Source organism: Marinilactibacillus sp. GCM10026970, from assembly GCF_042660675.1.
Lineage (GTDB): Bacteria > Bacillota > Bacilli > Lactobacillales > Carnobacteriaceae_A > Marinilactibacillus.
The window spans coordinates 57,672-111,624 of the sequence record NZ_JBHSUL010000023.1 but is presented as its reverse complement, the minus strand read 5'-3'; the positions used below and the strand labels follow the sequence as shown (position 1 = coordinate 111,624).

Annotated in this window: 50 protein-coding genes (1 of these 50 running past the window's edge); 29 read left to right on the top strand and 21 right to left on the bottom strand. The window is 38.1% G+C overall.

Annotated features, from left to right (window positions below; all coding sequences use genetic code 11):
* Nucleotides 1–123 precede the first annotated feature (123 nt).
* The gene (gene fabV, locus ACFP65_RS07050) at nucleotides 124–1,320 is read right to left on the bottom strand and encodes an enoyl-ACP reductase FabV (protein ID WP_379917179.1); all 1,197 of its coding nucleotides are present in this window, start codon (nucleotides 1,318–1,320) and stop codon (nucleotides 124–126) included.
* A 197-nt stretch (nucleotides 1,321–1,517) separates the two neighbouring features.
* Here fabV and ACFP65_RS07045 point away from each other — a divergent pair, with 197 nt between their 5' ends.
* The 3 genes from ACFP65_RS07045 to ACFP65_RS07035 all read left to right on the top strand — a co-directional run bounded on the left by ACFP65_RS07045 (nucleotide 1,518) and on the right by ACFP65_RS07035 (nucleotide 5,808).
* A complete protein-coding gene (locus tag ACFP65_RS07045) occupies nucleotides 1,518–2,234 on the top strand; it encodes a hypothetical protein (RefSeq protein ID WP_379917177.1) in 717 nt (238 codons plus the stop codon).
* Nucleotides 2,235–2,324: 90 nt separating this feature from the next.
* Complete coding sequence (gloB, locus tag ACFP65_RS07040) at nucleotides 2,325–3,029, top strand: hydroxyacylglutathione hydrolase (protein WP_379917176.1); 705 nt, start codon at nucleotides 2,325–2,327, stop codon at nucleotides 3,027–3,029.
* 172 nt (nucleotides 3,030–3,201) lie between these two features.
* The gene (locus ACFP65_RS07035; RefSeq protein ID WP_379917174.1) at nucleotides 3,202–5,808 is read left to right on the top strand and encodes a DUF2252 family protein; all 2,607 of its coding nucleotides are present in this window, start codon (nucleotides 3,202–3,204) and stop codon (nucleotides 5,806–5,808) included.
* A gap of 207 nt (nucleotides 5,809–6,015) precedes the next feature.
* Here the strand turns inward: ACFP65_RS07035 and ACFP65_RS07030 are convergent, their stop codons facing one another.
* Together ACFP65_RS07030 and ACFP65_RS07025 are read right to left on the bottom strand one after the other, a co-directional pair.
* Entirely contained in the window at nucleotides 6,016–6,756 is a 741-nt protein-coding gene (locus tag ACFP65_RS07030; RefSeq protein WP_379917172.1) for an ABC transporter permease, read from the bottom strand.
* Entirely contained in the window at nucleotides 6,753–7,454 is a 702-nt protein-coding gene (locus ACFP65_RS07025; RefSeq protein WP_379917170.1) for an ATP-binding cassette domain-containing protein, read from the bottom strand. Before ACFP65_RS07025 ends, ACFP65_RS07030 begins: the two co-directional genes overlap by 4 nt.
* Before the next feature lie 98 nt (nucleotides 7,455–7,552).
* On the opposite strand from ACFP65_RS07025, the gene ACFP65_RS07020 reads away from it, so the two are divergent.
* Nucleotides 7,553–8,299 (top strand): polysaccharide deacetylase family protein, encoded by a 747-nt coding sequence (locus tag ACFP65_RS07020; protein ID WP_379917168.1) that lies wholly within the window; start codon nucleotides 7,553–7,555, stop codon nucleotides 8,297–8,299.
* Complete coding sequence (locus ACFP65_RS07015; protein WP_379917166.1) at nucleotides 8,296–9,252, top strand: ABC transporter substrate-binding protein; 957 nt, start codon at nucleotides 8,296–8,298, stop codon at nucleotides 9,250–9,252. Before ACFP65_RS07020 ends, ACFP65_RS07015 begins: the two co-directional genes overlap by 4 nt.
* A 56-nt stretch (nucleotides 9,253–9,308) precedes the next feature.
* On the opposite strand, the gene ACFP65_RS07010 is transcribed toward ACFP65_RS07015, so the two are convergent.
* Nucleotides 9,309–11,684: a hypothetical protein gene (locus ACFP65_RS07010; RefSeq protein WP_379917164.1), complete on the bottom strand. Its 2,376-nt coding sequence runs from the start codon at nucleotides 11,682–11,684 to the stop codon at nucleotides 9,309–9,311.
* A complete protein-coding gene (locus ACFP65_RS07005) occupies nucleotides 11,681–13,765 on the bottom strand; it encodes an efflux RND transporter permease subunit (protein WP_379917163.1) in 2,085 nt (694 codons plus the stop codon). The genes ACFP65_RS07010 and ACFP65_RS07005 overlap by 4 nt, the downstream gene beginning before the upstream one ends.
* A 150-nt stretch (nucleotides 13,766–13,915) precedes the next feature.
* Between ACFP65_RS07005 and ACFP65_RS07000 the strand changes: the two genes are divergently transcribed.
* The 3 genes from ACFP65_RS07000 (at nucleotide 13,916) to ACFP65_RS06990 (ending at nucleotide 16,174) form a co-directional block, all read left to right on the top strand.
* Nucleotides 13,916–14,485: a TetR/AcrR family transcriptional regulator gene (locus ACFP65_RS07000; RefSeq protein WP_379917161.1), complete on the top strand. Its 570-nt coding sequence runs from the start codon at nucleotides 13,916–13,918 to the stop codon at nucleotides 14,483–14,485.
* A gap of 148 nt (nucleotides 14,486–14,633) precedes the next feature.
* Nucleotides 14,634–15,497 (top strand): alpha/beta fold hydrolase, encoded by an 864-nt coding sequence (locus ACFP65_RS06995; protein WP_379917159.1) that lies wholly within the window; start codon nucleotides 14,634–14,636, stop codon nucleotides 15,495–15,497.
* Nucleotides 15,498–15,514: 17 nt separating this feature from the next.
* Nucleotides 15,515–16,174 (top strand): DUF998 domain-containing protein, encoded by a 660-nt coding sequence (locus tag ACFP65_RS06990; RefSeq protein WP_379917157.1) that lies wholly within the window; start codon nucleotides 15,515–15,517, stop codon nucleotides 16,172–16,174.
* Between the two features lie 61 nt (nucleotides 16,175–16,235).
* Here ACFP65_RS06990 and ACFP65_RS06985 read toward each other — a convergent pair whose 3' ends face one another.
* Both ACFP65_RS06985 and ACFP65_RS06980 read right to left on the bottom strand, forming a co-directional pair.
* Nucleotides 16,236–17,771, bottom strand: coding sequence for an AbgT family transporter (locus tag ACFP65_RS06985; RefSeq protein WP_379917155.1), 1,536 nt, complete (start codon nucleotides 17,769–17,771; stop codon nucleotides 16,236–16,238).
* 144 nt (nucleotides 17,772–17,915) lie between these two features.
* Entirely contained in the window at nucleotides 17,916–18,548 is a 633-nt protein-coding gene (locus tag ACFP65_RS06980; protein WP_379917153.1) for a DapH/DapD/GlmU-related protein, read from the bottom strand.
* Between the two features lie 103 nt (nucleotides 18,549–18,651).
* Here ACFP65_RS06980 and ACFP65_RS06975 point away from each other — a divergent pair, with 103 nt between their 5' ends.
* Complete coding sequence (locus ACFP65_RS06975) at nucleotides 18,652–19,866, top strand: NAD(P)-dependent oxidoreductase (protein ID WP_379917151.1); 1,215 nt, start codon at nucleotides 18,652–18,654, stop codon at nucleotides 19,864–19,866.
* Nucleotides 19,867–19,922: 56 nt separating this feature from the next.
* Here the strand turns inward: ACFP65_RS06975 and ACFP65_RS06970 are convergent, their stop codons facing one another.
* Together ACFP65_RS06970 and ACFP65_RS06965 are read right to left on the bottom strand one after the other, a co-directional pair.
* Nucleotides 19,923–20,522 (bottom strand): acetate uptake transporter, encoded by a 600-nt coding sequence (locus ACFP65_RS06970; RefSeq protein WP_379917149.1) that lies wholly within the window; start codon nucleotides 20,520–20,522, stop codon nucleotides 19,923–19,925.
* 155 nt (nucleotides 20,523–20,677) lie between these two features.
* Nucleotides 20,678–21,169 carry a cupin domain-containing protein gene (locus tag ACFP65_RS06965; protein WP_379917148.1) on the bottom strand — a complete coding sequence of 164 codons (492 nt, stop codon included), beginning with the start codon at nucleotides 21,167–21,169 and terminating at the stop codon, nucleotides 20,678–20,680.
* A gap of 142 nt (nucleotides 21,170–21,311) precedes the next feature.
* Between ACFP65_RS06965 and ACFP65_RS06960 the strand changes: the two genes are divergently transcribed.
* From ACFP65_RS06960 to ACFP65_RS06950, 3 genes are read left to right on the top strand one after another with little or no spacing between them, the layout of a single operon-like run.
* Complete coding sequence (locus ACFP65_RS06960; protein ID WP_379917146.1) at nucleotides 21,312–22,235, top strand: alpha/beta hydrolase; 924 nt, start codon at nucleotides 21,312–21,314, stop codon at nucleotides 22,233–22,235.
* 32 nt (nucleotides 22,236–22,267) lie between these two features.
* On the top strand, nucleotides 22,268–23,704 hold the full coding sequence (locus tag ACFP65_RS06955) for an alcohol acetyltransferase (protein ID WP_379917144.1): 1,437 nt from the start codon (nucleotides 22,268–22,270) through the stop codon (nucleotides 23,702–23,704).
* Nucleotides 23,664–24,332: a DUF6320 domain-containing protein gene (locus ACFP65_RS06950; protein ID WP_379917142.1), complete on the top strand. Its 669-nt coding sequence runs from the start codon at nucleotides 23,664–23,666 to the stop codon at nucleotides 24,330–24,332. Before ACFP65_RS06955 ends, ACFP65_RS06950 begins: the two co-directional genes overlap by 41 nt.
* 51 nt (nucleotides 24,333–24,383) lie before the next feature.
* Here the strand turns inward: ACFP65_RS06950 and ACFP65_RS06945 are convergent, their stop codons facing one another.
* On the bottom strand, nucleotides 24,384–24,890 hold the full coding sequence (locus ACFP65_RS06945) for a kinase (protein WP_379917141.1): 507 nt from the start codon (nucleotides 24,888–24,890) through the stop codon (nucleotides 24,384–24,386).
* A gap of 227 nt (nucleotides 24,891–25,117) precedes the next feature.
* On the opposite strand from ACFP65_RS06945, the gene ACFP65_RS06940 reads away from it, so the two are divergent.
* The 11 genes from ACFP65_RS06940 to ACFP65_RS06890 all read left to right on the top strand — a co-directional run bounded on the left by ACFP65_RS06940 (nucleotide 25,118) and on the right by ACFP65_RS06890 (nucleotide 36,444).
* The gene (locus ACFP65_RS06940) at nucleotides 25,118–27,223 is read left to right on the top strand and encodes a BglG family transcription antiterminator (RefSeq protein WP_379917139.1); all 2,106 of its coding nucleotides are present in this window, start codon (nucleotides 25,118–25,120) and stop codon (nucleotides 27,221–27,223) included.
* 2 nt (nucleotides 27,224–27,225) lie between these two features.
* Nucleotides 27,226–27,534 carry a PTS sugar transporter subunit IIB gene (locus tag ACFP65_RS06935; RefSeq protein WP_379917137.1) on the top strand — a complete coding sequence of 103 codons (309 nt, stop codon included), beginning with the start codon at nucleotides 27,226–27,228 and terminating at the stop codon, nucleotides 27,532–27,534.
* A gap of 23 nt (nucleotides 27,535–27,557) precedes the next feature.
* Nucleotides 27,558–28,847: a PTS sugar transporter subunit IIC gene (locus ACFP65_RS06930; protein ID WP_379917136.1), complete on the top strand. Its 1,290-nt coding sequence runs from the start codon at nucleotides 27,558–27,560 to the stop codon at nucleotides 28,845–28,847.
* A gap of 17 nt (nucleotides 28,848–28,864) precedes the next feature.
* The gene (locus tag ACFP65_RS06925; protein ID WP_379917134.1) at nucleotides 28,865–29,275 is read left to right on the top strand and encodes a tetratricopeptide repeat protein; all 411 of its coding nucleotides are present in this window, start codon (nucleotides 28,865–28,867) and stop codon (nucleotides 29,273–29,275) included.
* Nucleotides 29,276–29,291: 16 nt separating this feature from the next.
* Nucleotides 29,292–30,158: a class II fructose-bisphosphate aldolase gene (locus ACFP65_RS06920; protein ID WP_379917132.1), complete on the top strand. Its 867-nt coding sequence runs from the start codon at nucleotides 29,292–29,294 to the stop codon at nucleotides 30,156–30,158.
* Nucleotide 30,159: 1 nt separating this feature from the next.
* Nucleotides 30,160–30,777, top strand: coding sequence for an AAA family ATPase (locus ACFP65_RS06915; protein ID WP_379917131.1), 618 nt, complete (start codon nucleotides 30,160–30,162; stop codon nucleotides 30,775–30,777).
* 114 nt (nucleotides 30,778–30,891) lie between these two features.
* The gene (locus ACFP65_RS06910) at nucleotides 30,892–31,584 is read left to right on the top strand and encodes an aspartate/glutamate racemase family protein (protein WP_379917129.1); all 693 of its coding nucleotides are present in this window, start codon (nucleotides 30,892–30,894) and stop codon (nucleotides 31,582–31,584) included.
* 12 nt (nucleotides 31,585–31,596) lie between these two features.
* Nucleotides 31,597–32,499: a LysR family transcriptional regulator gene (locus tag ACFP65_RS06905; protein WP_379917127.1), complete on the top strand. Its 903-nt coding sequence runs from the start codon at nucleotides 31,597–31,599 to the stop codon at nucleotides 32,497–32,499.
* 264 nt (nucleotides 32,500–32,763) lie between these two features.
* Entirely contained in the window at nucleotides 32,764–33,663 is a 900-nt protein-coding gene (locus ACFP65_RS06900; RefSeq protein ID WP_379917125.1) for a glycine betaine ABC transporter substrate-binding protein, read from the top strand.
* A 159-nt stretch (nucleotides 33,664–33,822) separates the two neighbouring features.
* On the top strand, nucleotides 33,823–35,364 hold the full coding sequence (locus ACFP65_RS06895) for a diguanylate cyclase (protein ID WP_379917123.1): 1,542 nt from the start codon (nucleotides 33,823–33,825) through the stop codon (nucleotides 35,362–35,364).
* A gap of 84 nt (nucleotides 35,365–35,448) precedes the next feature.
* The gene (locus tag ACFP65_RS06890; protein ID WP_379917121.1) at nucleotides 35,449–36,444 is read left to right on the top strand and encodes an ion channel; all 996 of its coding nucleotides are present in this window, start codon (nucleotides 35,449–35,451) and stop codon (nucleotides 36,442–36,444) included.
* A gap of 61 nt (nucleotides 36,445–36,505) precedes the next feature.
* Here ACFP65_RS06890 and ACFP65_RS06885 read toward each other — a convergent pair whose 3' ends face one another.
* Nucleotides 36,506–37,459: an alpha/beta hydrolase gene (locus ACFP65_RS06885; protein ID WP_379917120.1), complete on the bottom strand. Its 954-nt coding sequence runs from the start codon at nucleotides 37,457–37,459 to the stop codon at nucleotides 36,506–36,508.
* Nucleotides 37,460–37,538: 79 nt separating this feature from the next.
* A complete protein-coding gene (locus ACFP65_RS06880) occupies nucleotides 37,539–37,964 on the bottom strand; it encodes a GNAT family N-acetyltransferase (protein ID WP_379917118.1) in 426 nt (141 codons plus the stop codon).
* Nucleotides 37,965–38,057: 93 nt separating this feature from the next.
* Here ACFP65_RS06880 and ACFP65_RS06875 point away from each other — a divergent pair, with 93 nt between their 5' ends.
* The gene (locus tag ACFP65_RS06875) at nucleotides 38,058–38,336 is read left to right on the top strand and encodes a rhodanese-like domain-containing protein (RefSeq protein ID WP_379917181.1); all 279 of its coding nucleotides are present in this window, start codon (nucleotides 38,058–38,060) and stop codon (nucleotides 38,334–38,336) included.
* Nucleotides 38,337–38,380: 44 nt separating this feature from the next.
* Here the strand turns inward: ACFP65_RS06875 and ACFP65_RS06870 are convergent, their stop codons facing one another.
* Nucleotides 38,381–38,815: a YaiI/YqxD family protein gene (locus tag ACFP65_RS06870; protein ID WP_379917116.1), complete on the bottom strand. Its 435-nt coding sequence runs from the start codon at nucleotides 38,813–38,815 to the stop codon at nucleotides 38,381–38,383.
* A gap of 120 nt (nucleotides 38,816–38,935) precedes the next feature.
* Between ACFP65_RS06870 and ACFP65_RS06865 the strand changes: the two genes are divergently transcribed.
* Nucleotides 38,936–39,583: an HD domain-containing protein gene (locus ACFP65_RS06865; RefSeq protein ID WP_379917114.1), complete on the top strand. Its 648-nt coding sequence runs from the start codon at nucleotides 38,936–38,938 to the stop codon at nucleotides 39,581–39,583.
* A gap of 347 nt (nucleotides 39,584–39,930) precedes the next feature.
* Here ACFP65_RS06865 and ACFP65_RS06860 read toward each other — a convergent pair whose 3' ends face one another.
* The gene (locus ACFP65_RS06860; RefSeq protein ID WP_379917112.1) at nucleotides 39,931–41,301 is read right to left on the bottom strand and encodes a M20/M25/M40 family metallo-hydrolase; all 1,371 of its coding nucleotides are present in this window, start codon (nucleotides 41,299–41,301) and stop codon (nucleotides 39,931–39,933) included.
* A 178-nt stretch (nucleotides 41,302–41,479) separates the two neighbouring features.
* Complete coding sequence (locus ACFP65_RS06855) at nucleotides 41,480–42,421, bottom strand: CPBP family intramembrane glutamic endopeptidase (protein ID WP_379917110.1); 942 nt, start codon at nucleotides 42,419–42,421, stop codon at nucleotides 41,480–41,482.
* A gap of 159 nt (nucleotides 42,422–42,580) precedes the next feature.
* Between ACFP65_RS06855 and ACFP65_RS06850 the strand changes: the two genes are divergently transcribed.
* Together ACFP65_RS06850 and ACFP65_RS06845 are read left to right on the top strand one after the other, a co-directional pair.
* Nucleotides 42,581–43,369: an ABC transporter ATP-binding protein gene (locus tag ACFP65_RS06850; RefSeq protein ID WP_379917108.1), complete on the top strand. Its 789-nt coding sequence runs from the start codon at nucleotides 42,581–42,583 to the stop codon at nucleotides 43,367–43,369.
* A complete protein-coding gene (locus ACFP65_RS06845; protein WP_379917106.1) occupies nucleotides 43,359–45,056 on the top strand; it encodes a hypothetical protein in 1,698 nt (565 codons plus the stop codon). Before ACFP65_RS06850 ends, ACFP65_RS06845 begins: the two co-directional genes overlap by 11 nt.
* 44 nt (nucleotides 45,057–45,100) lie before the next feature.
* Here the strand turns inward: ACFP65_RS06845 and ACFP65_RS06840 are convergent, their stop codons facing one another.
* The 5 genes from ACFP65_RS06840 to ACFP65_RS06820 all read right to left on the bottom strand — a co-directional run bounded on the left by ACFP65_RS06840 (nucleotide 45,101) and on the right by ACFP65_RS06820 (nucleotide 51,957).
* Nucleotides 45,101–47,503, bottom strand: a complete 2,403-nt coding sequence (locus ACFP65_RS06840) for a transglutaminase domain-containing protein (RefSeq protein ID WP_379917104.1) — start codon at nucleotides 47,501–47,503, stop codon at nucleotides 45,101–45,103.
* Complete coding sequence (locus tag ACFP65_RS06835) at nucleotides 47,500–48,540, bottom strand: DUF58 domain-containing protein (RefSeq protein WP_379917102.1); 1,041 nt, start codon at nucleotides 48,538–48,540, stop codon at nucleotides 47,500–47,502. The genes ACFP65_RS06840 and ACFP65_RS06835 overlap by 4 nt, the downstream gene beginning before the upstream one ends.
* A complete protein-coding gene (locus tag ACFP65_RS06830) occupies nucleotides 48,537–49,502 on the bottom strand; it encodes an AAA family ATPase (protein WP_379917100.1) in 966 nt (321 codons plus the stop codon). Before ACFP65_RS06830 ends, ACFP65_RS06835 begins: the two co-directional genes overlap by 4 nt.
* Before the next feature lie 242 nt (nucleotides 49,503–49,744).
* Entirely contained in the window at nucleotides 49,745–50,761 is a 1,017-nt protein-coding gene (locus ACFP65_RS06825; protein WP_379917098.1) for a glycosyltransferase family 4 protein, read from the bottom strand.
* A 14-nt stretch (nucleotides 50,762–50,775) separates the two neighbouring features.
* Entirely contained in the window at nucleotides 50,776–51,957 is a 1,182-nt protein-coding gene (locus ACFP65_RS06820; RefSeq protein WP_379917096.1) for a glycosyltransferase family 4 protein, read from the bottom strand.
* Between the two features lie 304 nt (nucleotides 51,958–52,261).
* Between ACFP65_RS06820 and trpS the strand changes: the two genes are divergently transcribed.
* Nucleotides 52,262–53,275 carry a tryptophan--tRNA ligase gene (gene trpS / locus ACFP65_RS06815; RefSeq protein WP_379917094.1) on the top strand — a complete coding sequence of 338 codons (1,014 nt, stop codon included), beginning with the start codon at nucleotides 52,262–52,264 and terminating at the stop codon, nucleotides 53,273–53,275.
* 77 nt (nucleotides 53,276–53,352) lie between these two features.
* Entirely contained in the window at nucleotides 53,353–53,859 is a 507-nt protein-coding gene (locus ACFP65_RS06810) for a GNAT family N-acetyltransferase (RefSeq protein WP_379917092.1), read from the top strand.
* A 44-nt stretch (nucleotides 53,860–53,903) separates the two neighbouring features.
* Here ACFP65_RS06810 and ACFP65_RS06805 read toward each other — a convergent pair whose 3' ends face one another.
* Nucleotides 53,904–53,953: the 3' end of a prephenate dehydrogenase gene (locus tag ACFP65_RS06805; protein WP_379917090.1), read on the bottom strand. It continues 787 nt past the right edge of the window; only the last 50 of its 837 coding nucleotides appear in the window; its start codon lies beyond the right edge, outside the window — the gene reads right to left on this strand; the stop codon is at nucleotides 53,904–53,906.

Genomic DNA, 53,953 nt, shown 5'->3' with positions numbered 1-53,953 from the left:
AGATACGCCTTTACGATCTTATGTTTAAATTCAAAACTATATTTTGCCATTAAAAAAGACCCCCAGAAGTTAGATTTTAGGTCTAACTTCTGGGGGTCGGCGCATACGCCATAGCCTTTTTGATTAGTATTCTAATGCTTTTAATTCTTCTAATGTAACGTCTTGTTCAACGTAGTTGTCGACCATGAAGCCACTTAAGTTTGAGAATTCTTTGTAAAATAAATCGTAAGCTGTTTTGTCAGAGTTGAAATTGTCTTCGTTCAATTCTAAGATCAATTCTTTTGTTTTTGCTTGTGTGTCGCTATCTAATTCCCAGTTATCAGGTCTTAAACGGCCGACTTCATCGTATTCAGGTTTAGTGCCGTAGATCATTTCACGGTAGATACGATCTTGGTGCATAATAGGTGTTTCGTGCGTGCCTTTTTCTTCCATGATTTTATACAGACCAATACAATAAACAGGGAAGAATGGAATTACAGAACTGGCTTTAGTTGTTACGGCAGTTGCCACAACAATCAATGCTTTACCGTTGATGTCCGTTAATAACTCATTGATGTTTTCAGCTTTTTCATCACAATCAGCTTTAGCACGTCCAAGCGTACCACCACCGTAGTAAGGATGATTCAACTCTGTACCTAAGTATGAGTAGTTGGTTGTTAAGACACCGTCAGAAAGAACGTCAGCTTCTTTTAAAGCCTTCATCCATAATTCCCAGTCTTCTCCACCCATGACTTTAACGGTATCAGCGATTTCTTGGTCAGTTGCAGGATCCAGTGTTTCAGTGTAGAAAGTTTGTTCTTGCATATTGACATTTGGTCCAACAACAGGTTCACCAATCGCTTTAATAGAAGATATATACGTTTCGCCCGTATCGGGATCGTTTCTACGACCACTTGCTAAACTGTAAACCACTAAGTCTACTTTCCCGCCAAATTCGTTTTTGATATAATCAATAACTTCTTGTTTACTTTCATGGCTAAAAGCGTCTTGTACAAAGTTTTTTGCTGCAAGGCCTTCTTTTTCAGCCGCTTCTTTGAACGCAATGTTGTTGTACCAGCCAGCTGTTCCTAAAGAACGCGCACTTTTCGGTCCTTTTTCAAAAGAAACCCCAATCGTGTCTGCACCTGTACCAAACGCCAAGCTGATTCTTGTTGCTAAACCATAACTTGATGACGCGCCAATGATCAATACTTTTTTAGGACCTTTAAATGAACCTTTGTTTTTAACGTAATCAATTTGATTATGTACTTCCTGTTTAAGTCCAATCGGATTGATACCCAAAGCAACGTTTCCTCGAATATTTTGTTTGAATTCTAACATCATTCATTTCCCCCATTAACTTGGTATAGTCCTATGATATCAGAAAAAAGGATTATAGAGATCACTTACTTTTGAAAAAAACGCTTTACTTTGAAATGTTTTTTCTAAGCACATCTTTTGGGGCTTGTCAGTGGCACCGTTTAAGGATATGCTAAGCTTTAATTGCAATATGTAAGCCTTAAGGAGCTGTGTTTTATTTGAAAAAGATTTTGTCTGTTTTAATTTCCCTTCTTTTACTAGTAGTTGCTGTGATTTTGACTTTGGGGATATCTCTTTTAATTAACTATATTCAATATCAACTGTTTGTACCTAATGACTACTTGTTATGGACGTTCAATTCTCCTGGAATGATATTGATTGTTGTTTTAGAAATTTACTTAATATTCGGCTTGTTTTATTTATTTCGTAAAGACTTTAGAAACACCATCAAGCGTAATTTTTTAAATCATATTTTTATAAAACGGTACAAGAAATTCGTAATCAGTTTATTTTTAGGTTTAAATCTTTTTTTACTTTATGTTACTTTAACAGGAGTCACGGTTATTACTTCTGACAAAATTATTGATCATTCTTTTATACAGCCCCAGGGGCAAGAATTTACTTACGAAGATATCGTCAAAATTGAAGCGAGAGTGCATGGTGGAAAGTCGTTTATACCTTTCACACATTCAAGAGGAGAATTTCTTTATCGTTTGGAGTTGAATAATGGGCGGAAAATTTACTTGAATGAAGTTGGAGCAGTTCAAGATAGTGAGCACGAAGTTTTTGTTATTGAAGACATTGACCGAGAATTAGTCAATAGAGGTATCCCGAAAACATCGAGTATGGAGAATTTCGAATTGACGACTGAAGATTTAGCTAAAGTCTATACGGATAGTATTCAACGTATTTTAAAGAACACAACATCTGAATAGTAAGACGAACTTTTAGGCGTGTTCATTGAAGTATGGGAGCGGAAAAAGCTATACTTTAAACGTAAGCAATGAGATAAAGGAGCGATAGAGATGAATGTTCAACCAATAGAAGCTTTATCTGATAATTATATCTGGGTTATGGACGAAAGTAATCGGGCAGTGGTAGTCGATCCTGGCGAATCTGCGAAAGTTTTAGGATATTTGAAAGAGAACCAGTTCAATTTAGAAGCCATTCTTTTAACACATGAGCACGATGATCATATTGGTGGCGTCAAAGAAGTCTTAGCGGATTATCCGGATGTACCTGTTTATGGTCCAAAAGAAACAGAACAACTCAATACACAAACTGTTGAAGACGGGGATACCTTTGAAGTGCTGGATCAAACCGTTCAAGTGTTTAAAACAGCCGGACACTCTGCTGAGCACATTAGTTTTCTGATTGGTAGTGCCTTATTCTGCGGAGATGCTCTATTCTCAGGCGGGTGTGGGCGTGTCTTTACTGGAGATTATCAAGCTCAGTATGATGCCTTACAAGTGTTTAATCAGTTAGATGACGGTATATTTGTTTACGCTGGTCATGAATACACTCAGACCAACTTGCGATTTGCACAGTCCATCGAATCTACAAATGAATCGATTTCTGAAGAACTAGAGCAAGTAAATGCGTTAAGAGAACAAGATGATCCAACATTACCGTCAACGATTGGAAAAGAAAAACGAATTAACTTATTCTTGAAGGCCGATTCAGTGGAAAAGTTCACCGATTTGAGAAATGCACGCGACGGTTTTAGTTGAAAAATAGATAAACGACCGATCAATAGACCTCCATATATGGAAGGTCTATTTTTTTCGAAGTTAATCAGATAAATACTCTGTAAGTATTTTGTATGCTTTTTGTAAATTACAACTTGAATAAATCGAAAGATGATAAGGTGTAAAGTAGCGATTGATTTCGAGGAGGAAAAAAATGAAGATAGTTAAAGGGTTGATGGTTGTGGGCGTTATGGGGGCGCTACAATCTGTAGGAAATAGTGTTGTCTACGCAGAAGATGCGCCAGAGCAACAAGTTTTGCTTGAAGAAGAGACAGCGATTGAAAATGCATTCGAGGACGAAGCACTGCTTCAAGTCATAAGAGAAGCTGTAGAAGCTAACGGACATACAGAACTCTCTTCAGAAACATTAAGTGAAATCACCAAACTGACCAAAGTGCGAGAGCTTGGTATTACTAGTCTGAAAGGTATAGAGTTATTGACAGGATTAGAAGAGCTTGAAATGCGTTCAAATGAAATAGAAGATATTTCACCAATTTCAACATTAACACAATTAAAGAAACTGGACTTAAGAGAAAATAATTTATCTTCCTTAGCAGGCATTGAGCCTTTGACGGCATTAAAAGAACTAGATGTTCGTGGGAGTAGTATTCAGTCACTGGAACCACTCAGTGGATTAATAAACTTAGAAGAACTTGATTTCAGAGACAATACTGTAACGGATCTATCACCTTTAACAGCACTGATACAGTTAAAAGACTTGAGTGCAAGAGGAAATGGAATCGTTGATTTGACACCGATTCAGGGGATGACTGAGTTAGAAGAATTAAATGTACATTCGAATCAAGTAGCGGACTTAACACCTTTGACTCATCTCACAAAGATCAAATCACTTGTTTTGAGAAGAAATCAGATTACCGATATTTCACCGCTAGCTTATTTAACCTTACTAGAGGACTTGAACATAAGAGACAATCAGATTCAAGATATCAGTCCATTAGGAAACTTGGAGAATTTGACCGTTCGTCTAAATCTGGACGGCAATACGGGCATCACGGACTTTTCTCCTATCGCACACTACTATAATGACATTCAAGATGTCGATTTTGTATTGCCGAATCAGGACACCGTTGATCTCGATGACTTGGAACCACTCGCTGGTCAAGAAAGAATGAATAGTCTGACAAACTATATGATTGAATCCAATCAATATATCAAAGATCCTTCCGTTAGAGAACAGAAGCTGAATAATTTAGGAGCTAATCCATTTGCCTTTTACCGGGGGACCGCTGCTTTGTTTTTCCAAGATGTAAAAGATCAAGTCATTCAGATTCCTGACAGTTGGGCACCTTTGAGTCAAGCAAGAACCTGGATTACAGGAGACTTACATGTAGAAAACATTGGGTTCTACGGAAATCGTAAAAAAGAAGCGATTTTTGAATTAAACGATTTTGATGAAGCAGCGATTGCGCCTTTTTACTTTGATTTATTGAACTTTGGTACGAGTGTTTATTTATTAAATGATTCGGCTCCAGGTTTACAGTTGACTCAACCAGAAATTGAATCGGTTTTAGAGTCTTATAGTAGTGCTTATAGATCTGCAGTAGCGAACGTCGTCAATGGGAATATCGATGTTCAAGAACATTATTTTACAGCAGATAACCTTGAAGGATTTGTCGGTAACTATGCAGCGGAAGTCAGTGAAACACCACTAAGTAAGCAGCTAAACAATTGGACGACAATTACAGATGATCGAGTATTTGATTTAACTAATAGTCGCTTAACAGAAGCAACCGCTGAGGAAAAAGATCAGTTGCTGCGTCATTGGGATACTTATTTGAACAGTATAGATTCTGCGATCGTAGAAGAAGTAGGAGAAGATTATTTTGCAATCAAAGATATAGCAAGAAGAACAGATGCTGGTTTAGGAAGTTTAGGCTATGACCGTTTTTATATCTTGATTGAAGGGGCAACAGCTTCAATCAACGATGACATCATTTTAGACGTTAAAGCCCAAGGTCCTTCGGCAGTAGAAGCGTCTGGTTTATTTGATGGAAGTGGTTTTGCGACAGATGCTGAACGAACCATTACTGGTGTTCGTGCACTGCATAACTTCCTAGATATCCACTGGGGAACGTTAGAAACAGAAGACCAGTCATTCTTGGTTAAAGAGCGTACACCGTTCAAAGACGAGATTGGTGCAAGTGATTTCGGTGGAATAGAGGACCTTGAACAATTTGTTCAGATAAGTGCAGAAGTGACGGCTTATGCGCATCTTCGTGCAGCACAAGCGGAAGGAAACAGGCTTTTCTCGAGCACAGTATCAAATTACTTTGAAACTCAAGGCACAACTTTTGATTCGGAATTTGCGGATATTAGTTTGAATTATTACGCTCAAGTATTAGTGGATCACAGATTGTATGCAGAGTTACTTGCGGCAGATGCGTTTAATAGCCCAATAGCAGACGAAATTGTTGAAGTGCCAGTGGAAGAAATTGAAGAAGTACGGAATGAGGAATCTGATCAGTCTGAAGAAGCATTGGAAGATATAGAACAAGAACAACCACTAGTAACGGAAGAACCAACTCAGTCAGTAGAAGAATCAGAAGGAACAGAAGTAGTCGAAGTATCAGAGCCATTAATAGAAAAAGTAGAGCAACGCGAAGAAGCGAGTTCAGACAGACAAGACCGTTTACCACAAACTTCTTATACAAATATCAGGTACAGCTTATATAGCATTTTACTGATTAGTTCAGGGGCAATACTAATTATATTAGATAAAAAAAGAACGAAATTATTATAATAGTCTACTAAGCAAAACAACTTAATACAAGTTGTACCGTAAGTTAAATCGTTCTTGTAATAACGTTTTTCAATAATGAAGTATGCATAAGGGTATAGGTGTGTTTGCTAAATATAAATAAAAGTATCAAAAAAGTTGGTTATTCACTTGTACAAGTGAATAACCGACTTTTTTTGGATTTAGAAAAAACCTAGAATAAAAACTCCATCAATTTTCATAAGAAAAGCGCTCCAATAAGTCGATGGCTCGGAAAAAGAAAAAGCCTAAAATTGCGATACAAAAGATACCCGCAAACATCTCTGGATAATCCATTTTAGTCCAGGCATTGAGTATGAGATACCCTAGGCCAAAGTGAGTAGCGTAATTTTCGGCAAAAAATAAAGATGCCAGTGTAATGCCAATACTGGTACGTAAGCTAACCAAAATATGCGGAAAAATAGCTGGTAGAATCAAATAGCAGATTCGTTGCCAAGAGGTGGAATGGAAGTTGGTCATTGTCTTGTGATAATTTTCAGGAATTCTATTAGCTCCATCCCTCACCATAATGATGACTTGTAGAACAATAATTGAGAAAAGTAGCATAATTTTAGAAAAATTACCCAGTCCCCAAAATAACATGAATATAGGTAAAAAAGCGACTTTCGGTAATGGGTATAAAAAATAAAGCAAAGGAGAGAATACTTGATTGATTTTAGGATAGAGATTTAATAAAATACCTGCTGGGACTCCGATAACCATAGAGAAAAAAAGGGCTGTTAGAATACGCAAGCTACTGGCGCAAGTATGCCAGAGTAACTCTGATCTGATTTCCCACATATTCAGTAGTATAGTAAACGGGTCGGGTATAGCATGATTACGTGCACCCAGATAAAGAAAATACCAAACGAGTAAGTATGATAAGATACCTAGAAACAAAGAACTTAAAAATGATTTGTGAAATCTTTTCATAGGATCCGCACCTGCTTTCTCAACTCTATACAAAACTGGTAGAATTCTATAGAATTTCTTCGATCCTTGATTTGTAATGTAGGATTATCTATGGTCTTTAATTGTTGCTCACTGATTAAAAGAATTTCTTGTCCAAGGTAAACAGCTTCTTCAATGTCATGGGTGACCGTAATCATCGTATGTCCTCTTGTCTGCTGTTCTTTTAACAACAGATTCTGAATGGCTTCTTTTGCTTCTTGATCAAGTGAAGACGTTGGTTCATCCAGCAATAGTATCTTTGGGTCTGTACATAATCCTTGTCCTATAGCTACTCTTTGAAGTTGTCCACCACTTAAAGTAGGGATTTTTCTTTCGAGTAACTCTTCGAGATCTAAAGTTCTAGATAATTCGGTCAGTTTAGGAATCCTTTTATTTTCTGGAATTTTTGCAATTTTCAAAGGAAGGGCTAAAGCATTTGATACAGTAGACCATGGAAATAGCTGATTTTGCTGAAAGACCATCACGATTTCTGAATCTAATATATTCTGATACTGGATTTTTCCAGAAACAGGTAAAAGGATTTTCTTCAATAAATTTAGTAAGGTACTTTTACCAATACCTGAAGGTCCTAGAAGGGTATAGCTTTTATTTTCTTTGAAACTAAAAGTTAAATTGTGAAATATAATTCTACCATCAATACTGTAATCTACGTTATTCACTTCAATACTCATTAAATCAAGACCTTTCAACTAATAATTGTTAGTGTAATTATACACAAACGTGCTATAATATAGAAGTTAAAAAGGAGGATGAAGAGATGTTTGTTGTACTTCTGTTCCATGAAATTGTTCCACGTAAAGAAATCCCTAAATCACCAAGAAAGATTTCAGTGGCAGATAGATACCAAGACGTATTACCAGAAGTCTTATATAATAGTTATGAGAGTTTTTGTGAACAAATGAACTATCTAATCTCAGAAGATTATCATTTTCTGAAATTAGATGAGATCAAACAGTTCTATGAAGAAGGATCAAGTATGCCTGAAAAATCTGTGCTAATTACGTTTGATGATTGTTTTCAATCTCAGAAAAGGTATGCTTATCCATTTTTGAAAAACAACAGCATTCCTGCAGTATCGTTTGAAGCTACTGGCTGGATTTTTGATGAAAAGCAGTTTTACGAGAAGACCGTTTCAAAAACACTTAGCTTTGAAGAATTAAATCAGATGAAAGATGTTTTTGAGTATGCGAATCATACACACCATTTTCACCAACGTAAGGGTAATGATAGCAGTCGTTTAATATGGGAAAATAATGAAGCATTCGTTCAAGATTTAAAAAAGTGTAATCAGTATGTACAAGTGAAAGACGTATTTGCTTATCCCTTTGGAATATATAATAAGAAAAATGTAGAAATATTAGCCGAAATGAATTTTAAATTAGCTTTTACAACGGTACCGGGGATCAATACAGAAAAGACTAATCCATTAGAACTGCATCGAGTCATTATCCCAGAAGGATTACCCATGGAAATATTTAAACAGATGTTAGGAGAGTCAGTATGAAAATAGTCTATACAGGATTGATGATGAGTATATGTGTAATTAGTTTAACAGCCTGTGCTGAACAGGAAACTCAAGAGCAAAAGACCGGGGAGAGTGAAGTTACAGGAGAAGTCATTCGATTTGGTATTTTGCCAGCTGAATCAGCTATTCCTGTGATACTTGCTGAGGAGAAGGGATTTTTTGAGGAAGAAGGAATCAATATAGAAATTGAGTCATTTTCTTCACCGAATGACCGAAATGTTGCGATTCAAGCCAAAACAGTTGAAGGGACAATCAGTGATGTCATGACTGAGGCTACTTTCAAAAAAAATGGAACAGATATGACGATTACTTCTGGGATTCTAGAAGATTTTAAAATACTTGCATCAAAACAGTCAGGTATAACAGAGATGAAAGAGTTAGATAAGAAAAAAATAACGTTGGTTCCAAACTTTATCTTGGAATATATAATGGATGAATTTGCTGCGGAACAGGACTTTACATATGAGGTAGTAGATATTCCTTCTTTTGCAACACGTTCAGAAGCTCTGTTGAAAGGGGAAGTCGATGCAGCTGTGTATACTGAACCTCAGGCTAGTATGTTGGCAGCTCAAGGAGCAGTTGTATTGGGTAGTTCAAAAGAATCGGGGATCAATGGAGGCGCAATTCAATTTGTTGATACTCTGTTATCAGAACGTCCTCAGGATATAAAAGCCTTTTATAAAGCTTACAACAAATCAATTGATTATATGAATGAACATCCGGCAAGCGAGTATACGGAGATTTTATCTAAATACGCTTTCCCAGATGTGATGAGCGACTACCTAGATCGTCATGAAGAATACTACCCTTACGCTCAGGTGGTAGATCAAAATTTATATGAAAACATTATCGACTGGACTCTAGATAAAAACCAAATTGAACAGCACTATACCTATGAAGAATTGACAGATTTTAGCTATATTGAAAGATAAATTCTAATGTAACCTATAGAAAAGGAATCAGCGATTTCACTGATTCCTTCTTTGTTTTATCTAAATAAGTCCAAGAAACGTTGCCATAGGCTTTTATGTTCTTCGACAGGATTTATGCTTTGTTCTTTTTGGTCGTCTTCTTTAGGAGCTCTATACTGAATGACAAATTGAACATTTTCAATTTGATCATTTCGCTCATCCATATAAGACTGAATTTCGTAATCTGAATTAGAGAATTCTTCAATCGCTTCATCGATTTTCTCTTTTGTCTTATCCGGCAAACCAGATGTTTCGTCTCTAAGTTCTGTTGTGCCGTCCGCTAATTCACTAGCACCTTCAGAAAGGTCTGAAGCGCCTGTCGTTGCGGTACCAACGCCACTAGATAAGTCATCTGCACCCGCAAACAAAGCATGCGTACCTTCTTGAAGTTGAACAGTTCCAGAGTGAAGCTGGTCGATACCATCTGTGAAGGCTAGTGAACCTTCGTGAGCACTATAAAGACCTTGATTAAGTGTTGAAGCACCTTCAGTCAACTGACTTGTTCCATTCGAAAGATCTTGTATACCAGATTGAAGAGCTTTTCCACCACTGACTAATGTATTCGAACCATCATCAAGCTGTTCAGCGGCTGTAGTAGCTTTATTGATTCCATCAGAAAGTTTATGGACACCAGCTGTATAATCTTTTACGCCTTGATCTAGTGTACGGTACTGATTGGTCAACTGGCTGATTGCATTTTGGAGCGGCGCAATTTCTTCAGGTAAGGAAGACAGACCGTCTACAAGATTCGTTATGGCTTGATCAAACTCTTTGTAGCTAGACACCAATTGAGTACTGCCGGATCTTAATGCACCATCCTCTTTTACTTGACTGTGTATACCGTTAATCAATTGATCGCTACCAGAGATATATTGTGCATTAGCAGAAGACAGCTTTTCGGTCTGTTCGATCGCTGTTTGTAACTGGACGAGTACATTTTCTTCAATTAACCCGTCTTCAACAAGTGGCTGTAAAGTTTTAAGTTGCTGTTTCAACCCAGCTAGATTATCTGCTGCATTCTGATTCAGTCCAGCTAATTCTGAAGGGTTAACACCACCATCAGCTAGTTTACCTTTATATTGAGAAATACTACTGTCCATACCAGCTACACCATCACGAAGCGTCGTTAAACCGGTTTGAATCGAACGAGAGGCTTCTTTTAATTGCGAAACGTTATCCATAGAAAGTTCAACTTCATTCACTTTACGCTGCATGGTTTCAAGCGCTTCAAGTACAGTAGTAGAGCCACTGGTTAAACTGTCTGACTTGCTATCAAGCTGGCTTAAGCCTGTTTCAATCTCTTCAAGACCTTCCGACAAACTAGAAATACCTTTGTTTAAGTCTGTTAATCCCGTAAAGAAACCTTCAGAACGTTCTGCTAATTGTTGTCCCCCAGCTTCAAGTTGCCCGGTAGCTTGAGCAAGTTGCCTACTTCCTTGCGTTAAAGAAGATAAGCCTTCTTCTAATGTTTTTGATTTTGTAAAGGCCTGATCTGTTCCGTCGACTAGTTTCTGGCTATTTTTGTCCAGTTGAGAAGTCCCATCAGTCAGTTGGTTACTTCCGTCAAGTAGGTCTTGCATACCCTTTGTCAGATCTAAACTACCATTATAAAGCGTCTGAGAACCTTCATCTAAAGTTTGAATGCCGGTCTCCAACTCTTTAAGCGGATCAGTGAATTCAGAAAGATCAAAGAGGTCATCTCCAATCGTTAAACTCAAAGGCGCCCCATTAATAGACCAGTCTAATTCCTCAAAATCAGTGGTTCTTACAGTGAAAGAAAGATCTTCCTCTTGACCAGGCAAAACAGTCCACTGAACTTGTCGTTTGTTGCCAGCGGTACTTGTCATCCCGTTTGGGCTATTCAAATCAAAGTGAGTATCTAAATCCATAGACGTACTGACTTGCAAAGCATAGTGGTCTACAAAATCCATTAACTGTTCATCTGTCGTATCTGTTGGGTTGATTGCGACCTTTACTGTGAATGTACCTTCTGATCCTGTGATTGTTTGAGGATCCACTTCTTTTCCATCCATCAAATAAGTGAACTGGAAAGTCCAGGGAAGGCGCTTGTCTGTGACTTTCCCTTGTGTAAAGACACGCGCTTCATCAGTTTTAATCGATGCTTGGTCATTTTGAGAAGATAGCTCAGAGTGCGTTGTGTTGAGTAGATGCAACGCCTCATATTGACCATAATCTGTTAGATTTTCTGTTGATGATTCGGTTCGTTCAAATAGATTCGTTACATACATACTTTCTAAACTTCCTGACAAATCAATTGTTGAGTAAACCAGTTCTTCTTTGGAATAAGAGGGTTCTTCTTGAGCCATAACCGGGAAAGTCAATGAGCTTGCGATGATTCCGGTAGTACTTAGACTAATCAATACTTTTTTCATGAGTTTGATCCTTTCTGATGTTTAAATATCATGTTCAATGAGCCTTTTTCGATCCAGCGATCGGTTAAATAAAGTAGAATTGGTAATCCGAAAAAGACAACGAACATGGAAAGTAGAGTACCTTGAGCTAGTAAATAACCGATCTGAGCAGGTACTTGATTCGTAGAAAACATTCCAAATAAAAATCCTGCGGCGGTCATAATGACACCAGAGACGATAATACTTTCTCCAGATTTTTCGATTGCTGCAAGTAAGGCGTCTTTTTTTGTTTGAAGATGTCGTTCCTCGATGTAACGGTCGGTCAGCAAGACGGCATAGTCAACGGTGGCCCCCAGTTGAACAGAACTTAAGATGAGGAACGCGATATAAAATAGTGCACTTCCTCTAAAGTAGGGAAGACCTAAGTTGATCCAGATGGCTGATTGAATACTGATCACTAAAATCACTGGCAAAATAAGGGATTTGAAGGCAATCGCAATGACAATCAAAATGCCTAAAATAGAAGCGATATTCACAATGCGCTGATCGGAACTAATGACATCTTTCAAGTCATACGTTGACACGCTGTCGCCCGCTAACAGATAATCGTCTCCAAATAAGGAGACTGCTTTTTCGCGAATCTCTTCAATCATGTCAAAGGTCTCGCTGCTTTCGGCTGGTAATGCTGTTTTGAAAGCTAACCGGTTATAGTCATTTGAATGAAGCATCTCTCTAGTAGAATCTGGAACATATTGAATCGGGATGGCCCAGCCAACTTCATTTGAATAAGCTTGGACTTCCGTAATGGCTCCTAAGTCATCTAAATACTCGACCATTTCTTTTTCAAGTGCTTCATCTTCTGTGGGAATCATTAGTGCCATAAGGTTCTCATGACCAAAGGACTGTTCAATCGCTTGTTGTTCCTGCATAACCATATTGTCTTCAGGTAGCCATCTTGAATTACCGTAGTAGAAATCATTATGCTTTTGAGCAAGGAAAAAGATGCCTGCAAAAATGACTAGTAACGGTACAGTGAAATAGCGTACCTTGTAAACCAATTTAGCAAGAGGTTTTAATGACGGTATAAATGACTGATGCATTGTTTTTTCTAATAAGTTTGCACAAACGAGTGTCATAGCTGGAAGGAAGATAAAGACAGAAAGCAAACTGAACATAACGCCTTTCGCTAAAACAATCCCCATGTCTGCACCAATACCGAATTTCATTAAGATCAGTGCCGCAAATCCAATCACCGTCGTTAAACCACTAGACAGTACGGAACCCAAAGAATTGTGTAGTGCCTTGACCATCGCTTCCTCTTGAACTATACCTTCTTTTCGGTACTCTTCATAGCGGTGGAGCAAGAAGATAGAGTAGTCGATTGAGACACCAAGCTGCAAAATAGGGAAAGCGTTCTTTGTCACAAAAGAGATTTCGCCTAGAAAAATATTTGTTCCACTATTGATTAAAATAGCGAGACCAATCGTACCAAGGATTAATACGGGTTCAATCCATGAAGAAGTTGAAACGAGTAGAACGAGAAAAGCAATAACAACAGCGAGACTAATCGTAGTGAACAAATCACTACTTGTATGCTGATCTAATTCATAATCCTGAACAGCAGGCCCTTCCATGTTCCCTTCTTCTCCGATAACGGTTCTGATTTCTTGAATCACCGCATCTCTTTGTTCGTTTTCCTCAATATCTGCTGAAACGATAAATAAATCTTTTCCATCTTGAAGATAGTTTTGAACCGTTTCTTGATCCATCATTTCTAAAGGTTCTTCTATATTTTCTTCATCGTTGAGCCACTCTACTGAAGTGACTTGATCAATTTGACTGAGTTGTTCTTTCAATTCGAGTGCCGTCGTTATGCCATTGTCTTTTACAGCAATACGAATGGTAGATGGTTGAGGTGGAAACTCATCTTCCATCAAATGAATCGCTTGCGTCGAAGGGGAGGAACTAGGTAGATAATCGACCATGTCCTTATTGATTCCGACAAATCTTGCTAGAAAAACGGAAAGGATTCCTAGAAAAATAAACACAAAAATAATAGATTTCCTAAATTTCACAATAGCTCTAAATAATCTTTCCTTCATCATACCGACTTCTTTCTTAAAGTTTTGACAAATGTTCAAATTTAAACTAGTGTTAATTATAAGGACTAAGCTAGAAAGTACAACACACAGTCATTCTGCATATGTTGAAATTCATACAAAAAGAGCAAAAGTGTTGAAAGAGGGAAAATTATGAAAGAAAATCGAAGCGTACAAAAGACGAAACGCAATTTAAAAGATACATTGATCCAGCTTTTAAAGGAAAAATCTATTCATCAAGTAAAAGTTAAAGAATTAACGGAAAAGGCAGATATCAATCGTGGAACCTTTTACTTCCACTATTCAGATATTTATGAGTTACTAGACGAACTGGAAGATGATGTGTTTACTGAATTAGAAAGTTTGTTTGATCAATATGATGGGGTTTTACCAGAAGATACAGTCAAACCGCCTTTACTAGAAGTTTTATTTTCAAGTTTGTTTGAAAAGAGAGATATTATTTATATCTTACTGGGTCCAAACGGCAGTCGTTCATTTTCTTCTCGAATTGATGGTTGGGTCGATTACCATTCACGCAACATTTTACAAAGTGCCTTTCCACAAGTGGACCCGGACTACCATCGATTGGTCTCAGCATTTCTCATTCGAGGTGTGATCGGAACATTTAAAACGTGGTATGAAACAGGTCAAAAACAAACGCATCAAGAATTAACCGATATTATTAGAAAGATTATCTGGAATACACCTGCCAAAAGAACTTAGAAGTAGTCAAGTTCAAGGTTAGGTTATAGAGAAAAAAGTGTTATAAGGGCAACTTTTAGCGTTTTTTACTATAATGAATATGGGTCATTACAAAAAAGAATCGATAAGGGGAATATAGGGAAATCTGATTGAAAAGGAGAAGTGTCTTATGAACGAGATAGAACATACGTATATCCAAACAAATGGTATTCAACTCCATGTTGCACAGCAAGGACCGGAGGATGGTGAACTGGTTTTGCTTCTTCATGGATTCCCGGAGTTCTGGTATGGATGGCGTAAACAAATGGCAGAATTGGCAGAACAAGGTTACCGAGTCTGGGCACCTGATCAACGTGGTTATAATTTAAGCGACAAACCAGAAAGCGTAAAAGACTACGACATGAAAGAATTAGTGGAAGATATCGCAGGGTTGATTCGACAATCAGGTAAAGATCAAGTAATCCTTGCTGGACATGATTGGGGTGGAATCGTCTCTTGGAAAGTGGCAGAAACCTATCCAGAACTCATTAAAAAGATGATGATTTTGAATGCACCGCATTTAGCGGCTATGAGCAAATATGTCCTGAAACATCCGTCACAACTGCTGAAAAGTTCTTATATTTTATTTTTCCAGCTTAGAGGCATTCCTGAGAAATTGGTCAGTCGTGCGAACTGGGGAGGAGCTACAAGTGCTTTAATCGGAAGTAGTTTGAAAGGTACATTCAGTTCGAGAGACCTACAAGAGTATCGATTAGCTTGGTCTCAACCGAATGCTATGACCACCATGATCAACTGGTATCGGGCCAATGGTAAAAATATGATGAATGCAAGTACGACTTCCAACATCACCGTTCCCACCTTTATCATTTGGGGTATAAACGATCAGTTTTTAGGTAAAGAGCTTGCAGAGATGAGTCTAGATTACTGTGAAGATGGCAAAGGGATCTTAGTTGGAGATACAACACACTGGCTGCATCACGAGAAGGCAAGACAAATCAATCAACTGATGATTGACTATATCAAAGAAGATTAAAAGAAGGAGGGGTTGTTTTGAAAAGAATCTACTCGAGAAGATTGTTGTTAGGAGCCATTCTCTTTATAGCAGCCTCTACAGTTTATTTAACCGCAGAAGCCATTTCTGCTCATGCTTGGACGGATCCGGAGTATGGGTATGCCTTTCATTATATTAGTGACTTAGGTGTTGCCAAACGTATGACCATTGATGGACGAGCGGTCTTTTCACCACTTGCGAATGTGATGAATGGTGGTTTTATTTCTTATGGGATTTTGTCAACGAGTGCGTACCTACTTACCATCCGTTTAGTACAGAAGAAAGCACGCGCACTGGTTTCTGTTGCTGCAGTTGTTCAGGGCATCGGAAATGTTTTAGTTGGATTGTTTCCTGGAGAATCTTATAGTTATGCGAACATGCACGTTATCGGAGCAGGTATGGCAATTATCGCTGGAAACCTTACTTTAATTTTAATGGGCATTTATTTGAATAAACAGTACAGTGTGCCAAAAAGAGTCGCCATAGGATTGGGTATTTTTGGACTACTTGCATTAAGTACTATGTTGACATACGATTTTGGTTATCCAGCTGTATTTGAGCGGTTGTCTGTCTATACCATGACTGTTTGGAATCTAATTATCGGCATCTGGATTGTCAGGAGACTTAGAAAAGGACCCGTACGTGTTCTAGGAAAATAAAAAATTTGTTTAGAAGTATAGAAAAAACCAATCTCAGTAAAAAGAGATTGGTTTTTGTATTTTATAGCGTTATTGGTGCGCCAGGTCCGATTGGAAGGCCTGTTACATACCAAATAGTGATAAGAACAACCCAACCAATTAAAAAGGCGATAGAATAAGGCAGCATGGTTGAAACAACTGAACCGATTCCCGCTTCTTCGTCGTATTTTTGGAAATAAGCGACAATCATTGGGAAAAACGGCATTAATGGTGTGATAATGTTTGTGCTAGAATCCCCTATTCTGAAAGCGAGCTGTGTGACTTCAGGTGTTAAGCCAATTTGTAAGAACATTGGGATAAAAATCGGTGCCATCATGACCCATTTTGCCGTATCGACAGGCATTAAAATGTTTATTCCACAAGTGAGCAAGATAAATAGTAAAAGCAATGGCAAACCGTTCAAGCCAATTGTCGTCAGTAATTGAGCCCCTTTGACCGAGATAATCGTACCTAAGTTGGAATGACTGAAAAGGGCCGTGAATTGAGCAGCCCAGAAAATCAATACCAGGAAATTGGAAATTCCAGCAATGCCTTCTGACATCAATTTAGTGATATCATGACTTCTTTTGATTTTACCAGCTCCGATTCCGTAAGCAATCCCAGGAATTAGGAAAAACAACATCATAAAGAAAATGATTCCAGACATGAAAGGAGACGAAAGCACTGCTCCGGTTTCTGGGTTACGTAACAGACCATTTGACGGGATGACAAGTAACCCCATGATAATTAAGTAAATGACTTCTGTAATTCCAGCATAGAGTAACCCTTTTTTCTCTTCTGCTGTTGTAGCGGTCAAACTTTCATTAGAAGAAAGCTTATAGGCAGGTAACTTTGGTTCAACAATTTTGTCTGTAATCCAAGTCCCTAAAACAGTGATGAGTATAGTTGAAACAACCATGAAAAAGTAATTTCCAGTGGGCTGAACCACATAATTTGGATCAATGATATTTGCTGCCTGAGTGGAGATTCCAGCATATAAAGGATCATTTGAGCCGAGTAATAAGTTAGCTGTCCAACCACCGGAAACACCCGCATAGGCAGCCGCTAATCCAGCAATCGGATGGCGATTACTAGCCATGAAAATAATGGCACCGAGTGGAACCAGTACGATATAGCCAGTAGAAGAAGCGATATTGGATGAAATACCTAAAAAGACAACCATAGCTGAAATCAGCATTTTGGGTGTGTTGGAAACGATGCGTCTAAGTAAAACCGATAGCATACCCGTTCCTTCCATTACACTGACTCCAATCACAATCGTGAAGACCGTCCCAAGCGGGAAGAATCCGGTGAAATTCGTGATCACATTTGTCACCATATAATGGATACCTTCTACAGAAAGCAGATTGTTGACAGTTGTTGTAATGGATTCGATGGCACCGGTATCGGGATTTACCCCTTCATACGTTGCCGTCAGACCAGTGGATGCAGCGATTGCTGAAATAATCATCGTGATGATAGCTAAAATAACAAACAAGAATGCAGGATCCGGCAGGCGATTACCTACTCGTTCGACCCAGTTTAAAAAGCTGAACTTTTGTCTTTCTTTTTTGACCAATCTTTTCACCTCTATTAGTTGATTGAAAACATACTAACTAAATATAAGTAATTTCTAATGCGTTGTCAAAGTGATTTCACAAAAAATACCCCTCTTATGAAAATAACCTAAGAGAGGTAAGATTAGGACTTGGACAAAGTCTGTTTATTTTGTTGTAGGAAGATATTTTTCGACAAAGTCTTCAATGGGTAATTTCAAGTCTTCATAGCGTTCTTCTAGTTCTGCTCTTGACCAGTTCCACCACTTAATTTGCAAAAGCTTTTCTTGAATGTCTTTAGGGAATCGCTCTTTTAGCGGTTTAGCAGGAATACCCCCTACGATTGTATAAGGCGCTACATCTTTTGTAATCACTGCTCCGGCTCCGATCACCGCACCATCTCCAACTGTCACGCCGGATTGGATGGTTACACCATGACCAATCCAGACATCATTTCCGATTGTTGTGATTTTCTGTTTTCTTTTTTCAAGAAATTGGGTATCTTTGTTAGGGAAGCCGTACCCATCTCCATTATAGGCAAATAAATGCTGAGAGGGTCTTTCGTATGGGTGGTTTGTGGGTCCGATTCTGACCATATCTGCTATACTGGCAAAACGACCAATAACTGAATTTTGGACATAACAATAACTACCAGTGTAACTATACCCTCCAATTTTCGAATTATCGACGCTATTGGATGATCCCAACTCTACATATTCTCCAAAGGTTGTATCTTTGATTTGACTATTGTCTCCAATAACGGGACGATCCGGATAAAGCTCAACCGTTTCAATGTGCACTGTAAAACACCCTCTCCAAACTTTTATTTTAGTTTAACCAATGATAGAATAAAATGCAAAGTGTAAATGAGTAGATTCAAGAAGTATTATAGGAGGCGATAAAGTGTACGACATCAAAGCCATAGATTCCTTTTCCAGTAAGCAGTTGGCTAAATTAAAGCATGCAAAAGCTAAAGTGGTGGAAACGGAGCGACCACATGGCATTATGGTCAGAAGTTCTGTTGTTCCAGATGAGTTACTGACAGAAGATCTTCTCGTGATTTCAAGGTCTGGTGTTGGGGTCAATACGATCAATGTCGATGCCTCTACTGAAAAGGGAATTGCTGTTTTAAATACACCTGGCGTCAATGCAAATGCTGTAAAAGAAGCTGTTCTCAGCAGTTTGTTTGCCGCTGTTCGTCCAATCGGGCCAGCATCCGAAATGGTTCAGACATTAAAAGGACCAGATTTACTGAAACAAGCAGAAGACAAACGAGAAGACTTTGTAGGTAGAGAACTACAAGGCAAAGTGATCGGTGTTGTAGGTCTTGGATCAATTGGTTCTCAAGTTGCGAGAAGTTGTTATGACTTAGGAATGGAAGTGCTCGGATACGCCAGATCGGACAAAGACTTAGACTATGTAGAGCAGTTAGAGCTTGAAGAGCTATTGCGTCAATCCGATTTTGTTGTATTAACCTTACCGTTGACAGACGAGACAAGAGGTATTTTGTCTAAAGAGCAATTAAAATGGATGAAACAAGGCGCTTATTTATTGAATTTTGGAAGAGGGCCGCTTGTCAATAATAGAGATTTAATAGAAGTACTCAATACCGAACAAATAGCTGGATATATAATGGATTTTCCAGAGGAAGTTTTACTGGGGCACGAAAAGATTACCCTACTCCCACATATCGGCGGGAATACTCAAGAAGCTTTGGAAGGCGGAGAACGCTTAGCTAGAAAGTCACTCAGTGACTTTCTTTTATATGGAACAGTCAGAGATTCAGTCAATTTTCCTGGGGCGAGACAATTATTTCATTCTCCCTACCGTGTAACAGTATTTTACGAAGAAACGATGGATACTTTGCCGGAAATCATTCAGATATTCAATCATTTCGATTTACGCATGGGTGACATGACGAGTAATCGAAAAAACGGCTATGTTTATGTACTGATCGATCTGGAGGAAGGGCTTGATAAAATCGAAGGGGCTGTAAAAGAAATTCAACAGATTCCAACCGTCAAGCGCGTGCGAATACTAAAAAGACCACATTATAAACGGTCAAGAGGACGTCGAAATAAGAAAGCTAAAGTTATTCCTAAATTAAATGAACAATAAAAAATACCATCCAATGTTGATTGGATGGTATTTCTGTTTGATTCATTGAATCGGTTTTAGTTTACTTCACCTAAAGGCATAAGGTTTTTCTTATATAATTCATTGATGACTTGAGCTAAACCAGCATAAATTGCTGAGAAACCACAGATGATGCCTTCATAACCAGCAATTGTCATGATCATTGCTGAACCAGTAAAGTTTCCGATAGCTAGTAAAAAGAATAATAACGCTAATGAACCGAAAACAACTTGTAAGGCACGACTGATTCTAAGGGTTCCGATAAACATGACTAAAGTAAATAGTCCCCACATGAATAAGTAAGCCCCCATAGCTTCTGATGAAGTTGGTTCACCCAATCCTAGCATTGGTAATAAGTTCAATGCTGCAAATGATAGCCAGAAAAATCCGTATGATGTGAAAGCAGTTGTACCAAATGTATTGTTCTTTTTAAATTCCATGATACCAGCAACGATTTGTGCGAATCCTCCATAGAAAATACCCATTGCAATAATCATTGGATTGATTGGAAAGAATCCAGCATTATGAATGTTCAGTAATACCGTTGTCATTCCGAATCCAAGCAGTCCAAGTGGTGCAGGATTAGCAGTTATTTCACTAAAAGACATGTGCTTGCCTTCTAAATTACTATTACTCATTTTTTGTTCTCCTTTTAGGTCTTGTCGTGGTTAGTCACGCGATTTCAATTATACAGTAGCGTCAAGCCAAGTCAAATGAAATTTAAGGAGAAAAAAAGACAATTTTGCTAAAGGGACAAGCTTTCAAAGAGGTCCTTTCAAAATAAGGGAATATCTCATTTAGGAAGCGTTTCATATGCTAATTTAGTGATGATATCTTTGTGTTCGGGATACTCTTTTAGCAATTCAGCTTGAGTAAATAATTTGAAATCTGAGAAATCAAAACCGGGAACGACGGTACAGCTGACTAGAGCGTATCCATCTTCAACAGTGGATCCAAAAATGGTTCCAGCTGGGACAGTATACTGGGGAGATTCCCCTTGAGACAAATTCAGTCCAATTTTATTTTGATTATAGGATCCATCTGGATTCAGAGAATGGATAGTCAAAGGAGATCCAGCATGGAAAAACCACAGCTCATCTGACGTCAGTTGATGGAAATGAGAAGCACTTTCTTTTGTAAGTAAAAAGAAAATATTCGTATAAAGGGATAAATCTTTTTTATTATTAAGGTATCGTTGAGCGCTGATGTCTGTTTGAACAAAGTAGCCTCCTTCAGGGTGAGCTGCTAGATTCAATTCTTGTATCCATTCTTTAGCAGTCTTCAATTATACCAGTCCTTTCAGTCTTTAATGTGAACAAGTTTACCATATCTATACACAAAATCTAGATGAGGAATAGACTGTTTTAATGTCTGTGAAAGGTTTTCGTGATAGACTATAGAAAAGTTAAAGATAATGAGGTCAAATTATGAATCCGTTCTTCAAATTTATTTTAAAACTGATGTCTTCTCCAAAAATTGATATCCAGGAAGATTATCAGTCAATCAGAAAATTTCAGCAGATCTTTTACGCTAAGCCTAAAAGATCTTATCGGATATTAAATGAACAAATTTATTCTGAAGACCGTTCGCATAAAATTGATGTCCGAGTTTTTATGCCTAAAAAGAAAAAACACGAAGAACCAGTTTTATATATTCACGGCGGCGGTTGGGTCATAGGCGATATCGATTCCTATACGAGAGCCTGCATGAATCTTGCGGATGCGCTAGGAAGGGTAGTGTACTCAGTAGACTATAGATTAGCACCTGAATATCCTTATCCAGCTGGTCTTGAAGATTGTTTTCGCGTGGCTGAAATTTTACTTGAACAGTTAGAATTCACTGGTCCAGAAGATACCTCTAAATGGATTATTATGGGGGATTCTGCGGGAGGAAACTTGGCGGCTGTCGTCAGTATCTTATTAAGAGAAAAAGGTCTGACACAGCCTTATAAACAGATTTTACTCTACCCGGTCACCTATTGGGATCATTCTGAAGAGTCTCCGTTTGACTCAATTAGACGTAATGGACACGATTATGGATTAACGATTGAGAAAATTCAGAGTTACATGAAGCTATACGTTCCTGACGAAGCAGAGCGCAAAAATTATAAAGTTGCGCCTCTAATGGCTGAAGATCTATCGAACCAACCAGAAACATTGGTGATTACTGCTGAGTATGATCCGCTTTGTGATGAAGGCGAAGCTTACGCGAGTGCTTTATTTAAAAATGGCAACAAAGTCCGGCTTCACCGAGTAGAAAATGCCGTTCATGGATTTATTACGTATCCAAAATTTGCAACGCCGTTAGATGAGTCTTATCGCATTATGAATGATTTTCTGACTAGAAATTAAAATATGACGTCGCACTAGAGAGGAGATACGATTTGGAGAGAAGGAATTGGGTTAGACTGGATAATGCATCCAATATTTTTCTGGCAGCAAAAAATGATGTGGATACGAAAGTGTTTCGGCTGAGTGCTGAATTAGAAGGGACAATCAATCCGAGAATTTTACAGCGTGCGTTAGATGCTGTTTACAAGCAGTACGCATTATACCGAAGTGTGCTTAGAAGAGGATTATTCTGGTATTATTTGGAAGAAAGTAATTTGAGACCGGTCGCTAGACCAGAAACCAAACCACCCTGTGCACCGATTTATCATTTCGACAAAAAAGAATTGCTGTTCCGAGTACTTTATCATAATGATCGTATCCACCTGGAAGTGTTTCATGCATTGTCTGATGGCACAGGCGCGCAGTGGTTCTTTGAAGATCTGATTTCCAAGTATGTGGCTTTAATGTATTTAGATGCTCACGGCGAAGAAAACCAAAAAGAACAAGCACGAGTGGCTGACCAAAGAGAAGACAGTTTTGCTAAATACTTTAGAAAAAGTCGTCAGAAGAACTTTAAGAAAGCGGCTTTATCTGCTCTGGAAAAGATTTATCTGGAAAGAGAGTCAGATATGCCTGCAAATAAACCTCCTCTACCCTCAGCGATGATGGATGCGCCTGATGTAAGAAATCAAGAAGATGACCAAAAAGCGATTTACCGAATTAAAGGTCAAAAGACACCCGATAATCGAATGAGAGTCATCGAATTAAATCTTCCTTTGTATCAGACTCTGAAACTAGCCAAGTCGTTTAATGTATCGCTGACCGTTTATTTGACTGCCCTCTATCTTTTAGCCGTTGAGCAAACAAAAGATAAAGAGGCTAAGCCTTCTGCCATTGCGGTTTCGGTACCTGTCAATCTAAGACAGTATTTTCCGTCCTCCTCGGCTAGAAACTTTTTTACTACGGTAAAATTGAAAACGGTGATTGAAAACAAAGAGCGACCAGATTTTCAAAAGCTCTGTACAACCCTATCCGAGCAGCTAAAAGCACAAACAGGTCCAGAATATCTAGAAGAGAGACTGAATCGGTTCATTTCATTTGAATTGAACCCCTTTATCCGAATACAGCCTAGGCCACTCAAAGACTTTATATTAAAAATGATTAACAAAGTTCATAATCGTAAAGTGACGGTTGCCATGTCTAATCTGGGTAGAGTAGAGTTTCCAGAGCAAGTCAGGCCTTATGTTCGTTCTGTCTATTTCCATACATCCGCGATTCGACCGCAGTTTTGTATGATCAGTCATGAAAATAGTCTAACGGTTAGTTTTACAACGCCTTTTGTGGATACAAATATCCAAAAGCGCTTCGTGGAGTTACTGAGTCAAGAACAGATTCCCGTGACGGTTACAGCTAATAAAGTCACCAAGGAAGAACTGGAGGAGAAAACGGATGAATCAATGTCCTCATTGCCAGGCGATGGTAAAAGGTGAATGGTTAAAGTGCCCGCTTTGTGGGCAGCAGATCATGGAACTTGAACAAGCAGAAGTGGCATCTGATCCGTTTCCGGCCATTCCTTTAAGGTTTAATAGAGCCCGCGTAACGGAGTTGTTGACGCTGATATCAGTGGTTGCTGTTGTAATCTACTTCTTGGTTCAATGGCTTTGGTCTTTTGAATTTTTTGGATTGGATTATATTATTTTTGGGATTATGAGTATGTGGATGGTGGTTTTGATTATTATCCGCAAACGCCGAAATATTACGAAGGGAATTTTATATCTGATCCTACTTTTATCTGGGATTAGTTTGTATTTTGACTTTATCAATGAATGGTCTGGCTGGTCCATTACGTATTCTATTCCAATCATTTGTATATTTGCGCTCGTTGCTATGTTTCTCGCAATCCAAATGGTACGCCTTGATACGGAAGAATACGTTTTGTATCTTCAAGCAGCTGCTTTACTAGGATTTATTCCACTGATTTTTCTTTTGCTAGGCTGGACGACTCAGCCCTTACCGAGCTTGATTTCGTTTATGATCAGCACGATGATGTTCTGGTCTGTGATTATCTTGCATGGAAAAGAAATCAGAAGAACCTTAAGAAAAATCGTAGATATGTAAAAACTAACTGAATAGAAATGAAAACGCGCTGATCATGAATCAGTGCGTTTTTTAGTATAGATTTTTGTTGGTTATGTCTAATTGAATACGCGTCATGATATCTAAAAGCGTATGACCTTCTGTGAAATGAGATTCATTTGGATACCCTAAATAGTCCTGTTCGTTCCACCAACTACGCATAGCTGCTTCGCCAAAATCATTGAACTTATCTCTGGTTCGGTGCCTTTTCAAGGTTTCTTCAAAACTCAAGTCAAAATAATACATTAAGTAATCGTGATCACAGAGCTCAATCAGCGCTTCAAACATACTCGCGTACCATTCTTTCTTGAAAATGCCTTCGACAATAATGTAAGGACAAACCTTCTGACCGTAACGAACCATTTCGATAATCAATGGAATGATTAAAGTATCGGGGCCGTCAGAAGTACGCATGATTTCTCTTCGGATAACATCTTGAGATAGGAGCATCGTATTAGCGCCAAGATAAGTTTGAAGTTCTAGAGCCGTAGTAGATTTCCCGCTTCCAGAATTTCCTCTGATAATGATAAGTTTGGACATCAGTAACCTCCTGAAATACTTACTACACCAACTATACTATTTTGTGAAAGAGGATTCGATAGCTAAATTGGTTAAAGTATATTAGATTTAATAATAAAGAAAAATAAGTTATGATAGAAACATTATATGTAGCGCTTACAATTTTGCCATTTGAGATTGCAACAATCTCTACTGATATTATCTTTAAGTACATTTTATACTATAGTCAGATAAGGAGTTGTTATAAGTTGAAGGATCGAACTTTAAAAACATTAAGCAGGTTAGTGAATGCAGACCTACCTTTATCTATAGAAACGCTGCAAGTGGAATTCAATGTTAGTCCAAGAACCATTAGAAGTGAGATCAGTGAAATCAACCGTTTTCTCGAAGACGAAGGAATTTCTAGAATTCAAAACGTTAGAGGAAAAGGGTTTGTTCTGAACCTTACTGAAGAAGAAAAGATCCAGTTACAAGTACTCAACGATCATGGAGATGCAGAAGATTATCTATCGAGAGATGAAAGAATCGTTGATCTTATCCTCGCATTTTCATTATCAGAAATGCCAGTATTTTGTTACCAGAAAGAGTTGGATTATCAAATATCCAAAAGTACGATGGACGAAGATATGAGAAGAGTTAGACAGATCCTGAGGAAATATGATATTGACGTTGTAAGTACGATCAAGCAAGGTGTTTTAATACAAGGTACCGAGCGTTCCGTTAGAACAATGATTTATGACGTCATCAATAAGTATGTTGGCTCGACATCTACAACGGTCGAAAAGAAAACAGAAACGGTCATGAAGAAAATACTGAATCGGTATATAGCAATGGAAATATTCAAAACGCTGGATCAGGTATATGACCAGACCATATCGTCCACAGAAGAAAGTACGTATCGTGATCAGATGATCTTATTTACAGCTGTATGGATTAGCCGATATTGTACCAAAAAAGTCGTAGTTGGTTCTTCAGCAGAAACAGGCAATAAGCGCTGTTCGAAAATGAAGGCGTATACAGATAAGCTTTGTGAAGCGTTGAATGTTCATCCACCAGAACCTGAAATACAATATATTCGTTTCATGCTAGAATCGTTTACTTCAGAAAATACGACAGAATCGATCGAATGGGTTCAAGCACAGCTATTATCTATCCAACTCATTCGGCACGTTGAAAGAACGACGCACATTCCATTTACTCGTGAAGAAGAATCGCTACACGAAGGACTGTACAAACATATCCTTGGATTGATCAATCGAGTGAAGAATCATATCCAGATCGTCAATCCGCTTAAAGACACGATTCATAGTTACTACCAGGAAGTTTATCTAGCCATCCATGCATTTGCACCGAACATTGAACAACTTACAGGTGAAACACTGACAGAAGATGAAATTGCTTTTTTAACCATTCATTTTTCTACATCAGTGAGTGCGATCAAACGGGACTTGAAATATACGTACAAAGCCGTCATCGTCTGTAATCACGGAATGGTCACAGGAAAGCTACTATCTGAGAATCTTAAAGAACAATTCAATATCGATATTGTCGGTGTACTCAGTTCAAGAGAAATTGACTTGATTGAGAAATTGGATGTAGATGTGGTGTTTTCTACTTTACCACTTGATTATGATCGAAAACCTTTACTCGTACTTGATCCAATTATTAAAGAAGAAGATCAACAGACGATTGAACGATTCTTGAAGTATCATCAGCAATTCAAAAGGCTAACGAACCAGTCCACAGATGCAACAGATTTATTTCATTCGTTTATTGAAATCATCAATAACAGCGGTGGAAAAGTTTCCAAGAACATCTACCAATCTTTGGAAGCATTGTTTGACACACATCAATTAAAAATTAATAAAAAGGAGATTCAGCCTATGCTTAAAGATATTTTGGAAGACAAAGATATTTTACTTTCCGAGCAAGCAGAAGACTGGAGTGATGCTATAAGAAAAGTTTCAGTCCCTCTGCTTGATAAAGACATCATCGAAGAAAGATATGTAAACGCTATGATTCAATCTGTAGAAGAGTACGGCCCTTACATCGTAATTGGAGAACATATTGCATTAGCGCATGCTAGACCAGAAGACGGCGTCAATAAGTTAGGCGTAAGTGTTGCGACTTTAAAGGAACCTATTGTATTCGGTAACGAAGACAACGATCCAGTGAAAATCATCTTTTGTCTTGCAGCCGTAGATGCCTACTCACATTTGAACATTATGAAAAACCTTGTTGATTTGATTAATGATAAAGAAAAAATCGAAGAAATGGTTCAGTGCAACGATGTCGAAACATTTAAAGATATTTTATATAGTGAAAATTCAAAAACAACGGAAACGGGGAGATAAAAATGGGTAAACAACTAACAATTTTATTCGTATGTGGAGCAGGTCTAGGAAGTAGCTTTGCCGCACAAATGTCAGCAGAAGATGTATTGAACGCTAAAGGTGTAAAAGCGAAATTAGATCATGTGGATATTTCAAGTGCCGCTTCTATGAGTCCAGATATCATCATCACAGCACAGAACTTCAAGTCACAATTTGAAAAATTCAACATTGATGAAGGTAAAACATCTATTGTTTATCTTAAAAATATTGTATCTAAACAGGAAATTGAGGAAAAGCTAACACCTGTATTAGAAGCTAAAGGAGCTATTTAGAATTAGTATAGGAGGATAAAAACATGTCAGTCATAAATTTCATAGTAGATAACATACTAACGCAGGCTTCTATTACCATTGCGTTGATTGCAATGCTTGGCTTGCTCTTGCAAAAGAAATCGATGGGACAAGTCATATCCGGAACACTTAAAACCTTACTTGGATTTCAAGTGCTTAGTGCCGGATCTGGAATTATCGTTGGAAGTTTAACGTATTTCGGAGAAATCTTCACTGTAGGTTTCGGTATGCAAGGTATTATTCCTTCAATAGAAGCCATCAACGGACAGGCAATGAACGAATTAGGACTCGGAAGAGACATTGCTTTAACCTTCTTAGCAATCTTCGTCTTCAACATCTTGATTGCACGCTTCACTAGATGGAAATATATTTTCCTAACTGGTCAAGCTATTCTATGGATGGCTACGATGACAACTGTCTTTGGATTCTTTGCAGGACTTAGAGGAATCGCACTGATTTTAGTCGGTGGATTTGTCGGAGCCGTCTTCGCAGTAGCGATGCCAGCACTCGCGCAACCAATTATTCGTAAAGTAACGGGTTCAAATGATATTGCGTTAGGCCATTTCTGTACATTTGGCTATCTGTTTGAAGCGGGCGTCGCAAAACTTTTTGGCGAACGTGGAGAAAATAAAAAATCAATTGAAGATATTCAACTACCAGGATCTTTTGAATTCTTGCAAGATACGTATCTATCATTAATGGTGGTTATGGTGCCGCTCTACATTGTTACAGCAGCCTTTGCTGGTAATGAGTTTGCATCTACATTATCCGGCTCTCAAAACTATATTATGTTTGCATTCATACAAGCGATTCAGTTTGTTGTTGGGGTGTACGTTTTACTAGCAGGTGTACGTTTATTACTAGGCGAAATCGTACCAGCATTCAGAGGGATTGCAATGAAATTAGTTCCAGATGCCATTCCAGCACTAGATTGTCCGGTGTTCTTCCCTTATTCTCCAAATGCCGTCATCTTGGGATTTATTACAACGACAATCGGAACAGTTATTGCCATGTTCGTCTTACCAGTCTTTGGGTTAGCAATGATTTTACCAGGTATGCTGACCAATTTCTTTGCTGGAGGTACAGCCGGAATATTTGGTAATGCAGTCGGAGGTCGAAGAGGGGCAATCATCGGAGGAATCGCACACGGATTCTTCATCACGTTATTACCCGCTTTACTAGTCACTATCTTCAACAGTTTAGGCTTTATCAACGCTACAGCAACAGATGTAGACACAGTTGTCGCAGCGCTACTATATGCTTGGATTCTAAGCCCAATCTTGAAAGCATTTTAAACTAAGGAGGAACGATGATGTTCGGACTATTTAAAAACAAAGGTAAGCAGAAACCGACGTCTCCGGCGAAAGAACCGGAACCAACTCTTACAGAAGAACAAAAAGTAACACTACTAAAAGAAGTGGAAGCATTAAGGACTCAAGCGGAAGCTACAGACGATTCTGACAAAGAAACCAAAGCAAAATTGTATGAAAAAATAGGTTTGAAGCAAGCAGAATTAACTCAGAACGAAGAAGCCATTACCTCATTGGAAAAAAGTCTGGAATACAAACTATCCATCGGGGATGGGTATAAAAAGTTGATGAATTTATACAACGCTAAACGAGCAGAATCTGCTCGTAATGGAGATGATAAAGGAATTGATTACTACATGAACAAAATGGATGATATGAGACAAATTGCTAAAAAAGTAACGACATCTAGATAAAAAGGGAGAGAATAGAATGTATACAACTTTAAAAAACGTAACACAAACTGCGGAAAACCTGAATATGACAATTGGTGCTTTTAACGCACATAACTTGGAAATGATGCCAGAAATGATTCGAGCTGCAAAAGAAATGGGGTCACCGATTATTATTCAAACGTCGATTGCTACAGCAAGATATATTGGTTTCAAAGTAATGGTCGCTGTTGCAAGACAGCTGGCTGAAGACGAAATGGTCGACGTTGCGCTGCATTTAGACCACGCACAGGATTTTGATGACATTAAAGAAGCTATCGATAGTGGCTACACTTCAGTAATGTACGATGGTTCTCAATTACCGTTCAAAGAAAATATTGCTAAAACAAGAGCTGTTGTACAATATGCACACAAACATGGCGCCTCTGTAGAAGGGGAACTGGGTACAATCGGTGGAACGGAAGAAGGGATTCATGTCGAAGAGTCTGATCGAGTCTACACAAGTCCAGAAGATGTAGTGGAATTTGTAAAAGAAACAGGTGTCGACGCTCTAGCCATTGCAATCGGGACAAATCACGGCCAGTTCAAATCTAAAACGGATGTTAATATTCCATTATTAAAAGAGATTCATAAAGTAACAGATATTCCTTTAGTGGTTCACGGCGGAACAGGTGTAAAAGAAGAAGATTATCCAGATCTGATTAACAACGGAATCCGTAAGTTCAATGTTGGGACAGAACTACTTGTCAATTGGACAAAAGAAGCGAAAGCCTGCTTTGCAGATACACCCGTCAATAAATCTCTTCGTCACAATGTGATTCCTGCTAATTTAGCTGTAAAAGAAATCATCAAACACAAAATCGGATTGTTCATGAATGTGGATAGTCCAATCAAAGTTGCCCAGTAAAATGGAGAAGTACTTGATTCTTTTAGCAGGGAGTCCAGCAACAGGAAAATCCTATCTAGTAGAAGAATTAAAACAAGTGTTACCGGATATGTTTGTGATCACACCAGACGAAGGCAAAGAAATTATTGCAGACGCAGTAGGATTCAATGATCTTGATGAAAAAGCTACGCTTGAAACGGAAGTCTGGGACTTTTATTATGGGGTACTCAATCTTTACATGAAGATTGGTAAAAAGGTCATTCTTTCAGAATATCCGTTCAGCGAAAAACAGAAAGGGAGACTTTCAGAACTCTCAACCCAGCATGGATACAAGGTAATTACAATTAGACTAGTCGCGGATTTCGACGTTCTCTGGGAAAGAAGAAAGAAAAGAGACATTGAACCTTCAAGACATTTGAGTCACATCCAGTCACATTACCATTATGGGGATGAGCTAGAAGACCGGTCGACAGCAGATCAGTTAATCACTAAAGCAGGATTCAAACAAATTATAGAGTCTAGAAAATATAATGATTTCCAATTAGGGGAACTTTTCGAAATAGATGTCACAGACTATTCGAAAGTAGATTACTCAAAACTTAAGCAAACACTACAAAACAAGATCATGAACGACAGATAAAAAGATGAACTCTTCTTGACCTTTAGAAGAGTTCATCTTTTTGTTTATATTTAAATAGTTTTAAAGTAGAATGAGTAAAAGAAAACAGTTTCAATTTTTTAGGAGGCTTGAAAAATGAAGAGAATCGGTTTGATAGGTGGTATGAGCTGGGAGTCTTCCAGTGAATACTATAGATTGATTAACAAGAAAGTGAAAGAACAGCTTGGTGGGCTACACTCGGCAGAATGCATACTATACAGTGTTGATTTTGAAGAAATTGAACATTACCAACAATCTGGTGAGTGGGAAAAAGCGGGTAAACGCCTTGGAGAAGCAGCAAGCTCTTTAGAAAAAGCAGGGGCAGATTTTATTGTGATCTGCACAAATACGATGCATAAAGTTATTGAAGCAATTCAAGAAAAAATAACAATACCCGTTTTACATATTGCGGACGCTACCGCGCAGGAGTTAAAGAAAGCCGATATCAAAACGGTTGGCTTACTTGGAACAAACTATACGATGGAACAGGATTTTTATAAATCAAGAATTGAGCAGAATGGAATTAAAGTAATCGTGCCAACCGAAGATAAGAGAAGTAAGATCAATGAGATTGTTTTTGATGAACTCTGTCTTGGGAAAGTCACAGACACGTCTAGAACTTATTTCAAAGAAACCATCGAACAGTTAAAAACAATGGATGCTGAAGGGGTTATCCTTGGATGCACAGAAATTGGGTTGCTGATTAAACCAGAAGACTCTATACTAGCTGTATTTGATACAACTAGTATCCATGCAAATGAGGCAGTCAACTGGTCACTAAACGAGTAAGGAAGGTGCGTTATGTTAGATAAAAGAGTCCTATATTTTATAGGTATTGTCGAAGAAGGTTCTTTTTCTGCAGCTGGAAAAGCGCATCTGATTACACAGTCTGCAATCAGTCAGCAAATTGCTTTTCTTGAAAGTGACTTATCTGTCCAACTGTTTGACCGAAGCTTTTATAAGCCAAAGTTAACCAAAGCAGGTGAATTATTTTATACCTTTTGGAAAGAAACATTAGAAAGAGAAGCCGATATGATATTGGATCTTCAGACTGTTTCCCGTATAGAAGGTCAGATGATACATATCGGCATAACTGGACCACTGGAATCAAAGCATTTACCTAGTATCATTGCTTTTCATGAAGAGCGTTTTCCAGAAAAAATCATCAAGGTGACTAAAGGCAATTTTAAGTCTTGTATGCGACAACTCGAGACCGGAGAATTAGATGCTGTATTTGGTAGGCTGGATGAATTATCTGCGCAGTCAACGATTGAAGTTACACCGTTGATTCGATCAGATATTTGTATTCTTTGTTCCCCAAATCATCCATTAGGAAAACAAGAAACGGTTGCTTTGGAAGAATTAGGAAATTACCCAATAGTTTCCCTATCACAAAAAGCGGGTCCTGATTATTTTACGGAGTTTAAACAGATAATCAGAGAAAAGAAAATCGAGTTAAAAACGGTATCTTATGTGGATAGTATAGATGAACTCACATTAGCGATACAATTAAATAAAGGAATTTCTTGGGCAGGAAAAAAAGTGTTGGAAAAAACAGACAAATTCAAAGCCGTTGATTTAGAAACCACCTATTTTAGTGCAGTATGTGGGATAGGTAAACGGAAAAGGAATCAGCGAGAAGATGTACAAAAATTCATTGAATTGTGCGAGACCTATTTTAAAAATGAATATGCATCTATTTAAATAGGATGAACAAGTCGAAAGTAGTTTCCTCTCGGGAAACTACTTTTTGTATATAATAGTTAAGATTATTCAAAAGAATGTTGGAATACTGGGCTTTTTTGCTTCCTTTTCCAGGTTATGTTAACATAATTAGTGGAGTCTATTGAAGATGAAAAAGGAGTGCGTTGTTCAATTTTTGATTTTAGGAAAATAAATTGAGCAAAAATACATACCACTTCTTTTTAAAAACGATCTTTAACGGACTAACTTTTGAGGAGGAGAAGCATGTTTTATCAAAAATCTATAGGAACACTGTCAATTGTATCAGGGGCTTTGCTACTTGCAGGATGTAGTACTGGAGAAGGAGCAGAGAATACAGGCGAAACCCATTTAGGAGAAGCGCTCGATTACACGATTACTGGGACAGAACCAGGAGCTGGCTTAACTCAAATGGCTAAAGATACTATAGAGACATATGACAATTTGAATGGCTGGAATTTACAGGAAAGTTCTGCTGCTGGAATGCTAACAGAACTGGACCAAGCCATCCGAAATGAAGAGCCAATTATTGTCACGGCTTGGGCACCGCACTGGAAATTTGAAGAGTACGATATCAAATTTCTAGATGATCCAGAACTGACTTTTGGAGAAACCGAAAGTATTCATACCATTACAAGAATGGGCTTCAAAGAAGAGATGCCAGAAGCTTACAAAATTATAGAACAATTCAACTGGGAAGTTGAAGATATGCAAGATGTCATGTTAGGTGCAAGAGAAACACCTTTTGAAGAAGTTGCAGCGCAATGGGTAGAAGACAATGCAAGCAAAGTTGAAGGATGGGTATCCGGAGCAGAAAGAGGAAATGGAGAAACCGTTGAACTCGTTTCGACACCTTGGGATACGGAACGTGCTTCAGCAAACGTCATGAAAGTTGTACTAGATCAGCACGGATTCAATACAACGATTTCTAGTGTTGATCCTGCCATTATGTTCAGTGCTATTGCAGCAGGTGAAGGGGATGTGAGTTTAGCACCTTGGCTACCTGGTTCACATGGCGCCTTTATGGAAGAGTATGGAGAAGACATCAATGATTTAGGGGCAAACTTAGAAGGAGCCCGTAGTGGATTAGCCGTTCCTACGTATATGGATATTGATTCTATCGAAGACATCCCTAATATGGACTAAATAGATGTAACACTTAAAAAAATAGACAGATAACTCAAGATTAAATGAGTTATCTGTCTATTTTAATGATTTGTCATAAATTGTTCTTAATGCGTTTCGTTAGAAGCTGAGATAACTATGCTATAGTAAAATAAAAACAGAGTATAGAGGTACATAAATATGCACGGACAACTATTAGCTTACATATCTGTTATTGCAACATCTGGTGTTTTGAATTTATATCTATTCGTATATATTTTTCGTAAAAGACATCTGTATAAAACCATATCTTCTTATTTTCTGCCTTATATAGGTACAATCGTCATTTACTGTCTGGGTGCCGCTTTTGGCATGCTTTCTACAAATCTTGCCGAGTTGAAGTTCTGGACGATTTTTATGTATTTCGGTTTACCTTATGCTTCACCGTTAGGCCTTTTATTTATTATGAGATACCTGGGATTCAAGATTAAAAAGAAGCAGATCGTTGGCTTACTTATTATTCCGGTTTTAACAACGGTACTAGTAGCGACCAATGATCTTCATCATCTATATTACAGAGTATTTGAGATCCATCCGACATTAGGGGCACCTTTTTTTTATCAAGAGATTGGTTTTTGGTATCTCTTACAAGGGATTCTCACCTTTGCGTGTATGCTTACAGGCTTCTTACTATTAGCATCTAGATATAGGGAAATGTCTAAGCAGTATCGTCCGCAAATTCTGGCACTTGTTTTTGGACAATTTCTACCGATGACGACCGCTTTTGTTTATTTAATCGGCTTAACTCCTGAAGGGATTGATCCTGTACCTATGGTGATGTGGATTTCAACAGTGCTTTATTTCTGGGCTATCAATTCTTCAAGATTATTCAGTCTCATGCCAGTGGCTAAAGATGTAATATTCAATAGTATCAATGATGCCGTCATGGTATTGGATGAGTCTTTAAGGTTAGTTGAAATCAACCAGGCTTGTAGAAGACACTTTACGCAAGTCAATCGGTCACTGATTGGGTCGGATATTCAAGAAATTTGGGAAGTCTTATTTGATGTATCTTTTGATATGAAGATTGGTATGGCAGAAATTAAAACTCAATTAAATGAGGAAAGAGTCTATCAAGTACGTTTATCCTTATTGGACAATTCTCACAATATAGACGGTTTTTTAATCATGTTTACGGATATCACAGAAGTCAAAAAGCTTCAGAGCCTTCTGGAACAACAAGCTTATTACGATGATTTGACTCAGATTTATAATCGACGTGCTTTTTTGAAGCAGTGTGAACTGGAGTATGAACAGTCTGTTCTAGAACAGACGCCCTTTTCTGTGATGATTATGGATGTGGATTATTTTAAGAAAGTGAATGATGTATATGGTCACCATATGGGAGACCGTTTGTTGGAGCATGTTGTTAGAATTTGCCAGAGTTATTTAGTGAATGAAGAGCTTTTCGCTCGGTATGGTGGGGAAGAATTTGTTTTTGCAATCAAAAATTGTCCTCAAGTGCAAGCTGAGAGGCTAGCGAATCGTATCCGAGTAGCGGTTGAACGTACACCGTTGATTACGTCAGAAGGTGAACTTAGCGTAACGCTAAGTCTAGGTGTGGTAGAGTCTATCAAAGAAATAGGAGAGACGGTCTCGGATCTTTTAAATAAAGCAGACAAGGCCTTGTATCAAGCAAAGGAAACAGGAAGGAACAAGGTCAATGTGTATATAAATGATTGATTCAAGTTCGTCCTACTTGGAGAATACATCTAATCCAATTATGATAGAAGTGTGATAAAACTTATAGGATAGGTGGCAATCAGTATGAATTGGTTTTTTTATATTTCAGGGATTACAGTGATCGGACTGACGATTCTAGACTTGATCTGGACGACGCTTTGGGTTGATGGCGGAGCAGGTCCACTTTCCAAAAGGTTAGCAGAAATGATTTGGAAACTTTTTAATCGATTAGGGAATATAAAAAATAAGTTTTATGACTTTGTCGGTCCAGTAACATTGGTGAGTACATTGTTTTTATGGTCCTTTTTAATTTGGGTGGGTTTTTCATTATTTTTTTCAGGAGACCCTACGTCAATAAGCAATACTTCAAGCCCAGAAAGTACAATCGTTTGGTATGAACGCGTTTATTTCACTGGATTTACACTGTTCACACTCGGTCTTGGAGATTACGCACCAAAAGCAGGATTTTGGCAAATCGTGACAACTTTAAATTCAGGTGTAGGCATTCTATTTTTGACGTTATGTGCTTCTTATATTATTTCAGTTATAGATGCTGTTGTTCAAAAGCGCTCGCTTGCGATGAGCATAACAAGTCTTGGAAATAGAAGCACAGAAGTGATCGATAATATTTGGAATGGTGAGGACTTCCATAATATTGATCTAGTACTAGTGGATGTTTCTTCTAAGATCAGTCAGTTAACGCAACAACATCATGCGTATCCTTTACTCCACTTCTACCATAGTAGTAATCCAAAGGAGTCTGCTTCCGTAGCGATTGCCATATTGGACGAAACGCTTACGATTTTAAAAAATGGACTAGCAGAAGAAAATAAAACGAATTTTTTACTGATTCAAAGTACAAAATCGAGTATAACGACGTATTTGGAAAGCCTGACTGAGGCGGTTGTCACTCCTTCTGAGACTGCACCACCGGTTCCTGATATACATCCTTTAATTGAAAAGGATGTACCGCTGATATCTGCTCAGGATTTTGAGGAGTTGCTAGTAAATCAAGAAGATCGTAGAAAACAATTGATGGGTGCTATACAAATCGATCATCATCAATGGCCGGATCAATAAAATAGACGAATAAAAAGATACTTACCAGAAGCTGTTTCTCTGTGTAAGTATCTTTTCTTGATTACAACGTATGGTCTAGTGTTACATAATTCTTTAAAAAGTGAGATACTCTACTACGGTAGGTTTCCTTATCTGTTACATACGCATACGCATGCTCTGCACCGGGAACGATGTAAAGTTCTTTAGGTGAAGCATTTGCTTCATAAAGCTTATAAACCATCCAAGTTGGAACAAAATGGTCAGCGTCTCCATGAATAAATAACGTAGGTGTTTGATTCTTTTTCACTTGTTCGAGTGAGCTAGCTTCTTCAAACCAGTAGCCAGCACGGATTTTTGTTATTAGACTGGTCATTTGAACCAGCGGGAATTTCGGTAGTTTGTACATATCTTTTAACTGATGCGTAACTTCCTCTTCTACGGAACTAAATCCACAATCTTCAACGATTGCTTTAACTTGTTCTGGCAGTTTTTCTCCACTAACATTCAATACAGTAGCACCGCCCATACTGATACCATAAAGAATAATTTCGGACTGTTCCCCGTGACGTTGAATCATTTGATTGATCCATCTTAAATAATCGTTTCGTTCATGCCAGCCGAATCCGATATAATTTCCTTCGCTAGAACCATGGCCCCTTGCATCAGAAACTAAGATGTTAAAACCTAGGTCGTAAAATAATTTGGCGAAAGGTGCCATATCTTTTAAGCTACCACTATAACCGTGGGCAATTAAAGCAACTTTATCTGACGGTTTTGCTGCTGGAATATAAACACCTGAAATCGTCAGCCCGTCTTCAGAAACAATATGCGTTACTTCATGTTCTACATCGTTATACCATTGTTTCTCAGCCGCCCATGGATCATCTGGATGGATGGTAGCGTGATCGAATTCCTCAATAAAGGATTTCTTAGTGTTGGCTACAGCGGTCTTGTAAAAGTAATTACCGGTTAGTGTCAAAGCACCTACAGCAGCGCCTAAGCCACCTGATACTGTAGCGATCGTTTTCTTTTTCATACATTCGGCTCCTTCAATAGTTCTTGTGTTGATTATCGTAACACATTTTCATGATCATTTTATGAAGAAGGTCATTAGTCTAGAAGAGAGTTTTTGAATAATAGTATTCTATTAGGTTTGCATTAGGATATGTTAGTTCTCCAAACCGCTGGTAACCACATTTTTCGTAAAATGAAGGACCTTGAAAATCAAAAGTCTCCAGATGAACAACTTGGCAACCATAAGTTTTTAGATCTTGTTCAATTCCCTCCAATAATAATCGTCCGTATCCTTTGCCACGGTATGTTTCATCGATCCAAAGCGTATCTATGTATCCAATCTTGTAAAGAGAAGCATAAGCTATGATGCCGCCTATTAATGCACCCTCTAAAGTTAAACTATATTGAAAAGGGACAAAGGCTTTTTCTTGGAGTAGTGGTTTATGGTTTAAATTGAAATCATTGAGTTTGGATTCAATCTGGTCGATTTCTTGACTTGAAGCAAGAGTGATTTGAATCTTTTCCATTTTATTTTCTCCTTTTTATGAGATACTATTGAGTATAGCAAATACCCACTATATACAAAAGAGTTGAAAAGGAGCGAATCAAAAGTGTCCGAAATGACTATTGAAGAATTGAAAAAACACTTGGACGAAGTCAACTTGATTGATGTAAGAGAAAAAGAAGAGTTTGATAAAGGGCACATTGAGCAGGCGAGAAATATACCGTTATCTACATTAGAATATCAACTGGATGCATTTGATCCAGCCCAAACCTATCATTTGATTTGTCGTTCTGGTAAAAGATCAGCCAGAGCAGGGGATATTCTTGAACAGCGAGGTATAAAAACGGTCAATGTAACAGGTGGCATGCTTGCTTGGGAAGAAACAGCAGAATAACTGAAAAAGGCTTGGCAATAGATGTCGAGCCTTTTCTAAGCAGTCTATAAGAATTGCTGGAACAGTTTTCGAAAAGTTTCTTTATCGGTAGCAGTAAATGCCTTTGGTCCTTTTGTGCGTTGACCACTTTTACGTGCCATGGCACTGAAATGTCTGGTCTCGAGTAATTGATCGATATTATCAGAAGAGTATTGAAAACCTTTATGATGCAAAACAATACAGCCTTTTGGTAGTAGAAGAGAAGCTAGACCGTAATCTTGTGTAATGATGACATCAGAGGGCTTAGCAAGTTGGACGATTTTAAAGTCAGCGGAATCCGCGCCGTGCTCTACGTATACGCTCTTTACGTATTCTGGATAGTCTTGAAGAGAATAATGCGCGATACTGGAAACTAAAACCACTTGGATTTCTTTGTCTTTAACTTCTTCAATAACCACGTCTTTTACAGGACAGGCGTCAGCATCAATTAGAATTTTCATAGAATATTAAATCCTTCCTTTTAAATAGAATGAGGAACTCAGTACAATGATCTGTTTTCCACAGTGTAGCATAAAATATGGTAGACTGAGAAAAAGAGTAGAACGGAAAGAAGGAATTCGATGAATGATGAAATCATTTTGAGTACAGCGGAAATGGTCCGCTCTAGATTGACAGGAGAAGGATCAGGTCATGACTGGTTCCATATTGAACGTGTCTGGAATAATGCGATCAAAATTGGTAAAGCTGAAAAAGCAGATTTATTCGTTGTGCAACTAGCTGCTCTATTGCATGATCTTGCAGACGACAAGATCGTTTCCAGCGAAGCAGAAGGTGTCTCTGAAATTAATTACTGGCTTGAAGGAGAAGGGGTGCCGTCTGCTGTCATTGAACATGTTTTATCCATCATCCAGACAATGTCTTATAAAGGTGGGAACAACCACTTGTATGGGTCTCTAGAAGCGAAAGTGGTTCAGGATGCAGATCGCTTGGATGCTATTGGAGCAGTTGGAATTGCTAGAACCTTTGTATACGCTGGGAGCGTGGGCAATCCGATTTTTGATCCTCAGTATACTGTTCGAGAAAATATGACTAAAAAGGAATACCGTGAAGGAAAAAGTAGTGCAATCCATCATTTTTATGAAAAATTACTGAAACTAAAAGAACTTATGAATACCGAAACAGCCATCCAGCTAGCAGAAGACCGTCACCAGTTTATGGAAATCTATCTGGAACAATTCTTTAAAGAATATACCCTAGAAGAAGAGTAAAAGAACCGTAGTTTCGACACTTATAGGCTTGTAGGCCTCATAGTCGAAACTGCGGTTTTTAAATGATGTCAGTTTGAAGAATACATGTCCGATTGGTGGAACTGAGATTGAAATAACAAGTGAGTTTGAAGAATACATGCCTAATTGTTGGAACTGAGATTGAAATAACAAGTGAGTTTGAAGAATACATGCCTAATTGTTGGAACTGAGATTGAAATAACAAGTGAGTTTGAAGAATACATGTCTGATTGGTGGAACTGAGATTGAAATAACAATCCAGTCTAAAGAATACACGTCTATTCTTAAAATAGAGGTCGTTAAATATGCCAATTTGAAAAAATTCTATCTTAAATTCGATCTCCAAGGTGTAAAATAGTCGCGCAAGTGGTTCGAATACCATCTAAATATTCTTTTTCGCCGATGTTTTCATTAGGTGCGTGGTTATCTTCGTCCACATTGGCGTAAGGAATCGTTAGGGATGGGATACCTAAGATATCTGTGAAGATATACATCGGTCCTGTTCCACCAAGAGCCGGCAGAACGACCGGAGTTTTACCATGTGAAATTTCTACTGCCTGAATGACTTTTTGGACAATGTCTAGATGCATAGGGGTTCTAGAAGGTTTGACACCACCTAAATAATCGACAGATATCTCACTTTTAGATTGGAATTGTTCAACGTGATTTAAAATAGATTCGAAAATTTGATTTGGGTCTTGATCAGCGGCCAAACGCATATCAATTTTCACTTTCGCTTCGCTTGGAATAATGGTTTTAGTTCCTTCTCCAGTGTAGCCACTTCCAAACCCCGCGATATTAAAAGTTGGAGAGAGACACAGCTTTTTATAGTACTCTTCAATAGTCATACTGATTTCGTCAATCCCGATGACTTCAGCAATCGCTTCTGGATTGAAGGGTAGCGAGCGGATATGATCCAATTCTTCTTTTGTTGGCGTCAGAATGCCGTTATAAAAGCCATCAATTAAAACGGTCCCTTCTTCGTCAATCATAGAACGAATCAAGTTGATTAAGTCCATTGCAGGATTGGGTGCAATATTGCCTTTGTTTCCAGAATGATTATCTCTTAAAGCCCCTTTAGCGTTCAATTCAATATATAAAAGGCCTCGGTTTCCTAAAGTAACAGAAGGTTGATCTTTGCCTTCCATCGGCCCATCTGCTGTATAGGCAATATCTGCTTTAAGTAAGTCTTTATGTTTTTCAGCAAAAGGCTCTAGATTCACACTCCCTTTTTCTTCTTCTCCTTCGAATAGGAATTTCACATTGATCGGTAGTTTACCATATAATTCCAGCAAGGCTTTCACAGCGAGTACATGTGCAACCAGTTGCCCTTTGTTGTCACCAGTACCTCTTCCAAAAATCTTACCGTCACGAATCGTAGGTTCAAAAGGTTCTGAGCGCCATAATTCTAGAGGTTCAGGCGGTTGAACATCGTAATGACCATAAAACAAAACGGTTAATTCGTTATCAGGATGCAGGACTTCTCCATAAACTACAGGAAATCCTTCAGTTTCCAATAGTTGTGTTTCAATTCCGGCGTCTATCATCATTGATTGAAGCAAATCAGCACACTCTAGAACCCCTAAATTCTGAGCACTGATACTCGGTTGTCTAATCAATCTGAATAATGATTCCATATGGAACGCTTTTTCTGATGCTAGTTTTATAGCTACTTCTTTGAATGTATCGTTTTGATGCATAACAATCTCCCCCTTATTTCAATCCATCGAATGGTTTTCCTTGAAATCAAGTATACATAAAAATGAGAATATTTACATTTAAATTAAATAAATTTCTCATAATAAATAAAAATCCCAATCATTCCCATTAAAGAAAGGGAACGATTGGGAAAAAGTAGATTCATTTATGGTTTTAAGATTAAAAATCCTCAAAGTGTTCGATATCGTCAACATCTTGTACAGGTTCGTGCTCCAAAAATTCGGATGGAATATTTGTCAGGTAAGGTGTTGCTTCTGCTTTTAATCCCTTACCGTATTTTTTGATGAATAAGATGGTTATAGCCAGAACAATCACGAAAACTACGGAATAAAGCGTTAGTTCCTGAATGAATTCTGCAGTAGGATTGGCAATGATGTACAATTCTTCTAAACTAGCAGAGTCACTTGTAAAAAGAGTAGGTATGATAACGATAAAGTTATAAAGCGCGTGGGTCAGAATAGGATAAACAAGCTTTTTTGTCTTGGTGTAGACTACAGCACACAGAAATCCTAAAATCAGTTGCGGAAAGAACAAAGAATTAAAATGAATAATCATAAAGATGATGGAGCTGAATAGAATCCCTTTCCAGACTCCGTATTTCTCCGACCATTTATTCATCAATACGCCTCTAAAGAAAACTTCTTCAACAATCGGTGCGGCGATTACTGTAAGAGGGAAAAGATAGATGAAAGAAGGCGTTTCGACTATTAATTCATTTGGATTCAAACCCATATAAGAGATAAAAAAGGTATAAAAATCTGTAAATGACAAAAAGATGCGCAAAGCAAAATAGATAAACAGACTTCCACAGATAGCGACTAAAATGGTCAGTCCAGCTACCGGAAGCAACTGCTTTTTCTCAGGTGGGCCTTCTCCAGTGATACCAGTCGTGAAGACGTTCTGCTTGGATAATTGGCGAAGAATAATTTTATAAATCAGAAAATATAAAAATAAACTAATCATCAATCCAAAAATTTCTGGATAATTTTCTTGCATGGCAATGAGTAAAAAGGCATTAGCAAATTCAATGCCGATCATCGTCAGCACGCTTCGCCAGACAATAGCCCAGATGGATAACTTTTTTAACGAATTTATGTACATATGTAACACCCTCCAGATTTAAACGTGATCGTTTATATATTGATATAAAGAATGTATCATACATTTGTGCTTTCAGGTAAAGAAATGTCCAACTCTTCCTATTTTGTTCGGATGGTGTATGATAAAATACTCCTAATCGTAACTTATGGAGGTACATAAATGGATAAGATTTTAGAAATGAAAGAAGTCACGAAATCTTTTGGAGGTAATCATGTGCTGAAAGGCGTAGATTTTTCAGTCTATCCGGGTGAAATTATCGGATATATTGGACCAAATGGAGCAGGGAAAAGTACAACCGTTAAAATGATTTTAGGATTACTACAGCCAGATAGGGGAGACATTTTCATATTTGGAAAGCCTCTTAAAGATTCAGGAGATGCCTATAAAGCTCGAATCGGTTATGTGCCTGAAAATGCAGAACTATACGATACCTTATCTGCTGAAGAGTACTTGCTCTTTGTAGGTAGACTATATGGACTGGAAGAAAATATGGTTCGAGAGAAGAGCCTAAAAATGATGCAGATCCTAGGTATCGAAGAAGCCTTCAAGAACCGTTTATCTTCATTTTCGAAAGGGATGCGTCAGAAAGTCTTGATTATATCTAGCTTATTACATAACCCAGATATTCTATTTTGGGATGAGCCGTTAAATGGGTTAGACGCCAACAGCGTACAAATCGTAAAAGAAATTCTTTCAGAATTGAAAAAAGAAGGGAAAACAGTCTTTTATTCTTCGCATATTATGGATACGGTGGAGAAACTCAGTGACCGTATTATCATCTTGAATGAAGGACGCGTGGTAGCTGACGGACATTTTGATGAGCTTCAAAAAGAGGCAGATGGAACACTTGAGCAGTTGTTCAATCAGTTGACGGGATTCAACGAATATGAAGAACTCGCCAATGCCTTCGTTTCAGTCATGAAAGGAGAAACGCCTTATGATGCGTAATGTTTTTGGTGGAAGTCAGAAACAAGAGGTAAGTTTCTTTATCAAGATTATCAGAAAACTAGCGCCAGTGTATCGACGTTTGGGTGTGGATTATCCCATCATGGAAAAAATCATCGATACAAAGCTGCTTATGGATAGCCGACAGGAAAAAGTGATTCCAACGAATTCTATGTGGGGAAACAGTAAGGAAGAGGACGAAGATAAAAATGCTTTCTTCCAGTCTTTATGGGCCTATGCATTGATCAGCCTGATTCTATTATTTGTCTTCGCCATCGACAATATTCAGTTCCAGTACACTGTGTTCTTCAGTTTTATCTTTATAATGCTGTTATCGACTTTGATTGCAAATTTCTCTAGTATTCTACTTGAAACAAAAGACCAGATTCTGATTGGAACGAAACCGGTATCTTCAAGGACGCTGAGTGCCGCAAAAGCGACCCATGTCTTTATTTATCTTATCTCGCTAACACTTGCGCTTTCTGTACCAATGGTGGTTGGAACCTTCTTTATCCACGGGATTCTAGCAGGATTATTGGCTATTTTACTGACAGTTGTGGCATCCATCTGGTGCCTGCTACTGACAATTATCACTTATGCCACTGTACTTAAGCGATTCAATGGGGAAAAGCTGAAAAATATTATTGCTTATAGTCAAATCGGAATTTCTGTTTTCACGGTTATCGGTTATCAAGTGATGAATCAAGCTTTTCAATTTATTAATCCTAGCATGCTTGCGATTGAATTGAATCTACAATGGTGGCATATTTTTGTTTTTCCGCTATGGTTTGTTGCACCATTTGGTCTATTAGAAAACGGGTTTTCACTCACATATTTAGTGTATATTGTTTTACTTATTGGAGGGACTGCTGCGCTGGCGGTTCTCTATTATTTCAATAGTGATAAGCTGGAAGCGAACTTACAGAAACTTGAAAGTGGAGAAGGCGATACAGACAAACGTTCATGGTACGAAACGCTATCGAGTAAGTGTCTGTGCTGGGATAAAAAGGAAAGAGGATACTATCATTTCACATGGCAACTGACCAAAAACGAAAGAGAATTCAAGACAAGACTATACCCGTCTCTAGCGACCATTTTTGTCTTTCCGATTATACTCATAGGGTCAACATACCAGTTAACGGAAGATGGCGGAGTTGGAATCAATCAATTGTCTGTGTTCAAGTACATGCCCTATTATGCACTCTTAGTTATTCCAATGCTGGCTGTTTCAGTGAAGTACTCCAAAAATTTCAAAGGAAGTTGGATATTTGGAATGCGTTCTGAAAATCATGCAGGGGTTTTTATAAGAGGTATGATCAAAGCACTGATCATGAAGTTGCTTTTTCCAATCTATCTGGTTTTATCGAGTGTCGTCCTAGTCTTTTCGGACTTGGAGATTTTACCGGCTTTGCTGAATGGGTTATTGCTGGTTATCTTGATTTTCTCAATAGAAGTTAAACGTACGATACAAACCTTTCCTTTTTCAAAGAGGTATAACGCTTCTGAAGCAAACCAAGGATGCTTTGCGACGGTTATTTTTATAGCCATTACAGGGATTGTTGCAGTGGGGATGTTTGCTATACAGGAGTTAGTACCTTTTGGTGTTTATATCTTGATGGTTACTTTACTAGCTATAGACGGATGGATTCTGACAAAAGGTTTCGACAAAATCACACTCAAAATGGACTAACTAAAAAGTAGCCGAACACCTTTTGAAAGGGCGTTCGGCTACTTTTATTTGTTGACTCCGTTTTTTCTTTTAAGACTTCTTGCTAAAACGTCCAGAGTGCTAATGAATATTTCTTTTTGTGGAGTAGAAATAGATGAAACCGAGGTCGTTTTACTATAAAAAGTGTGATCTGTTAATGCAGCGAACTCAGATAAAACTTCTGTATCTTCTTTTGTCAGCGTTTGAAATACAGTTATATAGTCATAGACTGTCTGAGTTTTTGATCTTTTTTGCTTCTGATCAAATAATCGTAATGTCCAATGGCAAGCTTTTTCAAGAGAAATCTTATTGTCTTGAATCGCTTTTTTTAGTAACCAGGTCATTAAGCGTAAGTGTAGCGAGAAATACAATGTGCTAAATACGAATAAGATCAGACTGAAGATCATAAGCATAAATGCAACGGTAGAAAGGGGAGAACGATCAGGGGATTTCACTTCTTCTGTTTCGCCCTCTTCTTCAGCTGCAGGGTCCTCTATTGATTCCTCTCCAACTTCTTCAGATAGTGCTTCTTCTTCAGTATTTTCGTCGACTGCAGTGTCTGTATCGGCTTCAAGATCTTCCAATGTTACGGCTTGATCATCAAAAGAAAAACGGTCATCTTCAGGAGAAACATCGTTTTCCGTTCGTGTGATTGGATTAGCAAAGGAAGGACTAGGTTCAAAAGGTACCCATCCAGTACTTGGGAAATAGACTTCCGGCCAAGAATGAGCATTTGAATTGGTGATTTGATAATATTGTTCTCCATCAGCATTAGTCTGGCTACTTCCAGGAGTAAATCCTTTGACCCACCGAGCGGGAATCCCTATAGAACGTAGCATGGTAACCATTGCACTGGAAAAATTATCACAGTATCCAACTTTTGTTTCAAATAGGAAATGTTCAACATAATCTTCTCCCGACGGTGTTTGAGCGGTATCTCTTAAACTATACCGATAACCACCTTCACTTTTCAGATACGATTCTATTGCTCGAACCATTTCATACTCGCTATTCATTCCCTCGGTTAGTTCTTGTGCTAGCTCTCTCACGCGTTGCGGGAAATCTAGTGGAAGTTGAACGCCTTCTGGTGCAGCGAGAGACATCCATTCAGCAAGCGACTGATCACCTGATTCGATGAGCGTATCGTCTAGTGGCTGGCTAGACATTTCTTCCCAAAAGGACATTCTCCAACCATCATCTTCTCGAAGTTGAGCCTCATCTAGTCGGTCTGGGAAACTAGAATCATAATCTACATTGTATCCTTCCAAAATGCCTTCGTTATCTTGGACATCGTTGTACTCGGTTGAGTAATTGTATGACATAGAATAGTCTATAGGATCAGCGTCTATTTCTATAGTAGTCCATCCATAAGGATAGGCAATATACTCTATTGGAGCCTGCCAATCAACAGAAGCGGTAGTGAGCACGCCGCCTTCAGAAACATCAGCAGCAGCCAAGGTAGAAGTTGCATAATCTCTACGTTCATATGGAGAATAGACTTCTTCTGATAGACCCGCGGGGGAACTACCCCAACCTTCGCCAGTATAATTCCAACGATGCAAGACTTTCCAGTAATTAGGTTCTGGTGTATATGCTTGAAATAGCCGTGTGTAATCTTTTCTCAAGGGACCACCCAATTGTTCGTCATTGGTTCCTATGCCTGTCTCGCGGTATCTTGAACCTGGAGACTGAGCATCAACCCAGTCAAAAAAACCACGACTTTCGAGTCTGTTTTGATAACCAATCGTACTCATTTCAAACCATTCCTGAGAAGGCATAAACCAATCGACTCCCCAGTAAGCCAATCCAACCAATGCACCAGTGAGAAGGCTGGTTAAAGTAGAAAGTTTAAAAAAGTACCAATTACTCTGGATTTGATTCAGTTTTGTAAGGCCAATTAAGAGCATGCCAAACCCAATAACGGTTACCGCCTGAGAAAGAATTGCGTAACTTGTAAAGGTGTGTAAAATCATAAGATAACCAAAAGCGACAAGAAAAGATGGATAAGCAAACTTTTGACGAATCGTGGTAAAGGTTAGTAAAGTTGCCAACACAAAGAGGGCTAAAATAGCGAGAAATAAAGGTACGGAAGACGTATTTCCAGTAATCACTTGATTCCATTCTTGTTGTCCCAATTGCCATAAGTTAAAGAACCACTTAGTCAGTGATACTTCAATGGTCAAAGATGGAAACGATCGATAAAGAAAGACGAGAATCACGAAGATTTGGACTATAAAGTACGTCCACCACTTTTTGAAAAAGGCAGCCGTCAATTGAGTGATTGCGAAAAAGAGGACAATAGATTCAAAACCAGATAATGCATTGATCCGTAAAAATAAAAAAAGTACAGGAAGAATTAAAAAACTATGAACCAATCCTATTAGTAAAGAACGCATACATTCTGATAAAGAGCTGATATAAGGTTTCACTCTTCAGCGCCTCCTTTCAGTGAATTCAATTGACGCTCATCTAAAATAAATAGATTAGGCGTGTTTTTAATCGTATCAGGTAAGGATATATTCCGTGGCGCTATAATCAAAATAGTCGTTTTAAACGTATCTAAAGGACCTAGTAATTTGAGTAAGCGCTGATCATCTTCACTTGGTTGAATCGTTAGATAATCATCGGGATGGCTGTGTTTGGTAGTTTGTCCGTTAAATGAACCTAGCAAGTGAAGGTCATTTTTAGAATTAACAGATAAATACTGATCCAGACTGTAGGCTAAACTGAGTAAATCTTCAAACCGTGAAGAAGAGAAGCCTACAAAGTACAAACTGATAGATAGGTGATCTTCACGATCATATTCTTTGATCATCCACTGTTCCCGTTTCAAGCTCGACTTCCAGTCAATAGAGCCAATTGCGTCGCGAGGTTGATAAGCTCTTAATTCTTTCACTTCAAAAGCGTGGGAGAGAGAATCTAAATCTGTTAAGCGAATGGCTTGTTCAGATAAGAGTTTTAATATCCGCTCTTGTGGTGCTTTTTTTGGATAAATTGCAAAATCTACGGAAAGTGAATGTGTAAAGCGATGTCTAAACAAACCAAATAAACCGAGTCCTCGGGTCTGAACCGTCAACTGCTCATAATGACCTCTAGTCATATGTTGAGACAAAGCACGAAACTCTGAGTGATTCTTTAAAAATAGATCCGGATAAACTGTCTGAAAAATCTGAATGCCTTGCTGATCGGTTAGAATCAATTCAAACGAAGACAATAAAAATAAAAGATGCCATCTTCGGTAAAGGGTAAAAGAAAGATCTAAGCGATTATCTTCCGTAACAACCCATTGGATATTCTTGAAATAGATCTTCAAGCGAGATGAAAAAAAAGCGACCAATAAAACGAGTGAAAAACTATAGAAAATAAACCAGGACACAGAAGAAGGAAACGTTAATGTGTAAAGAATGGTAAAAAAGTATAATAATACGAACGTTAACCCACGCCAATTAATAAAACGCTGCTTCATTTCGAGCTCCTGATTTTAGTAGGAATATCTACCTGACTGATAAGTTCGTCAATAAAGTCATCAATTGCTTGAGCAGTCATTCTATTTACAAATAAAAGGCGATGTCTGAATAAAGGTTTAATAATAGATAAGATATCTTGCGGGGTGACATAATCACGACCACTTAAAAGAGCCTGGCCGCGTGCAGCAGCTAAACAATACTGGGTTCCTCTCGGACTGATACCGAGTCTAAGTTCAGAATGGTTACGAGTACGGTCAACAAGCATAATCATATAATCTAGTAGTTGTGGATTGACATAAACAGATTTTACTAGCTCTTTAAGCGTATTGAATTCGTTTAAAGACAAAATCGGTTGTAACTGTTCTATTGAGCTTAATTGATCTGGGGATTCGAGCATTCGGATTTCCTGTTCCTTACTAGGATATCCTAGAGAAAGTTGAAAAAGAAAACGATCGAGCTGAGCTTCAGGCAAAGGATAGGTTCCTTCGTAGTCGATAGGATTTTGAGTAGCCAAAACAAAGAAAGGGTCCGGTAATAGATGGGTTTCACTATCAAGTGTTACTTGTTTTTCAGACATGGCTTCTAGCATGGCTGCCTGTGTTCTTGGAGAAGTACGATTGATCTCGTCTGCTAGTACGATTTGGTTGAACAAAGGACCGTGCCGAAACTCGAATTGAGCATCTTGCATATTGGGTACGGAAAAGCCAATAATGTCAGAAGGGATCAAGTCTGGTGTGAATTGAATTCGTGAGAAATCAGCTTCCAGACACTTGGCTATCGTTTTAATCAGGAGCGTTTTACCTACACCGGGAATATCTTCAAAAAGGACATGACCGCCCGCCAGCATGGCAATCAAGGTATATCGGGTAACGTCTTTTTTACCGATTACAATCTGATCGACCGTATCAATTAATGTATGTAATTTTGCAATAGATTTCTCTGTTTGTACTGAATAAGTCAAAGGTATAGCCTCCTGAGTTACTGATTTAAAGGGATAAGATCGAAAAATCAAACCAGTTAAATATGTTTATATAATTGTAAATAGAATGAGATAAGAATACAATGAGAAACTTGCAACTTTAGTGAAATTATAAATAATCAATGCAATTAAAATGGGGGGGGATCCTGTTTAGATAAAAAGAGAGAAAGTATCGAGTCAACCTCAAAACTTTCTCTCTTTCTTATAACTCCAATTGTTAACGGTTAATCATTGAATAATTTTTTGTAAATAATAGCTAGATCAAGGCTCACTTTGTGCAGGTCAAACTGTTCAGCAGCATGGCGACCTGGAGTAGTCAGTGAGGGAAGTTTTTTCTCTAAAATCAAAGGAAGTATTTTTTTGAATCCTTCTTGGGTGGCTGCTTTATAAACTACTGTCTTATCAGGTAACCACTCTCTGTAAATTGGAATATCTCTAACCAATATAGGAAGTTCGTTGGCCAACGCTTCTAGCAGTACAATACCTTCTGTTTCTTCATGTGTCATGAATAGAAATAAATCACTACCCGAATAGACATCTCGTAATTCAGAAGAAGAAACGAATCCGGGGAATTGTACGTTAGCTGAAGCTTGTTTAATGGCATTTTGTACGGTCCGAGTCATAAGAGACTTTGACGTATGTCCAAACCAGAAAAACAAGTATTCAGGATACTGTTTGGCTAAGGCTAAAAAATCTAGGATACCTTTGCGTTCAATCAAGTGTCCAACGGAAACAATGACTTTTTGATCTTCAGCCAAGTGGTACTGCTTTCTGAAACGCGCACCATTAGAAGATACTTTAGTGAAATAAGTGGTATCGACTCCGTTCGATAAAGAAACGATAGGTCTGTTTAAACTATAATTCAGTAAAATATTTTTAGAATATTGTGTTGGTGTGACAATGATATCTCCTTGGCGGTAGCAATACTGCAGCCATTTTTTAAAAAGTGGCGCAATCACATTGGATCCACGGAAAGAATTCCTAAAATCCTCCATAGTGGAATGTCCATAATAGATAACTTTTTTTCCATCACTATGAGCTTTTTTCGCCATAAATACAGAGTCGGGAAGTATCGTATTCAAATGCACTACGTCGTAGTCTTCTTTAGGATTTTCAGTATAAGCTACATTCAGGGATTCTAACATTTTTTTCTGGTGACGAAGTGCTTCACCAATCCCACTTTGAGTGATGACTTTTTCTGAACCTTTATACAGTAAGACTTTCTTGTTGAAGTGTTCCAATTAAATCCTCATTCCTAGAGAGAGAAAACGTGCTGATGCGTATGGGTTCTGATAGCTTCTAAATAGACCAGTTCCACACTTTTTCCAAAAGCTTCGATAGAGTACGTTTCTTCGATTTTGTTTTGTGCTGCCAGTTTTTTTGAATGATCAAAATCATCTTGAGTTAATAGGGTATAAAGAAAAGACTTGAATTCAGAAAATTCAGTATACTGAAATCCATTCTCTCCATCTTCAATTACGTCAATTAGACAATCATCTTTTCTACATAAAGCAAAAACGCCGCTTGCAAGAGCTTCAATATAAGAAAGACCTTGCGTTTCACTAGTAGACGCACTGACAAAAAGATCTCCTGCCTGATAGTAAGTGGCGATTTTATTAGGATCGACCATGCCGGCGAAGACTACAAAGGCACGAGCGTCTATTTCATCAATGAAGGCCTCCAGTGTTTCTCTGTAAGGGCCATCTCCAACAACTAGGAGTCGAAGCTTCGGATCATTAAGCTCTTTAAGGTAAGAAATAATTTCTTCCAAATTTTTTTCTTTAGCGATTCTTCCGACACTGACAAGTACGGAACAATCATCGGGTATAGAAAGAGAGCGTCTCAATGCTGTAATCTCTTTCTGGTCAACTGGCTTATTGAATTTCTCTAAATCCAAACCAGTAGGAATCACATGTACAGGCTGATTTACCTTGTATCCTTTTAAAAGGGATTCGACTTTTTTTGTCGGAACAATCACGGCATCTGAATGGTTCAAGACTCTTTTGCTGAACAAAGCAACAGCCTTTTTACCCCATTTTTTATTTGGTGAAAAATAATGCGTATAATCTTCATAGACAGTGTGATATGTATGCACTATTGGGATCATCAAAGTCTGAGAGATTCTACGCGCGATTCTAAACGTGCTGAACTCACATTGAGTGTGAATCACATCAGGGTTCCATTCTAGAATATGAGACAACACATCATCATCCATCGTCAAGGCCACTCGTGCACCGGGATAAATTTTTCCGACACCATAAGAAGGCATTGAATATAAACCCCGCTCTTCATCTACATGAGAGTTGGATTTTTCTGATAGAGTCAGTATGCGGACTTCGTGTCCCATGTCTGTCAAAATCTCTTTTAGGTTGATAATAGAAGTGATTACACCGTTAACAGTTGGAGTGTACCATTCTGTTGTAATTAATATCTTCATATCGTCCTCCAAAATTGATTGTCTTCATTATACTCTAAAAACTCTATAAAATAGACTGAATTTCAAAATTATCACGCAAATTTTACGAATTGTTAAAAGTATTTGTAAGAATGTTCATATGTGTGAATGCTACTGTCATCACTGTACCCTTAATCAACTTCTTTTACATCAGACCTTAGACTGGTTTTTGGTTGTGCGAAAAGGTATAAAGTTCTTTAAAATAAACAGATTATACATTGTTTTATATAGTATAGTTACGATACAATAAGTAAAAGCCAATTACAACATTAAGGAGCTAGGATTTATGAAAAGAATTATCTTGACAGGAGACCGTCCTACAGGGAAATTGCATCTAGGACATTATGTAGGATCTCTTCAAAATCGTTTAAAAATGCAACAAGATCCAGATAACCATATCTATGTTATGATTGCTGACCAGCAAGCTTTAACAGACAATGCTAAAACACCTGAAAAAGTTCAGAAAAGTGTAACAGAAGTAGCACTTGATTATCTTGCAATAGGGTTGGATCCAGAAAAAACAACCATTTTTATTCAGTCACAGATTCCTCAACTAGCTGAACTGATGATGTATTATTTGAATATCGTTACAGTATCCAGATTGAACCGAAATCCTACAGTGAAATCTGAAATTCAAGAAAAAGGCTTTAATGAAAGTATACCTGCGGGATTCTTTATGTACCCTGTCAGCCAAGCTGCCGATATTACAGCTTTTAAAGCAACACATGTACCAGTTGGAGAAGATCAGAGACCGATGCTGGAACAGACAAGAGAAATTGCGCGTGACTTCAATAGAATTTACCATACAGATGCTTTAATTGAACCAGATATCATTTTACCGCCAAAAGGACACGGAAGATTAGTTGGAATAGATGGTAGAGGTAAAATGAGCAAATCGCTCAATAATGGTATTTACTTATCAGATTCAGCGGATGATATCCAGAAAAAAGTGATGAGTATGTATACAGATCCGAATCATATCCGTGTAGAAGATCCAGGCCAGGTTGAAGGTAATGTTGTTTTCACCTACCTTGATGTCTTTGATGATGATAAAGAGAAAGTTCAAGAACTGAAAGACCACTATCAAAAGGGTGGGCTAGGAGACGTTAAGATTAAACGTTACTTGAATGAGGTTCTTCAAGCTAAACTACAACCGATTCGCGAACGCAGAGAAGAAGCTTCAAAAGATTTGGATGCCGTTCACGCCATGCTGAAAGCCGGTAGTGAGAAAGCAGAAAAAGTCGCTGCGCAAACACTGGATGAAGTGAAAAGTGCTATGGGAATCAATTATTTTAAATAAACCAGTGAGATACACAAGAGGAGCGTCAAAGCTCTTCTGTGTATCTTTTCTATTCTAAAAAGAAAGTAGGTAGGCATATGTTAGAGACAGAAAGACTGAGGTTAAGAGACTATACACAGAATGATTTGGAATTTTTAAAGACCTTAACTTCAAATCCTAAAGTTGTAAAGTATATAGGAATTGGAGAAGTTTATACGCAAGAGCAGACAAAAGCTGCCTTAGAGCGTATGTTCAACTTATATGAAAAAAATCCATATATGGGACTCAAAGTAATCGAATTAAAGGACAGTGGGGAACCAGTCGGCCATGCAGGATTTCTTCCTCAAACCGTAGAAGGTATAGACTATACGGAAATCGGCTATTGGATTGCAGAAGAACATTGGAGAAATGGCTACGCTACAGAAATCGCGACGGCTTTGAGAGCATTCGGGGAACAGCAACTACACTTAGATGAGATCATTTCATTGGTTCATGTAGAAAATGAAGGCTCAAAAAAAGTTGCAGAAGCTAATGGGATGCAGATCAAAAAAACGGTGACTTTGAAAGGGAAAGACGTTTACGTGTTTTCAACATTAGAAAAGTAAGTTAAAAAGAGGATTCTCTACCGAATTAAGTAGAGAATCCTCTTTTAGTACCAATTCCTTCTTTGAACACTAGCTTTTTTGAAAATAGATTTTA

What these genes read in the sequence shown, in the direction of transcription:
- ACFP65_RS06820 (WP_379917096.1), bottom strand. Translation starts at nt 51,957, where the DNA reads ATGAAGATATTAATTACAACAGAATGGTACACTCCAACTGTTAACGGT.
- ACFP65_RS06900 (WP_379917125.1), top strand. Translation starts at nt 32,764, where the DNA reads ATGTTTTATCAAAAATCTATAGGAACACTGTCAATTGTATCAGGGGCT.
- ACFP65_RS07010 (WP_379917164.1), bottom strand. Translation starts at nt 11,684, where the DNA reads ATGAAAAAAGTATTGATTAGTCTAAGTACTACCGGAATCATCGCAAGC.
- ACFP65_RS07020 (WP_379917168.1), top strand. Translation starts at nt 7,553, where the DNA reads ATGTTTGTTGTACTTCTGTTCCATGAAATTGTTCCACGTAAAGAAATC.
- ACFP65_RS06860 (WP_379917112.1), bottom strand. Translation starts at nt 41,301, where the DNA reads ATGCATCAAAACGATACATTCAAAGAAGTAGCTATAAAACTAGCATCA.
- trpS (WP_379917094.1), top strand. Translation starts at nt 52,262, where the DNA reads ATGAAAAGAATTATCTTGACAGGAGACCGTCCTACAGGGAAATTGCAT.
- ACFP65_RS07030 (WP_379917172.1), bottom strand. Translation starts at nt 6,756, where the DNA reads ATGAAAAGATTTCACAAATCATTTTTAAGTTCTTTGTTTCTAGGTATC.
- ACFP65_RS06890 (WP_379917121.1), top strand. Translation starts at nt 35,449, where the DNA reads ATGAATTGGTTTTTTTATATTTCAGGGATTACAGTGATCGGACTGACG.
- ACFP65_RS06935 (WP_379917137.1), top strand. Translation starts at nt 27,226, where the DNA reads ATGGGTAAACAACTAACAATTTTATTCGTATGTGGAGCAGGTCTAGGA.
- fabV (WP_379917179.1), bottom strand. Translation starts at nt 1,320, where the DNA reads ATGTTAGAATTCAAACAAAATATTCGAGGAAACGTTGCTTTGGGTATC.
- ACFP65_RS07015 (WP_379917166.1), top strand. Translation starts at nt 8,296, where the DNA reads ATGAAAATAGTCTATACAGGATTGATGATGAGTATATGTGTAATTAGT.
- ACFP65_RS06945 (WP_379917141.1), bottom strand. Translation starts at nt 24,890, where the DNA reads ATGTCCAAACTTATCATTATCAGAGGAAATTCTGGAAGCGGGAAATCT.
- ACFP65_RS06970 (WP_379917149.1), bottom strand. Translation starts at nt 20,522, where the DNA reads ATGAGTAATAGTAATTTAGAAGGCAAGCACATGTCTTTTAGTGAAATA.
- ACFP65_RS06835 (WP_379917102.1), bottom strand. Translation starts at nt 48,540, where the DNA reads ATGAAGCAGCGTTTTATTAATTGGCGTGGGTTAACGTTCGTATTATTA.
- ACFP65_RS06845 (WP_379917106.1), top strand. Translation starts at nt 43,359, where the DNA reads ATGATGCGTAATGTTTTTGGTGGAAGTCAGAAACAAGAGGTAAGTTTC.
- ACFP65_RS06850 (WP_379917108.1), top strand. Translation starts at nt 42,581, where the DNA reads ATGGATAAGATTTTAGAAATGAAAGAAGTCACGAAATCTTTTGGAGGT.
- ACFP65_RS06950 (WP_379917142.1), top strand. Translation starts at nt 23,664, where the DNA reads ATGAATCAATGTCCTCATTGCCAGGCGATGGTAAAAGGTGAATGGTTA.
- ACFP65_RS07000 (WP_379917161.1), top strand. Translation starts at nt 13,916, where the DNA reads ATGAAAGAAAATCGAAGCGTACAAAAGACGAAACGCAATTTAAAAGAT.
- ACFP65_RS06995 (WP_379917159.1), top strand. Translation starts at nt 14,634, where the DNA reads ATGAACGAGATAGAACATACGTATATCCAAACAAATGGTATTCAACTC.
- gloB (WP_379917176.1), top strand. Translation starts at nt 2,325, where the DNA reads ATGAATGTTCAACCAATAGAAGCTTTATCTGATAATTATATCTGGGTT.
- ACFP65_RS06925 (WP_379917134.1), top strand. Translation starts at nt 28,865, where the DNA reads ATGTTCGGACTATTTAAAAACAAAGGTAAGCAGAAACCGACGTCTCCG.
- ACFP65_RS06885 (WP_379917120.1), bottom strand. Translation starts at nt 37,459, where the DNA reads ATGAAAAAGAAAACGATCGCTACAGTATCAGGTGGCTTAGGCGCTGCT.
- ACFP65_RS06930 (WP_379917136.1), top strand. Translation starts at nt 27,558, where the DNA reads ATGTCAGTCATAAATTTCATAGTAGATAACATACTAACGCAGGCTTCT.
- ACFP65_RS06915 (WP_379917131.1), top strand. Translation starts at nt 30,160, where the DNA reads ATGGAGAAGTACTTGATTCTTTTAGCAGGGAGTCCAGCAACAGGAAAA.
- ACFP65_RS06870 (WP_379917116.1), bottom strand. Translation starts at nt 38,815, where the DNA reads ATGAAAATTCTAATTGATGCTGACGCCTGTCCTGTAAAAGACGTGGTT.
- ACFP65_RS06960 (WP_379917146.1), top strand. Translation starts at nt 21,312, where the DNA reads ATGAATCCGTTCTTCAAATTTATTTTAAAACTGATGTCTTCTCCAAAA.
- ACFP65_RS06865 (WP_379917114.1), top strand. Translation starts at nt 38,936, where the DNA reads ATGAATGATGAAATCATTTTGAGTACAGCGGAAATGGTCCGCTCTAGA.
- ACFP65_RS06810 (WP_379917092.1), top strand. Translation starts at nt 53,353, where the DNA reads ATGTTAGAGACAGAAAGACTGAGGTTAAGAGACTATACACAGAATGAT.
- ACFP65_RS06855 (WP_379917110.1), bottom strand. Translation starts at nt 42,421, where the DNA reads ATGTACATAAATTCGTTAAAAAAGTTATCCATCTGGGCTATTGTCTGG.
- ACFP65_RS06875 (WP_379917181.1), top strand. Translation starts at nt 38,058, where the DNA reads ATGACTATTGAAGAATTGAAAAAACACTTGGACGAAGTCAACTTGATT.
- ACFP65_RS06880 (WP_379917118.1), bottom strand. Translation starts at nt 37,964, where the DNA reads ATGGAAAAGATTCAAATCACTCTTGCTTCAAGTCAAGAAATCGACCAG.
- ACFP65_RS07005 (WP_379917163.1), bottom strand. Translation starts at nt 13,765, where the DNA reads ATGAAGGAAAGATTATTTAGAGCTATTGTGAAATTTAGGAAATCTATT.
- ACFP65_RS07035 (WP_379917174.1), top strand. Translation starts at nt 3,202, where the DNA reads ATGAAGATAGTTAAAGGGTTGATGGTTGTGGGCGTTATGGGGGCGCTA.
- ACFP65_RS06910 (WP_379917129.1), top strand. Translation starts at nt 30,892, where the DNA reads ATGAAGAGAATCGGTTTGATAGGTGGTATGAGCTGGGAGTCTTCCAGT.
- ACFP65_RS06920 (WP_379917132.1), top strand. Translation starts at nt 29,292, where the DNA reads ATGTATACAACTTTAAAAAACGTAACACAAACTGCGGAAAACCTGAAT.
- ACFP65_RS06905 (WP_379917127.1), top strand. Translation starts at nt 31,597, where the DNA reads ATGTTAGATAAAAGAGTCCTATATTTTATAGGTATTGTCGAAGAAGGT.
- ACFP65_RS06895 (WP_379917123.1), top strand. Translation starts at nt 33,823, where the DNA reads ATGCACGGACAACTATTAGCTTACATATCTGTTATTGCAACATCTGGT.